Origin of the sequence: Stenotrophomonas sp. CCNWLW57, from assembly GCF_037203925.1 — a bacterium.
Lineage (GTDB): Bacteria > Pseudomonadota > Gammaproteobacteria > Xanthomonadales > Xanthomonadaceae > Stenotrophomonas > Stenotrophomonas rhizophila_A.
This window is the reverse complement of sequence record NZ_JBBCBJ010000004.1, coordinates 401,132-458,802: the sequence shown is the minus strand read 5'-3', so window position 1 is coordinate 458,802 and position 57,671 is coordinate 401,132. Positions and strand designations below refer to the sequence as shown.

Annotated in this window: 44 protein-coding genes (2 of these 44 running past the window's edge); 19 read left to right on the top strand and 25 right to left on the bottom strand. The window is 68.0% G+C overall.

Translation table 11 applies throughout. From position 1 onward, the window contains the following. Together smrA and V9K91_RS12490 are read right to left on the bottom strand one after the other, a co-directional pair. On the bottom strand, window positions 1-339 hold the beginning of the coding sequence (gene smrA, locus V9K91_RS12495) for a multidrug efflux ABC transporter SmrA (RefSeq protein ID WP_095363346.1). 1,497 nt of this gene lie to the left of the window's left edge; only the first 339 of its 1,836 coding nucleotides appear in the window; its start codon is at window positions 337-339; its stop codon lies beyond the left edge, outside the window. 58 nt (window positions 340-397) lie between these two features. Beyond that, window positions 398-1,954, bottom strand: a complete 1,557-nt coding sequence (locus V9K91_RS12490; RefSeq protein ID WP_068850409.1) for a serine hydrolase — start codon at window positions 1,952-1,954, stop codon at window positions 398-400. Between the two features lie 133 nt (window positions 1,955-2,087). On the opposite strand from V9K91_RS12490, the gene V9K91_RS12485 reads away from it, so the two are divergent. The 3 genes from V9K91_RS12485 to V9K91_RS12475 are packed head-to-tail and all read left to right on the top strand — an operon-like array spanning window position 2,088 to window position 4,352. Continuing rightward, complete coding sequence (locus V9K91_RS12485; RefSeq protein WP_306989308.1) at window positions 2,088-2,534, top strand: VOC family protein; 447 nt, start codon at window positions 2,088-2,090, stop codon at window positions 2,532-2,534. Beyond that, window positions 2,531-3,349 carry a DUF72 domain-containing protein gene (locus V9K91_RS12480; RefSeq protein ID WP_307107905.1) on the top strand — a complete coding sequence of 273 codons (819 nt, stop codon included), beginning with the start codon at window positions 2,531-2,533 and terminating at the stop codon, window positions 3,347-3,349. Before V9K91_RS12485 ends, V9K91_RS12480 begins: the two co-directional genes overlap by 4 nt. Before the next feature lie 55 nt (window positions 3,350-3,404). Continuing rightward, on the top strand, window positions 3,405-4,352 hold the full coding sequence (locus V9K91_RS12475) for a DMT family transporter (protein WP_306989311.1): 948 nt from the start codon (window positions 3,405-3,407) through the stop codon (window positions 4,350-4,352). Between the two features lie 135 nt (window positions 4,353-4,487). On the opposite strand, the gene V9K91_RS12470 is transcribed toward V9K91_RS12475, so the two are convergent. The 6 genes from V9K91_RS12470 to V9K91_RS12445 all read right to left on the bottom strand — a co-directional run bounded on the left by V9K91_RS12470 (window position 4,488) and on the right by V9K91_RS12445 (window position 14,138). Next, a complete protein-coding gene (locus tag V9K91_RS12470; protein WP_306989313.1) occupies window positions 4,488-5,651 on the bottom strand; it encodes an AAA family ATPase in 1,164 nt (387 codons plus the stop codon). 264 nt (window positions 5,652-5,915) lie between these two features. Next, window positions 5,916-6,986: a sensor domain-containing diguanylate cyclase gene (locus V9K91_RS12465; protein ID WP_093533150.1), complete on the bottom strand. Its 1,071-nt coding sequence runs from the start codon at window positions 6,984-6,986 to the stop codon at window positions 5,916-5,918. A 76-nt stretch (window positions 6,987-7,062) separates the two neighbouring features. Beyond that, a complete protein-coding gene (locus V9K91_RS12460) occupies window positions 7,063-7,785 on the bottom strand; it encodes a pseudouridine synthase (protein ID WP_093533149.1) in 723 nt (240 codons plus the stop codon). Between the two features lie 37 nt (window positions 7,786-7,822). Further along, window positions 7,823-9,475 (bottom strand): diguanylate cyclase, encoded by a 1,653-nt coding sequence (locus V9K91_RS12455; RefSeq protein WP_336442807.1) that lies wholly within the window; start codon window positions 9,473-9,475, stop codon window positions 7,823-7,825. 121 nt (window positions 9,476-9,596) lie between these two features. After that, window positions 9,597-12,014 (bottom strand): EAL domain-containing protein, encoded by a 2,418-nt coding sequence (locus V9K91_RS12450; protein ID WP_095363351.1) that lies wholly within the window; start codon window positions 12,012-12,014, stop codon window positions 9,597-9,599. A 168-nt stretch (window positions 12,015-12,182) separates the two neighbouring features. Further along, window positions 12,183-14,138: a DEAD/DEAH box helicase gene (locus V9K91_RS12445; protein WP_306989319.1), complete on the bottom strand. Its 1,956-nt coding sequence runs from the start codon at window positions 14,136-14,138 to the stop codon at window positions 12,183-12,185. Window positions 14,139-14,406: 268 nt separating this feature from the next. Here V9K91_RS12445 and V9K91_RS12440 point away from each other — a divergent pair, with 268 nt between their 5' ends. Next, a complete protein-coding gene (locus V9K91_RS12440; RefSeq protein ID WP_068850383.1) occupies window positions 14,407-14,637 on the top strand; it encodes an RNA-binding S4 domain-containing protein in 231 nt (76 codons plus the stop codon). 50 nt (window positions 14,638-14,687) lie between these two features. Here V9K91_RS12440 and ubiM read toward each other — a convergent pair whose 3' ends face one another. The 4 genes from ubiM to V9K91_RS12420 form a co-directional block, all read right to left on the bottom strand. Beyond that, entirely contained in the window at window positions 14,688-15,860 is a 1,173-nt protein-coding gene (ubiM, locus tag V9K91_RS12435; protein WP_336442937.1) for a 5-demethoxyubiquinol-8 5-hydroxylase UbiM, read from the bottom strand. A gap of 105 nt (window positions 15,861-15,965) precedes the next feature. Further along, window positions 15,966-16,367 carry an MAPEG family protein gene (locus tag V9K91_RS12430; protein WP_093533144.1) on the bottom strand — a complete coding sequence of 134 codons (402 nt, stop codon included), beginning with the start codon at window positions 16,365-16,367 and terminating at the stop codon, window positions 15,966-15,968. A 15-nt stretch (window positions 16,368-16,382) separates the two neighbouring features. After that, window positions 16,383-16,913, bottom strand: coding sequence for a DUF4019 domain-containing protein (locus V9K91_RS12425; protein ID WP_068850378.1), 531 nt, complete (start codon window positions 16,911-16,913; stop codon window positions 16,383-16,385). A gap of 61 nt (window positions 16,914-16,974) precedes the next feature. Continuing rightward, window positions 16,975-18,114, bottom strand: coding sequence for a hypothetical protein (locus V9K91_RS12420; RefSeq protein ID WP_255220478.1), 1,140 nt, complete (start codon window positions 18,112-18,114; stop codon window positions 16,975-16,977). Window positions 18,115-18,286: 172 nt separating this feature from the next. On the opposite strand from V9K91_RS12420, the gene V9K91_RS12415 reads away from it, so the two are divergent. Genes V9K91_RS12415 through V9K91_RS12405 form a run of 3 tightly spaced genes read left to right on the top strand, consistent with a single transcriptional unit; the run spans window position 18,287 to window position 21,558 of the window. After that, window positions 18,287-19,744 (top strand): AlkA N-terminal domain-containing protein, encoded by a 1,458-nt coding sequence (locus V9K91_RS12415; RefSeq protein WP_336442808.1) that lies wholly within the window; start codon window positions 18,287-18,289, stop codon window positions 19,742-19,744. 4 nt (window positions 19,745-19,748) lie between these two features. Continuing rightward, the gene (locus V9K91_RS12410) at window positions 19,749-20,240 is read left to right on the top strand and encodes a methylated-DNA--[protein]-cysteine S-methyltransferase (RefSeq protein WP_093533142.1); all 492 of its coding nucleotides are present in this window, start codon (window positions 19,749-19,751) and stop codon (window positions 20,238-20,240) included. Window positions 20,241-20,292: 52 nt separating this feature from the next. Further along, window positions 20,293-21,558 (top strand): ectonucleotide pyrophosphatase/phosphodiesterase, encoded by a 1,266-nt coding sequence (locus tag V9K91_RS12405; RefSeq protein ID WP_093533141.1) that lies wholly within the window; start codon window positions 20,293-20,295, stop codon window positions 21,556-21,558. Window positions 21,559-22,213: 655 nt separating this feature from the next. Here V9K91_RS12405 and V9K91_RS12400 read toward each other — a convergent pair. Together V9K91_RS12400 and V9K91_RS12395 are read right to left on the bottom strand one after the other, a co-directional pair. Further along, window positions 22,214-22,396: a 30S ribosomal protein THX gene (locus V9K91_RS12400; protein ID WP_145478188.1), complete on the bottom strand. Its 183-nt coding sequence runs from the start codon at window positions 22,394-22,396 to the stop codon at window positions 22,214-22,216. Window positions 22,397-22,504: 108 nt separating this feature from the next. Next, entirely contained in the window at window positions 22,505-22,918 is a 414-nt protein-coding gene (locus V9K91_RS12395) for a MerC domain-containing protein (RefSeq protein WP_093533140.1), read from the bottom strand. A 156-nt stretch (window positions 22,919-23,074) separates the two neighbouring features. Between V9K91_RS12395 and V9K91_RS12390 the strand changes: the two genes are divergently transcribed. From V9K91_RS12390 to V9K91_RS12375, 4 genes are all read left to right on the top strand, one after another. Next, window positions 23,075-25,267: a TonB-dependent receptor gene (locus tag V9K91_RS12390; protein ID WP_184125391.1), complete on the top strand. Its 2,193-nt coding sequence runs from the start codon at window positions 23,075-23,077 to the stop codon at window positions 25,265-25,267. 156 nt (window positions 25,268-25,423) lie between these two features. Then, complete coding sequence (locus V9K91_RS12385; RefSeq protein WP_068850351.1) at window positions 25,424-25,990, top strand: TetR/AcrR family transcriptional regulator; 567 nt, start codon at window positions 25,424-25,426, stop codon at window positions 25,988-25,990. Beyond that, window positions 25,987-27,642 carry an MFS transporter gene (locus V9K91_RS12380; RefSeq protein ID WP_306990496.1) on the top strand — a complete coding sequence of 552 codons (1,656 nt, stop codon included), beginning with the start codon at window positions 25,987-25,989 and terminating at the stop codon, window positions 27,640-27,642. Before V9K91_RS12385 ends, V9K91_RS12380 begins: the two co-directional genes overlap by 4 nt. A gap of 8 nt (window positions 27,643-27,650) precedes the next feature. Next, on the top strand, window positions 27,651-28,838 hold the full coding sequence (locus V9K91_RS12375; protein ID WP_306989330.1) for an HlyD family secretion protein: 1,188 nt from the start codon (window positions 27,651-27,653) through the stop codon (window positions 28,836-28,838). A 207-nt stretch (window positions 28,839-29,045) separates the two neighbouring features. Here V9K91_RS12375 and V9K91_RS12370 read toward each other — a convergent pair whose 3' ends face one another. The 6 genes from V9K91_RS12370 to creB all read right to left on the bottom strand — a co-directional run bounded on the left by V9K91_RS12370 (window position 29,046) and on the right by creB (window position 40,243). Continuing rightward, the gene (locus V9K91_RS12370; protein ID WP_068850345.1) at window positions 29,046-29,531 is read right to left on the bottom strand and encodes a Fur family transcriptional regulator; all 486 of its coding nucleotides are present in this window, start codon (window positions 29,529-29,531) and stop codon (window positions 29,046-29,048) included. A 14-nt stretch (window positions 29,532-29,545) separates the two neighbouring features. Next, entirely contained in the window at window positions 29,546-30,949 is a 1,404-nt protein-coding gene (gene gltX, locus V9K91_RS12365; RefSeq protein ID WP_093533136.1) for a glutamate--tRNA ligase, read from the bottom strand. A 68-nt stretch (window positions 30,950-31,017) separates the two neighbouring features. Next, a complete protein-coding gene (locus tag V9K91_RS12360; protein ID WP_337308191.1) occupies window positions 31,018-36,441 on the bottom strand; it encodes a DUF6543 domain-containing protein in 5,424 nt (1,807 codons plus the stop codon). A 287-nt stretch (window positions 36,442-36,728) separates the two neighbouring features. Beyond that, a complete protein-coding gene (gene creD / locus V9K91_RS12355) occupies window positions 36,729-38,048 on the bottom strand; it encodes a cell envelope integrity protein CreD (protein WP_093533134.1) in 1,320 nt (439 codons plus the stop codon). A 61-nt stretch (window positions 38,049-38,109) separates the two neighbouring features. Then, the gene (gene creC, locus V9K91_RS12350) at window positions 38,110-39,546 is read right to left on the bottom strand and encodes a two-component system sensor histidine kinase CreC (RefSeq protein ID WP_336442810.1); all 1,437 of its coding nucleotides are present in this window, start codon (window positions 39,544-39,546) and stop codon (window positions 38,110-38,112) included. Between the two features lies 1 nt (window position 39,547). Then, entirely contained in the window at window positions 39,548-40,243 is a 696-nt protein-coding gene (gene creB / locus V9K91_RS12345; protein ID WP_068850332.1) for a two-component system response regulator CreB, read from the bottom strand. Window positions 40,244-40,288: 45 nt separating this feature from the next. Here creB and rlmJ point away from each other — a divergent pair, with 45 nt between their 5' ends. From rlmJ to mfd, 3 genes are all read left to right on the top strand, one after another. Continuing rightward, window positions 40,289-41,146 (top strand): 23S rRNA (adenine(2030)-N(6))-methyltransferase RlmJ, encoded by an 858-nt coding sequence (gene rlmJ / locus V9K91_RS12340; RefSeq protein WP_210131498.1) that lies wholly within the window; start codon window positions 40,289-40,291, stop codon window positions 41,144-41,146. A 94-nt stretch (window positions 41,147-41,240) separates the two neighbouring features. Beyond that, window positions 41,241-41,792, top strand: coding sequence for a GNAT family N-acetyltransferase (locus V9K91_RS12335; RefSeq protein ID WP_217538780.1), 552 nt, complete (start codon window positions 41,241-41,243; stop codon window positions 41,790-41,792). Window positions 41,793-41,830: 38 nt separating this feature from the next. Further along, window positions 41,831-45,298: a transcription-repair coupling factor gene (gene mfd / locus V9K91_RS12330; RefSeq protein WP_306989339.1), complete on the top strand. Its 3,468-nt coding sequence runs from the start codon at window positions 41,831-41,833 to the stop codon at window positions 45,296-45,298. 254 nt (window positions 45,299-45,552) lie between these two features. Here the strand turns inward: mfd and V9K91_RS12325 are convergent, their stop codons facing one another. From V9K91_RS12325 to V9K91_RS12315, 3 genes are all read right to left on the bottom strand, one after another. Continuing rightward, on the bottom strand, window positions 45,553-47,649 hold the full coding sequence (locus tag V9K91_RS12325; RefSeq protein ID WP_336442811.1) for a M13 family metallopeptidase: 2,097 nt from the start codon (window positions 47,647-47,649) through the stop codon (window positions 45,553-45,555). Window positions 47,650-47,844: 195 nt separating this feature from the next. After that, on the bottom strand, window positions 47,845-48,594 hold the full coding sequence (gene gpmA / locus V9K91_RS12320) for a 2,3-diphosphoglycerate-dependent phosphoglycerate mutase (RefSeq protein ID WP_093533129.1): 750 nt from the start codon (window positions 48,592-48,594) through the stop codon (window positions 47,845-47,847). A 57-nt stretch (window positions 48,595-48,651) separates the two neighbouring features. Next, entirely contained in the window at window positions 48,652-49,671 is a 1,020-nt protein-coding gene (locus V9K91_RS12315) for a cation diffusion facilitator family transporter (RefSeq protein ID WP_210131500.1), read from the bottom strand. 221 nt (window positions 49,672-49,892) lie between these two features. Here V9K91_RS12315 and V9K91_RS12310 point away from each other — a divergent pair, with 221 nt between their 5' ends. The 5 genes from V9K91_RS12310 (at window position 49,893) to V9K91_RS12290 (ending at window position 55,645) form a co-directional block, all read left to right on the top strand. Continuing rightward, on the top strand, window positions 49,893-50,243 hold the full coding sequence (locus V9K91_RS12310) for a DUF3649 domain-containing protein (RefSeq protein ID WP_208856126.1): 351 nt from the start codon (window positions 49,893-49,895) through the stop codon (window positions 50,241-50,243). Beyond that, window positions 50,240-51,817 carry a PepSY-associated TM helix domain-containing protein gene (locus V9K91_RS12305; protein ID WP_336442812.1) on the top strand — a complete coding sequence of 526 codons (1,578 nt, stop codon included), beginning with the start codon at window positions 50,240-50,242 and terminating at the stop codon, window positions 51,815-51,817. The genes V9K91_RS12310 and V9K91_RS12305 overlap by 4 nt, the downstream gene beginning before the upstream one ends. Then, window positions 51,814-52,131: a DUF3325 domain-containing protein gene (locus V9K91_RS12300; RefSeq protein WP_336442813.1), complete on the top strand. Its 318-nt coding sequence runs from the start codon at window positions 51,814-51,816 to the stop codon at window positions 52,129-52,131. Before V9K91_RS12305 ends, V9K91_RS12300 begins: the two co-directional genes overlap by 4 nt. A 25-nt stretch (window positions 52,132-52,156) precedes the next feature. After that, window positions 52,157-54,394, top strand: coding sequence for a TonB-dependent siderophore receptor (locus V9K91_RS12295; RefSeq protein WP_336442814.1), 2,238 nt, complete (start codon window positions 52,157-52,159; stop codon window positions 54,392-54,394). Between the two features lie 123 nt (window positions 54,395-54,517). After that, window positions 54,518-55,645, top strand: coding sequence for a metallophosphoesterase (locus tag V9K91_RS12290; RefSeq protein ID WP_336442815.1), 1,128 nt, complete (start codon window positions 54,518-54,520; stop codon window positions 55,643-55,645). A 30-nt stretch (window positions 55,646-55,675) separates the two neighbouring features. Here V9K91_RS12290 and V9K91_RS12285 read toward each other — a convergent pair whose 3' ends face one another. Beyond that, complete coding sequence (locus V9K91_RS12285; RefSeq protein ID WP_336442816.1) at window positions 55,676-56,797, bottom strand: acyl-CoA desaturase; 1,122 nt, start codon at window positions 56,795-56,797, stop codon at window positions 55,676-55,678. A gap of 2 nt (window positions 56,798-56,799) precedes the next feature. Beyond that, window positions 56,800-57,671, bottom strand: the 3' portion of a protein-coding gene (locus V9K91_RS12280; protein ID WP_249833968.1) for a ferredoxin reductase. The gene runs 202 nt beyond the window's last position; 872 of the gene's 1,074 nt are visible here — the last part of the coding sequence; its start codon lies off the right edge, out of view; it ends in the stop codon at window positions 56,800-56,802.

Here is a 57,671-nt window from a genome sequence, read left to right as displayed (position 1 = left end):
CAGGCCCGGCACGATGGCCTGGTTGACCAGCAGGTTGTGCAGGCCCACCAGCACCGGCCGCGCCACCAGCGTGATCGCCGCCATCCACAGCAGCGTGTCGGCGTGCCGGGCGAAGAAGCCCGCATCCGGCTGCTCGCTGACCATGTCGACGATGCGGCCGAGGAAATCGAACATGGCCACTTCCACCAGCGCCAGCAGCAGCCCGGCGATCAACGTGGCCAGCAGCACCGGCCAGACCGGGCGCAGATAGTGGAGGTAGAACGGCAACACGCGGCGCGGCGGCATGCGCGCGTCGATCGGCGGAAAGACGGGAATCAGCGACTCGAACCAGCGGAACATTCCATTTCCTGGAAAACAGGTAGGCCGCGATTATCCCACCGCAGCCTGCCGTTTGTTTTCACGGGGTCAACACCAGGTCCTGGAAATCGAAACTGAAGTCGGTCAGCGACGAAACCGCCTGCATGCGCACCTCGCGCACCTTGCCGTCCGGATCCAGGCTGAAGTTCACGAACGCATCGGCGTTGAGCGAGCGGTCGTCCCAGCGCACGATGAACGTATCGTGCTGCCAGTGCTCCATCGTGCCCACCAGCTGCGCTGTCCTGCCGAAACGCAGGCGCAGCTTGCCGGCGCGCTGCTCGACGAACACCTCGCCATACCACGGGTCACGGTAGGTGCCGGCGTAGCGGGCCAGCGGCAGCGACGGCGTGGATTTCGGATCGCGTGCCGCCTGGTGCGCCGCCCAGCCCTCGTCGGCCTTGTCCTGCGCCTTGGCCACCGCCGCGGCATACGCCGCCACCCAGTCGGTGGCCGGCGCCTTGAGATAGGCGTCCAGCACGTCCATGGTGACCGCGTTGAAGGCCGCGCCGACTTCCTGGTTGGTCAGCACCACGATGCCCAGCTTCTGCTCCGGCACCAACGTCACCCGCGACACCATGCCCGGCCAACCGCCGGTGTGCCACACCAGCTTCTGCCCCCGGTAGTCGCTCAGGCTCCAGCCCTCGCCGTAGCCGGCGAAGTTCGGGCGCGCGGCAGCCAGGGCCGGCACGCTCGGTTCGGGCACGACCTGCGGGGTGATCATCTGCCACATCGCCTGCTGGCTCTTCGGGCTGAACAGCGCGGTGCCGTTTTCCAGCTTGCCCTGCGCCAGCTGCACGTTCATCCAGCGCGCCATGTCGTGCACGCTGGAATACACCCCGCCCGCACCGGCGTTGTTGGACCAGGTCAGCGGCGCCACCGTGCGCAGGTCGGTGAAGTCGAACTTGGCATGCCCGGTGGCGGCCTTGTCGCCCGGCTTCAGGTGATCGGCATTGAAGCGGGTGCCGGCCATGCCCACCGGGGTGAAGATGTGCTGCTGCAGGAAGTCCGCATACGACTGCCCGGAAACCTGTTCGATCACCTGCTGCGCCACCGCATACAGGATGTTGTCGTAGGCGTAGCGGTCACGGAAGCCGGCTTTCAGCGGCACCTTGCCCAGCCGCTGCACCACCTCGGCGTTGCTGTAGGTGGTGGTCGGCCAGAACAGCAGGTCGCCCGCGCCCAGGCTGAGCCCGCTGCGGTGCGACAGCAGGTCGCGGATGCGCATTTCGCCGGTCACGTACGGATCGGACATGCGGAACGACGGCAGGTGGTCGATCACCCGGTCGTCCATCTTCAGCTTGCCCTGCTCGGCCAGCAGGTTCAGCGAGGTGGCCGTGAACGCCTTGGTGTTGGAGGCGATGGCGAACAGGGTGTCGGCCTCGACCGGTGCCGGCTTGCCCAGCTCGCGCACGCCATAGCCGCGCTCGAAGACGACCTGACCGTCCTTGACCACCGCCACCGCGATGCCGGGAATGTCGAACTGGCTGCGCACGCGTTCCACCGTGGCATCCAGCCGTTGCAGTTCGGCCGGCACGGCTGCCGACGCCAGGGGTGCGCACGCCAGCAGCACAAGGCCTCCGATCCAGGATGTGTTCAATCAGTGTCTCCGGTTGCATGTTGCAGGGGCGTCGAGGCCACCGACGGGCCGGTTACGCCAGGTTTCGCGCGATGGTAACGCGGCCGGCCGCAGGCTCGCCTGTGCCAGAAGCCGCCCACCCCGGAGCACCCGCATGACCCTCCCCACCGACACCGACACCGACACCGGCTCCACCATCATTCCCTGCCTGCGTTACCGCGACGCGCGTGCGGCCATCGCCTGGCTGGAGCGTGCGTTCGGGTTCACCGCGCAGGCCGTGTACGCCGAAGGCGACATCGTGTACCACGCCCAACTGGTCTACGGCCGCGGCATGATCATGCTCGGCTCGGTCGACAACGGCGGCGACTGGGGCAAGCTCATCGTGCAACCCGATGAAGTCGAGGGCCGCGAAACCCAGAGTGCCTGCGTCATCGTGACCGATCCCGATGCCCACTACGAGCGTGCGGTCGCCGCCGGGGCCGAGCTGGCGATCGATATCGCCGACCAGGACTACGGCGGCCGCGGCTATGCCTGCCGCGACCTCGAGGGCCACCTGTGGTGGTTCGGCAGCTACGACCCCTGGAAGGAGAGCGACGCTTGAAGCACGCTGTTCCCGGACCGATTCATACCGGCATCGGCGGTTGGGTGTTCCCGGCCTGGCGCGGTGGCACGTTCTACCCCGCCGGCCTGCCGCAGCGCGAGGAGCTGGCGCATGCCAGCCGCCAGCTCGGCTGCATCGAAATCAACAGCACCTTCTACCGCGCGCAGAAGCCGGCGGTGTACGCGCAGTGGCGCGAGCAGACCCCGCCCGGCTTCAAATTCTCCGCCAAGGCGCCACGCACGATCACCCAGACCCACGACCTGGCGGCGGCCGGCGCACGCGCCGACAACTTCATCAACGGCATCACCGCGCTGGAGGATCGCCTCGGCCCGCTGGTGTGGCAGTTTGGCGATACCCATCCGGCGGGTGCACAGGAGTTCGATCGGTTCCTCGATGCCCTGCCCGGCAGGGCCAATGGACAAGTGCTCCGGCACGCACTGGAAGTGCGCAATCCCGCGGCGTGGACGCCGGAGCTGGTGGCCGTGGCGCGCGCGCACGGCGCGGCCCTGGTGTTCAGCGGCTCGGCCGATTATCCCAGCTTTGCCGACCCCACCGCGGATTTCATCTACGCCAGGCTGATGCAGTCGCGCGCCAACCTGCGTGCCGGCTACCCCGAGCGCACGCTGGAACAGTGGTGCCTGCGCGCGATGCGCTGGGCGCGTGGCGACGACAATCCCGACCTGCCGCACATCACGGCCGACGCCCCCGCCAGTGGGCCGCGCGAGGTGTTCATGCTGTTCATCGGCGCCGCCAAGCACCGCAACCCTGGCGCCGCGGTGGCGCTGCGGAAACAACTGCAGCAGGTCGGCGCATAGGGCCGGGCAAGGCCCCGCGCTATCGGGGCCTTGCCGATTGACGCACAATACGCGGATGCCGATGACCGACACCCGCAAAGCGCTGCTGCAAATCCACTTCTGCGTGCTGCTGTGGGGCATCACCGCCATCCTCGGCAAGCTCATCAGCCTGCCCGCGTTGCCGCTGGTGTGGTGGCGCATGCTGCTGGTGGTGGCCATGCTGGCCCTGCTGCCACGCGTCTGGCGCGGGTTGCGCCAGCTCTCCCCCGCCCTGTTCGCCGGCTACTGCGGCGTGGGCGCGCTGGTCGCCCTGCACTGGCTCACCTTCTACGGCGCGGTGAAGCTGGCCAATGCCTCGGTGGCGGCCACCTGCATCGCGCTGGCCCCGGTGTTCACCGCCGTCATCGAACCCTGGGTCGCCGAGCGCCCCTTCCAGCTGCGCGAACTGGCCTTCGGCATCGCCGTGCTGCCGGGCGTGGGCATGGTGGTTGGCGGCGTGCCTGACGGCATGCGCGTGGGTGTCCTAGTTGGTGCGATGTCCGCATTGCTGGTCGCCATCTTCGGCTCGCTCAACAAGCGCCTGGTCAGCCACGCCGACCCACTCACCGTCACTGCGGTGGAACTGGGCGCCGGCACCGTCACCCTGACCCTGCTCGCCCCGCTGCTGCCGTTCCTGCTGCCCGCACTGGCCAGCCCGCTGTGGGTGATACCCGACCTGCGCGACGGGATGTTGCTGCTGGCCCTGGCCGGCGTGTGCACCCTGCTGCCGTTCGCCCTGGCGCTGGTCGCGCTGCGCCACCTCAGCGCCTACACCGTGCAGCTGGTCACCAACCTGGAACCGGTCTACGCGATCCTGCTGGCCATGGTCCTGCTGAGTGAACAGCGTGAACTCACCCCGCTGTTCTATGCCGGCGTGGCGATCATCGTCGGCGCGGTCTTCCTGCACCCGCTGTTGAACCGGCGCAAGAAAGTGCAGCATCCCGAGATCCTGGGCACCGCCGAAGCGCGCAACATCGCCGAGTGAAGAACCGGAACCCGCGCGGCGGGTGGAGCCGACGGGTACCGATCCGTTTTCCCGATCCGTTTTCCCGATCCGTTCACCGATCCATTTCACCGATCCGTCAACCGATCCGTTTTTTACGGGCCAACGCTTCCGGCGTCAGCGTTCGGGCCAGTACCATGCCGGCGCGTCCAGCACCCCCTGGCCCACCAGCGTCGTACGGCTCATCTGCTTTTCCAGCGCGATCGACGTGCACGGCTCTGCCTCGCGCAGCGCCGCGATCAACCGGCTGGCATGCGACACCACCCACACCTGGCTGCGCGCCGCCGCCCCGATGATCAACCGCCCCAGCGCCGGCAGCAGGTCCGGATGCAGGCTGGTTTCCGGCTCGTTGAGCACCATCAACGGCGGCGGGCGCGGCGTATGCAGCGCCGCGATCAGCAACAGATAGCGCAACGTCCCGTCGGACAACTCCGCCGCGCCCAACGGCCGCAGCAGACCGGGCTGATGGAACTTCAGGCTCAGGTGATCCTCACTCGGCTCGATGTAGACCCGCGCCCCGGGGAACGCATCGTCCAGCGCCGCCGCCAGCGCATCGGAATCGCCGATCTCCACGATCGTCCGCCACGCCGCCGCCAGGTCATGCCCATCGTGGCTCAGCACCGGCGTACGCGTGGCCAGGCTCGCCTGTCGCGCCGGCGCGTCCCGGTCACTGCGGAAATGATCATAGAAGCGCCAGCTGCGCAGCGTCTCGCGCAGCCGCAGCACCTCCGGCATCCGCTGCGGATCGGCAACCTGCGTAAACAGGCTTTCGTGCACCGACAGGTTCGATTCCAGCAGCTCCCAGCTGCGCCCACTGCGCCGCCGCACCATCGCCCCGCGCCGCTCCACCAGCACATTGCTGCTGCGCAGGAACGGCCCGGCCCAGATGCTCTCGCACTTGATCTGTGGGTCCAGGTTGAACATCGAATGCGAATCGGCCACCGGGTAGCCCAGATCGATCGCATACCCGAAATCATCCGCCGCAAAACCCAGCCGCAGCGCCACCGATGCCTGCCGCGGCCCGCCCTGCACCGGCACCTCGCCCGCCAGCATCCGCCGGTCCAACCGCTCCGGACCGGCCCACAGCGCCGACTGGAACCCGCCCTCCCGCGCCAGCGACGGCGTCACTCCTCCCCGCGCCGTATCGGCCAGCAGCCGCAGCGCGCGGTACAGGCTGGACTTGCCACTGCCGTTGTCACCGGTGACCAGGTTCAATGCCCCCATCGGCACGACCAGGTCGTGCAGGGAACGGTAGTTGGAAATGGCGAGGGTCTGCAGCACGGACGGACTCCGCAGGGAAACGGGATTGCAGGATGGCAGCGCCAGGTCGCAGATATTGCGATTGATGGCGCGATTGACCCATTCAATCGTCATGCTTTTTGCCGGCACACCGGCCAAGCGTCAAAGGCTGGCGGGGGCGGGTTTGCGGGACTGTAGAAAACATGGATGTTTTCTACAAGCCTCCATGGAAGGATTCACGGCGTGTCCCGCAAACCCGCACCCGCCAGCCAAACCAGGCACGCCCGCAGACCAAGGCTCTAAAACTCAGGGCGCCAACTCAACCCGATTCCGCCCATTACCCTTCGCCCGGTACAAGGCCGCATCCGCCCGCTCCAGCGTCTGCTCCACCGTGTCACCTGAACGATGCGCCGCGACCCCGATACTGACCGTCACCGGAAACCCCAGCGGCAGGTCGGAAACCGCCATCCGCAGGAAATCGCACTGCAGCTCCGCCGTGCGCAGGTCCGTATCCGGCATCAGCACCACGAACTCTTCCCCGCCATAGCGCGCCGCCAGCCCGCGGCCGGAGAACTGCGCCCGCAGCAGCACCCCCAATTCCGCCAGCACCCGGTCGCCGGTCGCGTGCCCGTTGAAATCGTTGATCTGCTTGAAATGATCGATGTCCACCAGCGCCACCGCCGTCTGCCGTGGCTGCCCGTCCGCATCCAACACCGACGCATCCAGTGCCACCGCCATCGCCCGCCGGTTCGGCAGCCCGGTCAGCACATCCGTCCGGCTCTGCTCGGCCAGGTCCGCGTTCTGCGCCAGCAGCACATCGTGGTACTCGCCCAGCAACCGCTCGTAATCGTCGCGCTCCACCATGTGCGTCTGGATGTCCAGCGCAAACCGGCGCAGCTCCATCACCAGCATCACCTGCCGCGACAGCGCCGCCAGCGCCTCGGTCTGCTGCGCATCCAACCGTTGCGGTTGCGGATCGAACACGCACAGCGTGCCCAGCGGCAACCCCTCCGTACTCACCAGCGGCGCCCCCGCGTAGAAGCGCACCTTCGGGTCACCGGTCACGATGGGATTGTCATGGAAGCGCACATCGCGTTGCGCATCCTCGACCACCATCACCCGTTCCGGCTGCAGGATCGCATGGCCACACATCGACTCCGAGCGTGGCAGCTCCTGGGCCTCCGTCCCCTGGATGGATTTGAACCATTGGCGTTCGGCGTCGATCAGCGTGACCGCCGCCATGGAGGCGCCACACACCGCCTTGGCGATGGTCACCAGATCCTCGAAGGACTTTTCCTTCTCCGAATCCAGGATGCGATAGCGATAGAGTGCCGCCAGGCGAACCGCCTCGTTGACGGGCTTCTCGGGCTTGATCATGCAGCGGGTCGAATCCGGGAGCTGGCCACAGTCTAGCCCGATCACCCGAGGCAAAGGTTACCCGCCGGTGCAGGACCTACCAGTCCTGCTGCTGCGGCAGCAGCCCCTTCAATTCCGCATCGGTCAGGTTGCGCCACTGGCCCGGCTTGAGCGCCCCGATCTTGACGTTGTCGATGCGCACCCGGCGCAGCTGGGTCACCCGGTAATCGAACGCCGCCGCCATCAACCGGATCTGCCGGTTCAGGCCCTGCTGCAGCACGATCCGGAAGCCGAACTTGGCGATGCGCGAGGCCCGGCACGGCAGCGTCGTTTCATTGTGGATGCGCACCCCGCGCGCCATGCCGCGCAGGAACTCGTCGGTCACCGGCTTGTTCACCGCCACCAGGTATTCCTTCTGGTGGTTGTTCTCCGCGCGCAGGATCTGGTTGACGATGTTGCCGTTGCTGGTCATCAGGATCAGGCCTTCCGAATCCTTGTCCAGCCGGCCGACCGGGAAGATGCGCTGCTCATGGCCGACGAAATCGACGATGTTGCCCTTCACCGCACTTTCGGTGGTGCAGGTGATGCCCACCGGCTTGTTCAGCGCGATGTACACATGACGGCGGCCACCGGCCTTTTTTGCCTCGCGCGCGCGCAGCGGCTGGCCGTCGACCAGCACCACGTCGCCCTCGCCGACCACCGCACCGGTACCGGCCGGGTGGCCGTTCACGGTGACGCGGCGCTCGCCGATGATGCGGTCGGCTTCACGCCGGGAACAGAAGCCGGTTTCGGCAATGAACTTGTTGAGTCGGGTTGTCATCACGCCATTATCCGGCAAAACCCCGTCCGGCGCGGCATCAGGCGACCAGCGGATCATCCGCCGGCAGCGCCTGTTCACCGTCGCAGACCTGGTTGCGCCCCGCGCGCTTGGCCCGGTACATCGCATGGTCGGCGCGCCGCAGCAGCCCCGCCAGGTCATCACGGCCCGGGCGCAGCACCGCCAGCCCGATGCTCACCGTCACCGCCAGGCCGGAAATGCCCAGCGGCGCGGTCACCGTCGGAATCTGCCGGCGCACGCTTTCCAGCCGCGCCAGTGCCGCGCCGTGGCTGGCGCCCGGCAGCAGCACCAGGAATTCCTCGCCGCCCATGCGGATCACGTCGTCCTGCACCCGCACCGCCCCGCGCAGGCCGCGCGCCACGGCCACCAGCACCTGGTCGCCGACCTCGTGGCCGAAGCGGTCGTTGATGTCCTTGAACAGATCGATGTCCAGGAAGCCGATCGCCAGCGGCTGCTGCTCCGCGCCCGCCCGTTCCAGGTGGCGGGCCAGCAGGTGCAGGCCGTGGCGGCGGTTGGGCAGGCCGGTCAACGCATCGGTGTCGGCCAGCTGGCGCATCTCGTCGCGCTGCTGGCGCAGCCGGCCCAGGCGCAGGTTGAGCGCATAGGCGGCCATCATCAGGAACCAGGTCGCCGACAGCTGCAGCGCCTCGATCCGGTACGCGGTCAGCCAGTGTGCGTGCAGCGCGTCGGCGGTGATCAGGATCCACCACGGTGCCAGCGCGAACAGCCCCGCCGCCGCATAGCCATCGCGCTGCACCAGCGCCCACAGGCCCACCCCGAGGCAGACCACGCAGCCCAGCACGAACACTGCTTCCAGCGCAGCCGCCATCCAGGCCAGCCCGGCCGTGCCCATCCATGGCACGCACAACCCGGCCAGCACCAGCCCCCACAGCACTGCGCGCTGGCCGCTGCCTGAGCCCGGCCACAACCGGGCGCCGCCATTGAGCCGCCACAGGATCGGCAGCAGCAGCGCCAGCGCGAACGTGCTCAGCGCCACCAGCCACCACGACGCGCGGTCGTGCACCGGCAACCACGGCTCGGGGTACCCGCTGAGGCCACCCAGCACCGCCTGCCACAGCACGAACACCGCGCAGATCGCCACGTAGTAAAGGAAGGTGCGGTCGCGGGCGGTCACAAACCCCATCAGCGCCGACAGCGCCAAAGCGATTGCCACCGCGATGCAGGCCGCGCGCACCAGCAGGCGGGCGGTATCGTTCTGCTGCACCGGGCTGGGCGCCCCCAGCCGGACGGTGGGAATCCAGCGCGGCTTCAGCGGCGCGGCCCATGACACGATGATCGGCTCGCGCTCGCCGGCCTTGGGCACCACCACCATGCCGACCCCGGCGCGGAAGCGCGAATCCCGGGTGCGGGCGTCGTGCATGCTGCCGCAGATCTGGCGGTCGCCGTGACTGATCCGCACCTCCCCGGTCAGCACCCCGAATACATCCACCGCCTGTGGCGCACCGGACCAGCCGCCTGCAGGCGCCGGAATCGAAAGGATGTCCTGGTGATGGGCCAGCACCTCCGGTGAGCAGGGGCGCTGCGGGGCCTGCTGGTCGGTGGCGCCGCCCAGCAGCAGCACATCACGGCCGACCTGGGCCGTGCCGGCCAACGCCGTGGCCGACAGCAGCAGCCACACCAGGCCGGTCAGCCACCTGATGGCCCCGCTCATCCCCTGCATCCCGCCGTCGCTGCGCCTCACACCATCACCCTGTCGCCCTGCACCGCCATGCACACCGCATGGCGTCCCCGTGGCGATTATCGCAAGAAGGCGCGCCGGTGCACGTCACAGTTCAGGAAAGGCGGCTGGACGGCACCGGGGTTTCCCGCCACAGCGAGGGCTGGGTGAGCTTTTCCAGCGGCATCGGCCGTTCGATGGCATACCCCTGCAGCCCTTCCACCCCGAGCGCCCGCAGCTGCGCGGCGATCTCTTCGGACTCCACCCACTCGGCGGTCACGCTCATGTGCAGCTCGCGGCCGATTTCGGTGATGGCGCGCACCGTGGCACGGCTGACCGGATCGATATCCATGTCGCGCACGAACACCCCATCGATTTTGAGCATGTCCGCCGGCAGCTGGCGCAGGTAGCCGAACGAGGACAGCCCGGCACCGAAGTCGTCCAGTGCCACCCGGCAGCCCCGCGCCTTGACCCCTTCGACGAAGCTGCGCGCCTGGTCCAGGTTGCTGATCGCCGCGGTCTCGGTGATCTCGAAACACAGCTTGCGCGCCAGCCCGCGGTTGCGCTCGAGCAGGTCGCAGACGAAGGCCAGGAACGTCGGCTCGGCGATCGATTGGGCCGATACGTTCACGTTGCACAGGCCCAGCCGCTGCACATGCGCCGGGCACAGCTGCAGGTGGCGGAACAGCAGCCCCAGCACGTGCCGGTCCAGCGCCATGCCCATGCCATAGCGCTCCACCGCCGGCATGAAATCGCCCGGGCCCTGCAGCTGGCCGTCGGTACCGCGCATGCGCACCAGCACTTCGTAATGCAGGAAGCCCGGGTCGCCCACCTGCTCGATGCGCTGGGCGTACAGCAGCATGCGGTTTTCGGCGATCGCGCTGGACACATGCGCCAGCCGGTCTGCTTCCAGCAGCCGCTCTTCCAGCGCCATCCGGTTCTCGTTGAAACAATGCACGCGGTTGCGCCCGGCCTGCTTGGCCGCATAGCAGGCGCTGTCGGCCGCGCTCATCAGCCAGTTCACGTCCGCCACCTCCGCGGTGATTTCGACCACCCCGATGCTGCAGCTGACCCGCGGCAGCCCGTCGTCGCGCTGGAATCCGGCCTGGCCCAGGTTGCGTGCGATCCGCTGCAACACCTGCTTGGCTTCTTCCTGGCGGGCGTCGGCCAGGAACATCGCGAACTCGTCACCGCCCATGCGGCCCACCCAGTCCCCTTCGCGCACCGCACCTTCCAGGTAGTCGGCAAAGCCGCGCAGCAACTGGTCACCGGCCGCGTGGCCAAGGCCATCGTTGACCAGCTTGAAATAATCCAGGTCCAGGTAGCACAGGCTGTGGGTCCCGCCATGGCTGCGCACGTCCAGCAGCGCCAGTTCCAGCAGGCGTTCGATCTCGCGGCGGTTGACCAGCCCGGTCAGCGGATCGTGGCTGGCGTGGTGCTCGACCTCGCGGGCCAGCGCGTGGTTCTGCGAGACGTCTTCAATGATCGCAAACACCGAGACCTCACGGCCGGGGCTGCGCACCAGGGTGCCGCTCCAACGCCCCCACAGCAGGCCGCCGTCGGCATGCCGGAAGCGCAGTTCGCCCGGGCGCAGCTGGCGCGGCCAGTCGATGTCGCCGGCCTCGTCGAGCACCAGCTCGCCATCCACCAGCAGTTCCGGCAGCTCCATGCCCAGCAGCGCGTCGCGGCGATAGCCGAGGATATCGGCCATGGCCTGGTTGGCTTCGACAATGCCCCCGGCGTGGTCCAGCTTGAGCATGCCCACCGTGGCCTGGTAGAACGCGGCACGGAAGCGGCTTTCGGTGTCGATCAGGTCATGGCGCACGCGTCGTGACAGCAGTACGGCAACCAGGGTGATCAGCAGGACTGACAGGCCACCGACAGCCAGCGTGACCATGCGCACGATGGAAGCCGTATTGAGCAGCGCCAGCGAGAAGGCGCGGGCCTGCGCCTGCAGGCTGCGGTCCAGCGCCTGCAGCTGGACCAGCAATGCTTCGCGCATGGCGGGCTCCACGCGGCCGTCGGCATGCATCGCTTCGGCGCTGTCCATCATCGCCTGCAGCTGCGCCAGGCCATGGTCGGTCTGCTGCCACAGGTGCACCGCATCGCGGAAGTAACCGAGATGCCCCAGGTAGCGGAACGACAGGATCAGCCGGTTGATGTCGCCCGGCTGGTTGCCGCCCTGCAGGAAGCCGCGCCGCGCCCGCGCGATATCCACGTCGTCCTGTTCCAGCGCGCGGCGTGCGTCCAGGTCACCCAGCGGCACCTGCAGCGCCGCGCGCGCTTCGGCCAGTGCGGCCGGATTGCCCGAGGTGAGGTATCGCTCCAGCGCAAAGGAGGCATGCTGCTGGCTGCGCGACCAATGGCTCTGCCCCACGATCCAGGCGGTGGAGGCGCCCTGCAGTTCCTGGATCAGCGCCGACAACCCCACCAGCCCGACCGCCATGCCGGTAAGCAGCACGAACCGCAGGGTCAAACCCCGCGTTACATGCGGCACGGCGGTACTGCCCACATCCCTGCTGCCTCCCAGCATCGCAGATCCCTCCGGCGCCCATGGGTGCTTGGCATAGTCCCCTGTAATTGCAGGCTAGGTCCAGCCTTGTTGAAACGGCGCGAAGTTTCGCCGTCACATCGGTCAGGTAGCTGAAACGACAACGCCAGCCCGAAGGCTGGCGTTGTTGGCTGCGGCGATGTGGAGCGATCAGCCGTTGCGCGGACCGCGCGGCTTGAAACCGTCACGACGCGGCGGACGGTCGTTGCCGCCCGGACCACCCGGGCCACGGTGACCACCCGGACCGCCCGGCTTGCCGCCGCGGCCGAACTTCGGCTTGAACGGCGGGCGTGCCGAACCCGAGCCTGCGGTGTCTTCACCCGGCTCGACCTTGCGCATCTGGAGCTGCTGGCCCGACACCCATACCTTCTTCAGGTGGCTGAGCAGGTCGGCCGGCATTTCCGCCGGAAGATCCAGGATCGAGAAGTCGTCACGGATGTCGATGCGGCCGATGAAGCGGCTTTCCAGCCCGGCTTCATTGGCGATCGCGCCGACGATGTTGCCCGGCTTGACCCCGTGCACATGGCCCACTTCGATACGGAAGGTTTCCATGCCGGGTTCCGGCTCGCCACGCGGGGCGATTTCACGGCGAGGGGCACGCTCGAAGCCACCGTCGTTGCCGCCGAAATCGCCTTCCGGACGCGGCGGACGCGGGCCGCGGTCGTCTTCACGGCGCGGGCCACGCTCGAAGCGCGGTTCGAAACGCGCCGGGCGCTCGCCACGGTCGTTGCGGTCGGCACGCGGGTGCGGCGCACGCTCTTCACGGGCACCACGCACCGGCGGGGTCAGCAGGAACGGCGAATCGCCCTGCAGCAGTTTGGCCAGCGCGGCGGCGATCTCGATCGCCGGCACGTTCTTCTCGCCTTCCAGCTTCTGCAGCAGGTCGCGGTAGAACTCGGTGCCGCCGGCATCGAGCGCATCGCTGATGCGGCTCATGAACTTGTTGATGCGGGTGTCGTTGACCGCGTCCACGCTCGGCAGCTGCATCTCTTCGATCGGCTGGCGGGTGGCGCGCTCGATCGCACGCAGCATGCCCTTTTCGCGCGGGGTGGCGAACAGGATCGCATCGCCGGTGCGGCCGGCACGGCCGGTACGGCCGATGCGGTGCACGTAGCTTTCGGTGTCATACGGGATGTCGTAGTTCAGCACGTGGCTGATGCGCTCCACGTCCAGGCCGCGCGCGGCCACGTCGGTGGCCACCAGGATGTCCAGCTTGCCTTCTTTCAGCATGCCGATGGTGCGCTCACGCTGCGCCTGCTGCATGTCGCCGTTGATGGCGGCAGCGGCCAGGCCACGGGCCTGCAGCTTTTCCGCCAGTTCTTCGGTGGCCGCCTTGGTGCGCGAGAAGATGATCATCGCGTCGAACGGTTCCACTTCCAGGATGCGGGTCAGCGCGTCCAGCTTGTGCATGCCGCTCACCCACCAGTAACGCTGGCGGATGTTGGCCGACGTGGTGGTCTTGCTGACGATGGTGACTTCGGCCGGGTTCTTCAGGTAGGTCTGCGCGATGCGGCGGATCTGCGACGGCATGGTGGCCGAGAACAGCGCCACCTGGCGGGTTTCCGGCAGCTTCTTCAGCACGGCTTCGACGTCGTCAATGAAGCCCATGCGCAGCATTTCATCGGCTTCGTCCAGCACCAGGGTCTTCAGCTCGGACAGGTCCAGGGTGCCGCGATCGAGGTGATCGATCACGCGGCCCGGGGTGCCCACGATGACGTGCACGCCACGGCGCAGGGCCTGCAGCTGCTGGCCGTACGGCTGCCCGCCGTAAACCGGCAGCACGCGGAAACCGGGGATGCCCGAGGAGTAGGTCTGGAACGCCTCGGCGACCTGGATGGCCAGTTCGCGGGTGGGCGCCAGCACCAGCACCTGCGGCTTGGTCTGGTTGAAATCCAGGTTGGACAGGACCGGCAGCGCGAAGGCGGCGGTCTTGCCGGTACCGGTCTGGGCCTGGCCCAGCACGTCGCGGCCTTCCAGCATCGCCGGGATGGTGGCGGCCTGGATCGGCGACGGGGTTTCATAGCCGACGGCGGCAACGGCCTTCATCACAGCGTCGGACAGGCCGAGGTCTGCGAACAGCAGCGGCGTGGGGGATTCTTGGGACATGGGGAACTCCGAAGCCACTACCGTTTTACGTGGCAGTGGCATAAAAAAGGGGATGGTCCGCGCTTTGGGCGCCCTTTCTTATCGCGTGCCCTGGCGCTGCTCGGTCGGAGGAGAATTCACTCGCTCAGGGCGCGATGATACCGCATGAATCCTGAACCACGCGTACAGATTTCAGCACGGAAGCGGTAAACGCCGCGTGCTGGCGCACAATATGCGCCCGATTTCGGCGCGGCCCCGCTCCGCGCCCCTTCACAGGATACCCCGCTCCATGCAGACCCTCGAATTTGAACTGGACAGCGAGTACGTGGAACTGAAGCAGCTGCTCAAGCTGGCCGACCTGGTGACCAGCGGCGGCGAAGCCAAGACCGTGATCGGCGACGGCCAGGTGCTCGTTGACGGCGAAGTGGAGCTGCGCAAGGCCTGCAAGATCCGCGGCGGCCAGCAGGTCCAGTTCGGCGACACCGTGATCAACGTCATCGCCGACAGCGACGCCCCCTGATCCCGTGTGACGACCCGCGGTCGTCACCTACCGGTGTGGACCAACGGTGGTCACCTGCCGGTGAGGTGCGCGGCAATCAGCTGCCGGAACGGCGCCACCCCGTGGGCCAGCCGCAGCCCCGCCCGACGCAGCACCCGCGCCGGCAGGCGGTCATCGGTATACAGCGTGGCGATCGCATTGGTCGCCTCGTACAGCGGCCGTGAGGCCAGCCGGTGCCCCCGCTCGTAGGCGGCCAGACCGGCCGGAGCGGCGATGTCGGTACCCCGCCCGGCCGCCCGGCGCAGGATCGCGGCCAACCGGTCCTGGCTCTGCAGGCCCAGGTTGAAACCGTGCGCCGTGACCGGGTGCATGCCCACCGCGGCATCGCCGATCAGCGCGCAGCGCGCGCCCACGAACGCAGTGGCGTAGACCCCCACCAGCGGGTATGCATGGGGCCGCGCCACCGGCGTCATCGCGCCCAGGCGGTGTTCGAAACACGCACTGATGCTGCGTCCGAAGGTCGCCGCCTCCTGCGCCAGCAGCCGTTCGATTTCACGCGGTGGCAGGGTGATCACCGCCGAGGCCTGGTCGCCGTTGAGCGGCAGCAGCGCCATGGTGCGGCCATAGCCGAACCACTCCCACGCAGTGTGCTGGTGCGGCACCTCGACCTGCATCCGGCAGACCAGCATCGATCTGCCGAAATCGCGCATGCGCGCGCCGATGCCCAGCATGCGCCGGGTGGACGAGAACCGGCTGTCGGCCGCCACCACCAGCCGCGCCTGCAGCCGGCGCCCATCGGCAAGGGTCACCTCGCTGTGGCGCGCACCGGGCACGATGCCGCGCACGCTGCACTGGTCGAGGATCTCCAGGTCGGCTTGGCCCTGCAAGCTGTCCCATGCCGCGCGGCGGATCAGGTGATTGGGCACCAGCCAGCCCAGGTCGCTGCCGTGCGCGTCGCGCGCGGCGAAGGTCAACGCGAACGGTGAACCCCCATCCATGACCTTGGCGTCGCGCAACGGCGAAATTTCAGCGGGATCCAGTCGCTGCCACAGGCCCAGCTGCTCCAGGATGTGCCGCGAGGCATGGGTGAGCGCGATCTCGCGCCCGTCGAAGGCGGCCTCGGCCAGCGCCGCGCGCGGCTGCTGCTCCGCCACCGCCACCCGCAGGCCGCTGCCGGCCAGCGCGCGGGCGAAACACAGCCCCGCTGGCCCAGCGCCCACCACCAGCACATCCACTGCCTGCACTCCGCGATCGTCCTGCATGATCCGTTTCCGTTGCGTGTCCACGACCGAGCTTACCGCTCGTGGGCAGGCACGCTCTTGATCTGGATCAGCCGCGTCGGCGCCGGTTCACGCCAGCCCGTGCAGCAGGCGCCACAGCAACAGCACGATGCCCAGCATCGAGACCACCCAGACCAGGCTGCGCACGTAGGGAATGCCGGCGGCATACAGCGGCACGTAGACCAGCCGCGCCCAGAAATACAGCTGCACCGCCAGCGCGGTGGTGCTGTCCTGGCGCTGGGTGAGCACTACCGCCAGCACGGCGGCGGCGAAGAACGGGAAGGTTTCCAGGAAGTTGGCCTGCGCCCGCTGCAGGCGTGCAGCCAGCGGTCCCGGTGGCGGCGCGACGCCATCGCGGGCCGAGGCATTCCAGGCCAAGCCGCGTTCGCGGGTGACCGCGCCTGCGGCGATCATCACCTGCACCAGGCCCAGCACGATGGCCCAACCCAGCATCTGGATCTCGATACCCATGCATTTCTCCTGCGGTCAGGGCGCGGCAGCGCGGACGCTGTAGCCGGCCAGGCGCCAGACCTTGTCTTCATCGAAACGGAACGACACCAGCTCGCGGACCGGCTGGGCGTTGTTGGCGAACTTCGTGGGGAAACTGACGTTGATATAGAGGCCCTCGGGCACGGTCGCGCCGGCCTTGTACTTGACCCGGGTCACCACGGGCTGCCCGCGCGAGAGCAGTGCGCCGAGGCGCTTGCGGTCGCCGTCGAGCTGGGCCACGAAGGCCTGTTCGGTGACGGACTTGCGGGCCACCTCGGAAGCACCCTTCCAGGCCTCGGCAGCGCGACCGGTGTCGACCAGGGTCGCCACCTTCAGGCCGGCCGCGGCCATTTCCTGGTCCTGCTTCTGCACCTGCGCCTGCTGCTGCGGGGTCAAGGCCGGGCGTGCCGGTGCGGCCGGGGCGACAGGTGCGGGGCGCGCGGGCGCCGGGGCCGGGGTGGCCGGCGGCGGGGTCTGGGCCAAGGCAACGGCGGGAAGCAGGAGCGACAGCAGCAGCGGAACGCGCATCGGGACACCGTAGGCAGCAGTGGACTGCATTGCAGTCTACGGGAATGCCGTGAGCAGGCCGTCAGTTGCGTTCGGCCGCCTCGGCGGGGGGCTGGTCGGCGTCGCTGGCGGTGCGTTCGGCCACCGCATCACGCGGCTTCCCGCCGGTGGGCAACAGCGTGGACACATCGATTTCCGACAACGGGCTCTCGTCCGGGCAGGTCACATCCGGGAAGCCGAAGCGCTGCTTGAGCGTCTGCCCGCAGCGGGTAATCACGTCCAGCTCGCTGCCTTCGCGCTTGCACTCCTGGTCGAAGGCGACCAGGAAGGCGTCCTTGCGGCGCACGAAATCGTCGCCGCACTTGCGCATCTGCTTGATCCGCTCCAGATCGTCCTGCACCGCATTGGTGCCGTCCAGGCCGAACTGGCGCAGCTCCTCGCTGCTGAGCAGGCGCAGGCTGCGGTTGGGCACGGTCATCATCAGGTCGGCCACGCCGACGGCCACGCCGTTGCGCTGCAGGTAATCCTTGACGTTGTCGTAGACCTCGTGGAGTTCCAGGTTGAGCTCGGCACGCGAGGTCGCCTTGGAACTGATCCGCATCATGCGGTGGATGCCGACCTTGCCCGACACCAGCCGGTTGTCGCCGGCCGCCAGCACGAACACGCAGGCGCTGTGGCAGACCGAGCCTTCGCGCACCCAGATGGTCCAGTTGGATTCGCCGATGCGGTCACCGGCCACGATCGCCGCTTCAACCTGGCCACCGCTGGAATCCAGGTCCAGGATGCGCCGCGAGACGCGCTGGGCGTCGGCCACCAGCGCGATCCGCGCCACCAGTTCGGCAAACCCGGGATTGATCTTGCCCGCGTAGCGCACGCGCAGCAGGCCACGTTCCACGCACGGGGCGATGGCCGCTTCCAGGCTGGCCCGGTCCAGCGCCTCCAACGCGGCGCCGTCGCCGCCGTCGTTGGCGTACTCGGTGTCGCAGCTGAGCCAGGCCTTGCCGTTGTCCAGCGCTACCGTCGGCCAGCCCTGCTCGCCCTTGCGGGGCGGCGGCGGTGGCGCGGGCGGTGCATCGGCGGCATTGAACGACACCATGTGGTCGCCGTCGGCGGTCTGCGCCCGCACTGCCTTGTCGGCGGCGGTGACGTTGCCGGGGTTCTCCAGCTGGCTGCAGGCGGCCAGCCCTAGGCACAACAGCAACAACCCGCACGACTTGAGCAGCATGGACACCCGGCTTCCAGACAAAGGGCGTGCCGAAAACGGCACATGAAGGCACAGTCTAGTGCGCCCGGCCGGCATCGCGGGAACCTGCCCTGAACCGCACCGGGCGTACCCGGCATAGCTGTCCGAAAACGGCGAGCCGGTCCCCGGCCAGGCGCATAGACTGAGCTCCATGGACACCGCCCTGCCCCTGGACTACGCCGCCTGCGAAAGCGCCCGCCTGGCCCGCGATGCGCGCTTCGACGGCGTGTTCTTCACTGCCGTGCGCAGCACCGGCATCTACTGCCGTCCGGTCTGCCCGGCGCCGCCACCCAAACCGGTCAACGTAGACTACTACCCCACCGCCGCCGCTGCCGCCGCGGCCGGTTTCCGCCCCTGCCTGCGCTGCCGGCCGGAACTGGCCCCGGAGGCGCAGGACGCACTCAGCAACGAAACCCTGCAGCGCGCTCTGGCGCTGATCCACGATGGCTTCCTGCAGGATGCGGCGGTGGGCGACCTGGCCGCCCGGCTCGGCCTGAGCGCGCGCCAGCTGCAGCGGCTGTTCGTGGCGCGGCTGGGCGCGGCCCCGGCGCAGATCCACGCTACCCGACGGCTGCTGCTGGCCAAGCAGCTGCTGACCGAAACCGCGTTGCCGGTCACCGACGTGGCCATGGCCGCCGGCTACAACAGCCTGCGCCGATTCAACGCCGCGTTCGTGGAAGGCTGCGGCATGCCGCCCACCGCGATCCGGCGCCAGCGCGGCGTGCTGGCCGACGGCGCGCTGACCCTGCGCCTGGGCTACCGGCCGCCGCTCGATTTTGCCGCGATGCTCGGCTTCCTGCGCCGCCGCTGCATTCCCGGCATCGAGCAGATCGACGACAACAGCTACCAGCGCGTGATTGGCCCGGCCGAACGCCCCTCGGTGATCCGGGTCACCGCCGACCCGCGCCGGCCCGAGCTGCTGCTGCAGCTGGGCCAGGTCGATCCGCGCGCGATCCCCGGCATCGTGCGCCGGGTGCGGCGCATCTTCGACCTGGACGCGGACCTGCGCATCGTGCATGCCACGCTCGGCCAGGATCCGCTGCTTGCGCGCGGTATCGCCGCACGTCCCGGGCTGCGCGTACCCGGCGGTTGGGATGGCTTCGAAGTGGCGGTGCGCGCCGTGCTGGGCCAGCAGGTCAGCGTGGCGGCGGCCATTACCCTGGCGCGGCGCGTGGTAGACCGCTTCGGCACCGCGCTGGACGGCATGCCCGAGGGCCTGGATCGCCAGTTCCCCACGCCGCAGCAGCTGGCCGACGCGCCGCTGGAAGGCATCGGCCTGCCGCGTACCCGAGCCGCCACCGTGCGCGCGATGGCCGCCGCCGTCGCCGACGGCAGGCTGGATTTCCATGCCGGCCAGCGCCTGGACACCTTCATCGAACGCTGCGTGGCGCTGCCCGGGATCGGGCCGTGGACCGCGCACTACATCGCGCTGCGCGCCTTGGCGCTGCCCGATGCCTTCCCCGCCGGCGACCTGGTGCTGCAGCAGGTGCTGGGCGGCGATACCCGCCTGACCGAGCGTGCCACCGAGACCCGTTCGCAGGCCTGGCGGCCCTGGCGTGCGTACGCCGTGCTGCACCTGTGGCACCTGGCCACGTCCGCTTCGGAGTAACCGCATGAACCTGCTCTACGACACCTTCGACAGCCCCATCGGCGCACTGACCGTCGCCGGCGACAGCCAGGGCATCCACCACATCCTGTTCGAAAACAACCGCTACGACGCCAAGGGCCGCGCACAGTGGCAGCGCGATGCGCATGCGCTGCGCGAAGCGCGCACCCAGCTGCTGCAGTATCTGCGCGGCGAACGCAGCGGCTTCGAACTGCCCCTGGCCCCGCATGGCACCGGGTTCCAGCTGCGCGTGTGGAAGGCGCTGGCCGACATTCCGTTCGGCGAAACCTGGAGCTACGTGCAGTTGGCACGCCACATCGGCCAGCCCACGGCCAGCCGCGCGGTGGGCGCAGCCAACGGACGCAACCCACTGCCCATCGTGCTGCCCTGCCACCGCGTGATCGGCAGCAGCGGCGCACTTACCGGGTTCGGTGGCGGCCTGGAAACCAAGGCCGCATTGCTCGAACTCGAATCGCGCACGCAGCCGCTGTTCGCCTGACCGTGCCATCGGTTGTCTTCGCCGCGTCACTGCGGCGAACTATCATGGGCGGATGATTTCCGTCCGCCTTTCGCTGGCGCTTGCCGCCGCCCTCGCGCTGACCAGCTGTACCAGCGCCCCGCCCACGCCCACGCCGCCAACAGCGGCTGTCGCCGGCGCCGCCGCGCTGGCGGCCACTACGCCGAAACTGCTGCTGGTCTCGATCGACGGCCTGCGTGCGGACATGCTCGACCGTGGCATCACGCCGAACCTGTCGCGCATCGCGCACGACGGCGTACGCGCCCGCTGGATGACGCCGTCGTACCCGTCGCTCACCTTCCCCAACCATTACACGCTGGTCACCGGGCTGCGCCCGAACCACCACGGCATCATCCACAACAGCATGCAGGAAGAGGCGCTGGGTCGGTTCCAGGTCAACCTGCCGGAGGCGGTGACCGATTCGCGCTGGTGGGGTGGCGAGCCGATCTGGGTCGGCGCGGAGAAGGCTGGCCTGCGCAGCGCCACCTGGTCGTGGCCAGGCAGCGAGGCGGCCATCCAGGGCGTGCGGCCGAGCCAGTGGCGGGTCTACAGCCCCGATGTGCCCCTCGCCGACCGCGTCGATGACGTATTGCGATGGGTCGGCGATGACGGCCCGGATGCGCCGCGGCTGGTCACCCTGTACATGGAGCAGGTCGACAAGGCCGGCCACCATTACGGTCCGGATTCCCCCGAGTACGCCGCCGCCATCGTCCAGGTGGACACGGCCATCGGTCGCCTGCTCGACGGCCTTGCGGCACGCGGCCTGGATGGCAGCACCAACCTGATCGTGGTCTCGGACCACGGCATGGCGCAGGTACCCGATGGCCAGACCATCGCGGTGGAAGACATGGTCGACCCCACCATCGCCAGCAACGTGTCGACGGGCCAGTCGATCGGCTTCGCCCCGCTGCCTGGAAAACAACCGGCGGCCGAGGCGATCCTGCTGGGCGCGCACGCGAACTACGACTGCTGGACGCGGCAGACGCTGCCGGCGCGCTGGGAGTACGGCTCCAATCCGCGCATCCCGCCGATCATCTGCCAGATGCACGAAGGCTGGAACGCCCTGACCCGTGAGCGCCTGGCCGAGCGCAAACCCGGCGACCGCGGCTCGCACGGCTACGACAACGCCCTGCCCTCGATGCGCGCGATCTTCATCGCCCGCGGTCCGTCGTTCAAACAGGGCGCAACCCTGCCCGGCTTCGACAACGTAGACCTCTATCCGTTGATGACGCGTCTGCTGGGCATTCCGGCCGCCCCGAACGATGGCAATCCCGAGACGCTCGTTCCTGCGTTGAAGTGATTTTGATTGCTGATGGGTTGGCGCGAATCGCAGCGTTTCAGTTTTTCCGTGCTGGGGAGGCCGACGGGCAGCCCCTTACGGGACACGCCGTAAACCCATCCTTGGGGGCTTGGCAAAAACATCCATGTTTTTGACAGTCCCTACAGGAGCTGCCCGCCGGCCTCCCCGACAGATGGTCGCGTGCGGATACGAAAATCAGACACGCATGGCGTGTCCCTACGCAGCGGGTACGCCGAATGAACGTGGAGCCGGGTACCCGGCTGGGTACGCTGAATCAACCTCGTCCGGTAGCGTCGGTTCCCGAACGACGGCATGCAGCGCCACCGCGGCCGGTAACGCATGAAGATGATCGACACCGCCGTTGATCTTCCGTGGCCACCAACACACCGTCGAGGGTCGGCGGGGGCGGGTTTGCGGGACTGTCAAAAACATGGATGTTTTTGCCAAGCCCCCATGGATGGGTTTACGGCGTGTCCCGCAAACCCGCACCCGCCGGCCCAGCTCAGGCCACGCAAGGCCCACCGGCTGTTCGCCAAAATGCATGAAGCTGCCGGGCAGGGCCCGGCACTATCGGGTTGTCCGCAATCACATTGCTCGAAACCAAAAAAAAACGCGGCGCAAGCGCCGCGTTTTTTCGTCGGACCTGGCTGAGCGATCAGCTGGCCTTGGCAACAGCTTTCTTGGCCACTGCCTTCTTTGCCGGGGCCTTGGCCACGGTCTTCTTGGCGACCGGCGCAGCTGCGCCCACGGCCACCTTGCTCACCGCGTGCGAACGCGAATTGCCGTAGCTGGCGTTGTAGCGCTTGCCCTTGGCGGTCTTGCGGTCACCCTTACCCATGTCGTCAACTCCTTAGTCTGAAATCTGATTACCCCGTGCTGACACGGGTTCGGCGGGCCCGTCCTTGCAGACGCCCCCGCGCACGATCGGAAAGCCTACCACAGCACCTCAGTGCGCACAGCTCGCATCATGGACGTGCCCGTGGTTCAGGCGCAGGTTGACCAGGTGGGCAACACCCACCAGCACCCCGCCCAGCGTCATCACCACCGCATGCGGCACCGCCGAATGGTGCAGCGGCCCGTACAGCAACCCTGCCCACAGCGCGGTCAGGCCCGGCACCAGGAACCCCAGCGCGCGCAGCGCCCCGTGGCGGCGATAGCCCCACACCAGGCTGAACAGCCCCAGCAGGGTCACGAAGCTGACCAACGCCAGTTCCACTCCGTCGCCCAGCCACACCGACAACCCCAATGACGGCGCCGCCGCCAGCAGAACAGGCAGCACGGCGCAGTGCACCGCACACAGCAGCGAGCCGGTGGCACCAAAGCGATCCAACAGATGACGGAGGCGGGGGAACAGGGGCATGACTTCCAGCAGGGTCGGCGAAGCGTTATGGAATAATATAACATCAATCCCGACGCGCACTCCCTCCCCCTGCCTTACCCGGTTCCACCCTCCCGATTTGACGGGATTGGCGCGCCCCACCATTGATACATTGTAACAATTCGACCGACGGACCCCTTGCCCATGCGCTCTTCCCGCTCCCTCACGCCGCACGCCCTGTCCCTGGCGCTTGCCGCTGCGCTGCTCCCCACCCTGGCCCTCGCCGCCGACGATACCGCCGAGCGTGACCACCACCTGACCGAACTGTCCGCAGTGAAGGTCACCGCCAGCCCGCTGCAGGGCGATGCCGAATCGCTGGCGCGCCCGGTGGACGTACTCGCCGGCGAGCGCCTGGACGAACAGAAGGCCGGCACCCTCGGCGACACCGTGGCCAAGCTGCCCGGCGTGCAGAGCACCTTCTTCGGCCCTGGCGTCGGCCGCCCGATCATCCGTGGCCAGGAAGGCCCGCGCGTGGCCGTGCTCTCCAACGGCATGGGCAACATGGATGCCTCCACCGTCAGCGCCGACCACGCCACCAGCATCGAGCCATTCCTGGCCGACCAGATCGAAGTGCTCAAGGGCCCGGCCACCCTGCTGTTCGGCAGTGGCGCCATTGGCGGCGCAGTCAACGTGGTGGATGGCCGCATCGCCCGCGACCTGCCTGACCGCCCGCTCAGCGGCCGCGCCGAACTGCGCGGCAACTCGGTCAACGACGAACGCAGCGGCATGTTCCGGCTCGATGGCGTGAACGGCAACTGGGTGCTGCATGTCGATGGCCTGGTCCGCAACGGCGATGACTACCGCATTCCCGGCTACGCGGTAATCGACGGCCTGGAAGACCACAGCGGCCACGACCACGAAGAGGGCGACACCGACGAACCTCGCCGCGGCACCCTGGACAACAGCTCCATCCGCACCCGCGCCGGCGGCGTCGGCGCCACCTGGCTGGGCGAAGGCGGCTACTTCGGCGCCTCGGCCAGCACCTACCGCACCAACTACGGCATTCCCAACGGCGCCCACGTGCATGCCGACGACGACCATGATCATGACCACGACCATGGCGACGAGGAAGAAGAAGGCGACGAGCACGACGTGCGCATCGACATGGTGCAGAACCGCTTCGAAGCCAAGGGCGGCATCTACAACCCCGTGTCGTTCCTGAAGAACATCAACCTGCGCACCGCCTACACCGACTACGAACACGTCGAGCTGGAAGCTGGCACGCCGTCCACCCGCTTCACCAACCGCGGCGTCGAAGCCCGCCTGGAAGCCGTGCAGCAGCAGATCGGCGGCTGGGACGGCGCGTTCGGGCTGCAGTTCGGCAACAGCGATTTCGGCGCCAAGGGCGAAGAAGCCTTCGTGCCCGATACCGGCACCCGCAACGTGGGTCTGTTCGTGCTGCAGGAAAAGCAGTTCGGCCCGTTCAAGCTGGAACTGGGTGGCCGCCACGACCAGGTCAAGCTGGACCCGACCGGCGACTACCGCGCGCGCACCTTCGATGCCACCAACCTCTCGGCGGCCGGCATCTGGAAGCTCAACGACGCCGTCGACCTGCGCTTTGGCGTGGACGGATCCGAGCGCGCGCCGACCAATGAAGAGCTGTACGCCGCCGGCGCGCACATCGCCACCCGTTCGCTGGAAATCGGCGATGCCAACCTGAAGACCGAACGCGGCCAGCGCGTGGAGCTCGGCATCCACACCCACAGCGACCGCCTCGATTTCTCCGCGTCGATCTACCAGACGAAGTTCAAGGACTTCATCTACCTGGCCGACACCGGCGTGGTCGAAAGCCTGCCGGTGCGCCTGTGGACCCAGCAGGACGCCACCTTCAAGGGCGCCGAGGCCGAAGCCCTGGTGCACCTGTTCGAAGGCAACAGCGGCGACTGGGACCTGCGCGTGTTCGGTGACTACGTCAAGGCCGAACTGGATGGCAGCGGCAGCCGCAGTGTCGACATCGCCGTGCCGCACGGTGACCACGATCACAACTACACCGTGGACCTGGCCAACAGCGGCTACCTGCCGCGCATCTCCCCGGCACGGGTCGGCGCCGACCTGCGCTGGTCGCGTGATGGCTGGCGCGCCTCGGTAGGTGCGGTGCGTTACAGCAGCCAGAAGGACACCGCGCAGAACGAAGCCGAGAGCGCGGGCTACACCCTGGTGGACGCGCACTTCGCCTACCGCTGGGACCGCTCGGACAGCAACAGCTACGAGGTGTTCCTGGACGGCAACAACCTGACCAACCGCGAGGCGCGTGCGCACACCTCGCTGCTGCGCGATTACTCGCCGCTGCCCGGCCGTGGCGTGGCGTTCGGCATCCGCGCGTACTTCTGATCCCCGCTGGGGTCACTGTTTGACTTTCGGGGGCCTCTGGGCCCCCGTTTTTTTGGCGGCGCGCTGACTTCACGCCTCGTTGACCAAGCAGAGCGGCCTCATACCGCTATCGCCTGCCCGGCTTCCATTGCGGACATTCCTGTCCGAAAATAGCCCATGCAAAGTCAACGTGCCGATGCGGCTGCCCGCCGCGCCCTGATCCTCGATGCCGCCGACAGCGTGTTCGGACAGCATGGCGTGACCGCACCGCTGGACCTGGTGGTCGAAAAGGCCCAGGTCGGCCGCGCCACCCTGTACCGCAACTTCCCTGACCGCACCGCCTTGATCGAAGCGCTGCTGGACCGCACCGTGGCCCGCATCGCGCGCCAGGTGGAAACCCTGGGCGATCGCGACGATGCCTTGTTCGAGGTGCTGCAGGGCATGGCCTCGCGCATCGTGCAGTCGCCCGCGCTGGCCGACTACTGGCGCGCGGTGGACCCGGACGAACCCACGATCAAGGCGGCGCGGCAGACCGTGCACGCCCTGCTCAAGGCGCCCATCCAGCGCGCGATCGATGCCGGCTTGTGCCGCCCGGACCTGCAGGCGGCAGATATTTCGCTGATTTCCAGCATGTTGGGCGCCGCACTGCGCGGCAAGACCCGCGAGGAGCGCGCGCGGCTGGCCGGGCGCGCACTGCAACTGCTGCGCGGAGGGCTGGGCGGACAGGTCGATGGGAGTCGCTGATGCCCGAGTACCTCAAGCCCATTCCCGATTGGGAGGAACACGAAAAGCCGACCCTGCCCGGCTCGGCATCGATGCCGTGGCATCCGCCGCACCGCCGTGTCGCCTATGCGCTGGTCGCGCTGCTGGTGGGCATCACCGGCGGGCTGGGTAACGCGCTGGTCACCGCCAACCTGCCGTTCCTGCAGGGCCAGCTCGGGCTGACCCCGACCCAGGGAAGCTGGCTGGTGGCCGCCTATGCGATGGTCAACGTCACTGCCAACCTGCTGGCCTTCAAGTTCCGCCAGCAGTACGGCATCCGCCTGTTCGCCGAGATCGGCCTGGGGCTGTATGCCGCGCTGGCAGTGCTGCACCTGTTCGTGGGCAGTTTTGAAACCACCCTGATGATGCGTGCGGCCAGCGGTTTTGCCGGCGCGGCGTGCAGCACGCTGGGCACGCTGTACATGCTGCAGTCGCTGCCGCGACGCTATACCGGCAACCTGCTGGTGATCGGCGTGGGCATTTCGCAGATGGCGTTGCCGATCGCCTGGCTGGTGTCGCCGGGCCTGGTGGATACCGGCCAGTGGCACAACCTGTACCTGTTCGAAGCCGGCCTGGCGCTGTGCGCCTTCGCCGCGGTGGTGATGCTGAAGCTGCCGCCCGGTGCGCAGATCAAGGTGTTCGAGCCGATGGATTTCCTCAGCTTCGCGCTGTTCGCACCGGCGGTGGCGCTGCTGGTCGTGGTGCTGGCCCAAGGCTACCTGCGCTGGTGGTTCGACACGCCGTGGCTGGGCTTGGCACTGGTCGCCTCAGTCGCGCTAGGCACCACCGGCGTGGTGGTGGAACACTACCGGCGCAACCCGCTGCTGCAGACCCGCTGGCTGGCCAGCCCGGCAACCCTGCACTTCATCTTCGGCGCGTTCCTGATCCGCTTCCTCACCACCGAGCAGTCCTATGGGGTGATCGGCCTGATGCGCCAGCTGGGCATGGGCCCGGACCAGATGCGGCCACTGTTCGCGGTGATCCTGGCCGGGGTGATTACCGGCATTGCCACCAGCTCGCTGACCTTCGGGCCCAAACGCATCGTCGCGCAGCTGCTGATGGCGATCCTGCTGCTGGGCACCGCCGCGCTGCTGGACCAGAGCCGCACCAGCCAGGACCGCCCGCACGATTTCTTCCTCAGCCAGTTCCTGGCCTCGATGGGCGCGGGCATGTTCATGGGCCCCTTGATCATGATGGGCATCACCCAGGCACTGAAACAGGGCACCGACCACATGATCACGTTCCTGGTCACGCTGTCGATCACCCAGACCCTGGGCGGGCTGGCCGGCTCGGCGGTGCTGGGCACGTTCCAGCTGCATCGCGAGCAGGTCTATTCCACCGCCTTTGTCAGCCAGCTCGACCCCAGCGATGGCGTGGTCGCCCAGCGCCTGAAACTGCAGCAGCAGATCTATGCGCCGCTGCTCACCGATCCGGTGCAGCGCAGTGCCCAAGGCACCGCGCAGCTGGCACAGATCACCCGGCGTGAGGCCAACGTCCGCGGCTTCAATGACGTGTTCTCGTTGAGCGGCCGGGTTGCCTTGATCTTCCTGGGCTGGCTGCTGTTGTTGTCGTTGCGCACTGCCGTGCTCAAGCAGTGGCGCAAACGCCATCCCCACCCCGTTTCCCTGCAATAGGTCCTTCCATGTCCACGACGCCTCCGCGCGATGACAATCCTGATGAGGTCAACCCGCCGGTGCCCACCGATGCCGCACCGGTAACCGCACCGGCTGCGCCGGCCGCCGCCGCAGCGCCAAGCAGTGCACCGAAGTACCTCAAGCCCAGCCGGGGCAGCGTCGCGGTGATGATCGTGGTGGCGTTGATCGGCATCGCGCTGATCCTGCGCGCATGGTCATTGTGGCCGTTCAACAGCAGCTGGGTGAGCACCGACAACGCCTATGTGCGCGGCCAGATCACCGTGCTGGCGCCGCAGGTCAACGGCTATGTCACCGACGTGCTGGTGAAGGACTTCCAGCACGTCAGGCAGGGTGAACCGCTGCTGCGCATCGACGACCGCATCTACAAGGAAAAGGTGGCGCAGGCGCAGGCCAACCTGGACAGCGCGGTGGCCGCCTTGGCCAACTCCGACCAGGCGCAGGCACAGAACCGCGCGCAGATCGGCGCGGCCCAGGCGGCACTGTCGGCCGGCCAATCGGAACTGGCCCGCTCGCGCACTGAACTCAAGCGCTATGAGGAACTGGCCGACCAGCAGCTGGTGGCCCTCAACGACCGCGACAAGTTCCGCACCAGCGCGCAGGCCGCGCAATCCTCGGTGCAACAGTCGCAGGCGCAGATCCGCATTGCCGAGGAGACCCTGACCTCCACCCAGGTAGCGCGCAAAGGCCTGGAAGCCGGCGTCGAAACCGCCAAGGCGCAGCTGGAACTGGCACGCATCGACCTGGCCAATACGGTCATCCACGCCCCGCGCGACGGACAGGTCAGTGAAGCGTCGGTGCGCCTGGGCCAGTACGTCACCGCCGGCTCGCAGCTGTTGTTCCTGGTGCCGGACACGCTGTGGGTCGTGGCCAATTTCAAGGAAGGCCAGACCTGGAAGATGCGCATCGGCCAGCCGGCCACCTTCGCGGTGGATGCCTTCGACGGTGAGCGCCTGAGTGGTCATATCGAGCAGATCGCGCCGGCCACGGGTTCGGAATTCAGCGTGTTGCGCCCGGACAACGCCAGCGGCAATTTCACCAAGGTGGTGCAGCGGTTGCCGGTGCGGATCGCGATCGATCCGGATCAGGCGCTTGCCCCACGCCTGCGTCCAGGCATGTCGGTGGTAGTGCGGGTCGATACTGCCGCGACCCCGAGGCAACAGCAGCAGGACCGGTAGGGTCGGTTCCCGAACGACCGCTGATAAAGGTGCAAGATCCGGTAACGCATGACCTGCAACGAAGGCGCAGCTTCGGCCCGGGTCATGCGTCCAAGTGCCTATAAACCGGATCGGCGGTCGTTTGGGAACCGACCCTACCGTCAGTCCAGCGCTTGTTTCACTTTCAGGGCGACCGCGCCGTATTGTCGATCAACCCCGTCGGGTGCGTCATCCCGCGCAGCGGGCGCACAGGCCGTGCACTTCCAGGGTCTGCGCCTGCGGCTGGAAGCCCAGCTCCTTGGCGCGCTTTTCCAGCTGGCTGACGATGTCGCGGTCTTCCAGCTCCACCGCGCTGTGGCAGCTGTTGCAGATGAGGAACGGCACCGAGTGCTGCGCGCTGCTGGGGTGGTGGCAGGCCACGAAGGCATTCACCGATTCCAGCTTGTGCACGAAACCATTCGCCATCAGGAAATCGAGTGCGCGGTACACGGTGGGCGGGGCATCGGCGCCCACGCCCTTGCCGCTGCGCACCCACTCCAGCAGCTCATACGCCTTGACCGGCTTGCCGGCTTCGGCGATCAGGCGCAGCACGTTGGCGCGGATCGGCGTCAGCCGCAGTCCGCGCTCCGTGCACACGCGCTCCACCACCTTCACGAAGTCCGAAGCGTCGTGAACGTGATGGTGTGGGGCGGTACAAGCGGTCTTGGCGGACATGCGGTCTCCTGTGGTCAGGCCGTCGGTACTTTAGTGAGTGCGACGTCGATGCGTTTCAAGGCCTCTTCACGCCCGGCCAGGAACACGGTCTGGGAAATGTCCGGGCTGACCTGGGTGCCGGTGATGGCCACGCGCAGCGGCTGGGCGACCTTGCCCATGCCGATCTCCAGCGCAGCGGCAACGTCGTGCAGGGCGACCGACACGCTTTCTGCGGTCCACTCACCAGCCGCGGCCAGCAGCTCGCGGGCCTTGCCCAGCGCCAGTTCCGCGCCCGGCTTGAAGTGCTTGGCCACCGCCGCCTCGTCGTATTCGACCAGCGGCTGGTACCAGACCACGGCCTTCTCGGCCATTTCCTTCAGGGTCTGTACGCGGTCGCGCAGCGCCACCACCACGTCGGCCGGGGCCGGGCCGGCGCCCAGATCCAGGCCCAGCTTGTTCAGCTGGTAGACCAGGTGCGGGGCGATGTCGGCCGGGTTTTCGGTCTTCAGGAAGTGCTGGTTCACCCAGCCCAGCTTGGCCATGTCCAGGCGCGATGCCTTGGAATTGCAGTTGGTCACGTCGAACAGGTCGATCAGCTCCTGGCGGCTGAACAGCTCCTGGTCGCCATGCGACCAGCCCAGCCGGGCCAGGTAGCTCAGCAGCGCGTCGGGCAGGTAGCCGGCGTCCTTGTACTGCATCACGTCGGCCGCGCCGGTGCGCTTGGACAGCTTGGCGCCCTGCTCGTCCAGGATCATCGGCATGTGGCCGAACTTCGGCACCGGCGCGCCGATGCCTTCGTACAGGTTGATCTGGCGCGGGGTGTTGTTGATGTGGTCGTCGCCGCGGATGACCTCGGAGATCCGCATGTCCCAGTCGTCCACCACCACCGCGAAGTTGTAGGTGGGGAAGCCGTCCGGACGGAAGATCACCATGTCATCCAGCTCGCTGTTGGCGATCTCGATGCGACCCTTGATCAGGTCATCAAACACCACCGTGCCTTCCAGCGGGTTCTTGAAGCGGATCACCCGGTTCGGATCGTCGCGGTACGGCAGGTTCAGCTCGCGCGCGGCGCCGTTGTAGCGGGGCTTTTCCTGCTTGGCCATGGCCGCCTCACGCATCGCATCGAGCTCCTCGCGGGTCTCGTAGGCGTAATAGGCCTTGCCGTCGGCGATCAGCTGCTCGGCCACTTCCTTGTAGCGGGCCACGCGCTGGGTCTGGTAGATCGGGCCTTCGTCGTAGTTCAGGCCCAGCCACTCCATCGCCTCCAGGATCGCGTCGATGGCGCCCTGGGTGCTGCGTTCGCGGTCGGTATCCTCGATGCGCAGCACGAATTCCCCGCCACGGTGGCGCGCCTCCAGCCAGCAGTACAGCGCCGTGCGGGCGCCGCCGATGTGCAGGTAGCCGGTGGGACTGGGGGCGAAACGGGTGCGGCAGGTCATGGGGGGCTCGGGAGAACGGGAATCGCGACGATTTTACCTGCCCCGGCCGGCATTGGGGGCCGGGGCGTTCACGTTCCCCCACCCGCCGGCCCGACGTGCTCGTAAAGCGCGGTCCAGCCGCGCGCGGACGCCTGTTCCTGCATCCGTTCCGGGTGGATCTGGCGCAGGTGGAACTGCATCCGCTGGCTGCCCGGGGTCGGGATCGCCCCGTACATTTCAGCCAGCGTCTCGGCGCTGGCGTCGCCCAGGGTCCGCGACGACAGCCGGCTGAAATAGCGCGACCCGAACAGATTGTTCACCCACTGGTTGAAGCGCGAGAGTTTCTTGAACACCATCAGCCCGAAGTTGGGATCGTAGAGCAGGTATTCGCGCCGCCCGTTGTCCAGCACGTTCACGCCGCAGGCCATGCTGTGCTGCGTGCCGCTGAAGACGAAATGGCTGCTGCGCGCGGTGTTGGCAAGGAAATTCGCCAGTGCATCGACGTGAATCAACGATGCCGCCGACATCGAACCGGGCTGCAGGGCCGCGCCCTGCGCGTCGCGGATCAGCGCCCGCAGCGCGACCGCATGCCGGCTTTCGGGCTCGCGGATCGCCTGGCGCAGGTGCTCCAGCACATGGATTTCTTCGCCCTGCCCCATCGCCGTGGCCATGATCCGCGACAGCCCGGTGCACATGCCCGCCGCGGATAATCCGGTGCCTTCGCCGAGCAGGCCCTGGGAGGCCTGGATGAACTGGCCGCCGGCGATGTAGACCGAGTCGTGCACCACCTCGTTGACCACGGTGTAGCGCTCGGCACGCAGCGTATTGTCCAGCCGCTCGATGATCACCGACAGTGCGCCCTGCTGCACCGGGTCGAGATGGCCCGACACGAACAGCTCCTTCATCTGCTCCAGCGAGGCGCTGTCGCGCGCCTGTTCCGGCGTCATCACCCGCTCCCAGTGATTCACGCCCCACTGGAAATCCTGCGAGCTGCTGTCCACCGAATGGGAGTGGGTGCGTTCGACCAGGGAATTCAGGGAACCGCGATAGCTGCGTTCCACCGACTGCCTGCGCTTGCTGGATCGGCTGATCGGTGCGCCGCCGCGCAGGCCGACGTCGCTGTGGGGTTCCCACGCCCCGTCGGCATTCAGCCGTACCGGCTGGTGGTAGAAGCTGCCCGGCTGCGGATTCTGCAGCCGCCAGGTGCCATGGGCACGGTCGAAGGCCACCTCGTATGCGTGCCCGCCCTGGCTGATGTATCGCCGGCCAAGGTAATCGTGGACGCCATTGTCGGCGGCGCGCGATCCGGACAGCGCCACGGGGCGGGCGTAACGCTCGGCCAGCTGCGCCAGTGGATCATCCACCTGCTCCCACGCCGGCGTCTGTATCGCCGGTTGCAGTCGTGAACCATCGCGCGCGGCCACCGCCGCCAGCCGCGCCGTGCCCAGCGGCGCCGACAACGCCAGCCCAAAGGCACCGCCTGCTGCCGTGCCAAGGCCAGCACGGCGTTGGCCGGGCGTATCGCCGTCGATCGCCTGCTCCACGCCCACCCCCAGCTGCAGCGCCGACAGCACCGCCACCACGGGCAGCGTTTCCGGCAGCACCAACGCGACCAGCCCCATTGCCTGCTCACAGCGCTCCAGCCGCGGCATCCAGCGGCGCCGGAACGCTTCCCACTCCGAGGTCATAAGCGTCTGCGCATCGCGGCGCGCGCGTTGCCGCAGCCGCGCGAGCAGTGCCTGCGACACCTCGCCGCTGATCGGCACCACCGCGCCCCCGTGTCCGAAGATCGCCTGGGTGCCGGCACCGAGCGCGGTATGCACGCCGTTGGACACCCAGCCGTCCTGCAGGTCGGCCAGGTCGAATGCGGTCTCCAGCCATTGCCGTCCGGTGTCGGTGGCTGCGGCGCGCTCGATCCAGCCCATCATGTCGGCCTCGCTGGCGAATTCGTGGAAGCGGTTGCGGTCGTTGGGGAAGTACAGCAGTACCTCCGGCCCCGCCTCGTCGCCAACGTGCAGCACGGTCGAGGCGATGCCATGGACCTGGAGCCAGCCGGTGCGCACCCCGGCACGCGCAACCGGCCGATAGGCGGGATTCTGCGACTCGGCCGCGGTCATCGTGCCGAACACACCGATGGCCAGCTGCATGCCGCGGGCGGACAACGATCCGTCGGCATGCTGTTGCGCGCAGCCGTACAGGTACCCGCCGCGCAGCGTGGTCAACACGGCCGGCGCGTGCGCCTGCCAGAACTCGTCCAGCGCGCGCAGGTAGTCGCCCTGCACATCCAGCTCGCGCGCCATCGAGAGCAGCTGCGATGCGTCCAGTCCCACTACCTCGCTGTTCTCGTCGAACACCGCGCTGTCGCTGCTGGTGTACAGGCCCAGCAGGCGCGCGGGCGTATCCTCGAAACCGGCCGCGCGGGTCATGGCACAGTCGGCGAAGCTGGCCGCCGCCTGCTTCTGCGCCCGGTTGTGGACCCACCCGCTGCGCGTCTGGTCGCTTGGATACCCGTCCTTGAAGGACACGATGTAACAACAGCTGCTGTCGAACGCGGTGCGGTAACGGCGCATGATTTCATCATCCAGGCGCTGTTGCACGAACGGTACCAGCAGGGGATAGGCGTGCTCGACCAGGCTGCGGCCGGCACTCAGCGCGTGCAGCCAGCGCGCGCCGTCCATGCCGGCGTTGCGCAGCGCACCCGGTGTGCCGGCCGGAAAGCGCGCCGTCCAGTGCGCCGCGCTGCGCGCGTTCAGACCGTCCATGTCCAGCGCGGCCAGCTCGCCTGCCGCGGCCAGCACCGGCACGGGAACCGGCAGGTACGGCAGGGCCAGCGCCGAATCGAGCGCATTGAAGGCCTCGCGGATGCGCGAAGGCGATGACAGGCCGGCGGCGCGCAGCTGCGCATGCCGCAGCTCCAGCGCCTGCATGAACAAGGCCCAGCGGAAGTCGCCGTCGATCCCGTAGGCCTTCACCACCGGCAGCGCGCCCTGCTGCCAGCGCGCGTGCTCGTTGACGGCCACGCGCACCGGCAACTGGTGGCGCACCTCGTCGGCAAGCTGCTGCAGCGCGGCGTCACTGCAGTTGAATGCCTCGATCAACGGAATCCGGGTGGTGCTGATCACCAGCGTGATCGGCGCCTGTGGCGAGGCCGCGGCTTGCGCGGTGACCAGCAGCACGCCGTGCAGCGGTACCGCATGGCCACGGTCGTTGGCCGCCAGCGCATGCACGTCGATCTGCCAGCCCGGCAGGGCCAGCGCGCGGCCGTTGGCGGCTTCGGCAAGATCGAAACGCGTCGGGAAGTCGGTCAATACCTTGACCGCTGCGGCCGCGTCGTCGCCGAGCTGGCCCGCTGCATTCAACAGCACCGCCGTGCCGGCGAGACGCCGTCCGATGCCCGAGACGAATCCTTCCGAACCCGGCGTCGGGCGGGCATGCCAGGCCTGTTCCAGGCACGCGTCATACCGGCGGCGGAAGGCGCCCAGGTAATCGCGCCCCTGCACCCTTTTGAACTCCTCCAGCGTCAGCTCGCGGCACTCCTGCACCGGGAAGTAGGTTCCCGGTACGCAGCGGTAGTAGAGCCCTGCATGACCCGTGTCGGCGTCGACCGGCAGCAGTGCCGCCCCCACCAGGGTGTGGGTGCTGACCAGTCCGCTGCGTACCCGCCGGTCGGGCGGGAGCAGCCGATGCTGGTTGCGGAACAGCGCGCCGGGCGGGCGCAGCTGGTCGGCTTCCCAGGCGCGCCATTGCTGGCTGTCCTGGAAGGTGTTGAGGTAGATCGTGGTGGGATCGATCCGCTGGCCGGTCACGTTGAGCAGGTCGGCGGCGACCTGGCGCGCGAGATCGGCGTCGAGGTTCGGCAGCGCGGCGGCGGACAGGGTCAGCGCCCGCTCGGAGGCCACCACGTGGCGCCACGCTGCGGTCAGGCGCTGGTGCTGCTCGCTGGCGTTGCGCCCCATCGACTGCACCCAGGTCAGCATCCGCGAGCGCGTCACCGCCAGGTCCACCCCGGCCGGTGGCGCGAGCGCGGCGGCGCCCGGCGGCGGCGCCTGCTGCGCCACATCGACCAGCAGGCGGGTGGCCGCGTCGAGCCGGGTGCGCTCGGTGGCATCCAGCCCTTCACCGCCGTTGCGTGGCACGGGGAGGGGGCGAAGCGCACGGCGCACCCGTGCCCTGCCCTCTGCGGGCGGAGGTCCGCCCAACGCATCGATGACCTCGCGTGCGATCCCGTTGGACGCCAGCAGGGTGGCCACGGTGGCGCGCAGCGACGTCGCATCGCCTCCTGCGCTCTGGTGCACGCGTTGCCACAGCACGTCCCAGATCGATCCGTCGCCGTCGCGGTCGATCACAGTGTCCAGAAGCCGCACTACGTGCTGCGTCCGCTCGTCCACCCGCGCCGCGTCCAATTCCGGACCAGGCTGCCGTTCCGGTTGCACTTCCGCCGTGGGCGCAGTGGCCTGCGTGTCGGCGGATGCCCAGCGCCAGCCCAGCGTCGCCACGCCCAGCCCGCCGCCGACCAGGCTTGCGGCCAGCGCCAGCATGCTGCGGCCGCCCTGCCGCGCTGCGCCCGACGCCACCGCGGGCGGCGCGCTGGCAATGGCTGGGATGGGCGCAGCGCTCCCTGTTGGCAACGCAGCGTCCGCCGTACCCCAACGCAGCGCCTTGATCCCGGGCGCGAGACCGGCAACGAACAGCACCGCATCGCCCAGTGCGCTTCGCAGGCTGTGGCGCGTCGTGGCGGCCAGGGCTGCACGCTCGGCGACCGACAACAGCCACTGGCCCAGCCGGTCCCCACGGCCGCCCTGGGTGGCCAGCAAGGGGTCTGGCGCGCCACCGGCCAGCTGGTCCAGCGTCGCCAGTATCCGGGCGCGCTGGGCATCGCCGATCAACGGCACGCCCGCGTCATCGACACGGTCGAACAGCGCCGGCAGCGCGCTGCGTGCATCGATGCAGGCGCCATTGAGCGCGGCGGCCGCAGCGGCCTGTGCCACCGCACGGTCGACCTGCGCCGGGGTCAGTGTCGGCATCCAGTCGCACAGCTGCTGGCGCACCGCGTCACGCTGACGGGATGGCGACATGCTGCACAAATGCTGCGCAACCTCGCGGGCGTCTGCCATGCCGAGGGTGCGCTCGGCATCAAGTGCTGCGTTCCAGTCGCGTCGGGGCTGGTCCAGCGGGCGGTACAGGGCATCGCGCATCGCCTGCAGCAGCGTATTGCGGCGAGCAACCGCGTCGGTAAGCAGTGCCCGCAACGGTGCGCACTGCACTTCCCAGTCCACCCGTGGCAGGGTCAGCAATGCCATCAGGCTGCTGCGCCAGGCGGCCCGCTGCGCGGGCGTAAGCGCCACGGGCAACAGCCGGTCCAGCGCATCGTCCACCAGCCCCTGCGCCATCGGCGCGGCCAGCGCCGTGCGGTGGAAGTGGGGCTGCAGGGTCAGGAAAAAATGGGCATCCAGCGGCCCCTGTCGCAAGGCAGCGGCGAGCGCGTCCAGCTCGCCGCGCGGTATGCCTTCCAACCACAGCCTGCGCGTCGGTGCGCACGCCGGTGTGTTGCGGATCGACACCGGTGCGACAGCAGGCCGGTGGCGCGACGATGGCGGGGACGACGGACTGGCCGGTGCGCCGCCAGCACGGCCCACCGGGGACAACGTAAGGTTCGCCATGGACGTGTGGTGAGGTGACGAGGGGCTGGAACCTAGCGCGATCCACTGCGGTTACCAGCCTGCCCTTGTCCCAGCAGCGTCCGGTGGTCCCACACGAAGCCGGAAGCGTCGTGTGGGATGGCGAATAACGTCAGCGCCGCCTACTTGAGGCCCGCGCCCAGTTCGTACCAGTCGATCCGGCGGGTGATCCACATCGCCGTGGCGAGCACCGCGAACAGCAGCAGCGAGCCCATCAGCAACGCATTGTTCTCCGACACCAGCAACCCGTACAGCGCGCCGTACAGCACCGTGAGCATCCCGGCAAAGCCCATGCCCCGCACCCAGCTGCGCAGCACGCCCGACAGGTACACCGCCTGCAATCCAATGCACGCCACTGCAGACACCACATACGCCACCCAGAACGGAATGTGCTCGGACAGGCTCAGCAGCAGCAGGAAGAAAATCGCCAGCGCCAGGCCCACCATCAGGTATTGCAGCGGGTGGATGCGCAGGCGCTTGATCAGCTCGAACAGGATGAAGCCCACGAACGTCAGCACGATGAAGAGGATGCCGTACTTGCTGGCGCGGTCGGCCTGGGTGTAGATGTCGACCGGGTTGACCAGCTCCACGCTTACCGTTTCCGGTTCCACATCGCGGTTGTCGCGCAGCTGGCGCTGGGCCTCCGATGCCAGCGAGGATACCGCCCACTCGGCGTCGAAGCCCTTCTCGCCCACCTTGCGCTCATTGGGCAGGAAGCTGCCACCGAACAGCGGGTGCGGCCACGGCGAGCGGATCGCGATGCGGCTGTCATCCCCGACCGGCACCACCGCCAGCGAACGGGTGCCATCGAGCACCAGCGACAGGTCCACCCTGCTGGATTTGAGCATGCCGCCGGTGTTGTCGGCGAAGCCCTGCAGCGGTACGTGCAGGCCCTTGCCGATGCCGGTGACATCACCGATGCCCGGCTGCAGCGTGAGCGCTTCGCCATCCACCTTCAGATCGGGCGAGCCGACCAGGCCGCGCACGTCGGCAATGCCCACCGCCAGGTACGGCGTGCCGTACACGCGCCCCGCCTTCACCGGGTAGTCGTCATCACTGAACTCGGCGCTGACCTTGGCTTTCCAGGTGTAGACCGGCACGCGGAACAGGCCAACCCGGCGTTCGTCGGGCAGCATGCCGCCATCGACGACCAGCTTGGACGGCATCTGCAGCCAGTAGCTCTGCTCCACCTGGGTTTCGATCTTCTTGGTACCGGCAGCGTCGACCACTTCGACCTGGCGGGTATCGGTCCACGGCACCACCCGGATCGGCCCGGTCAGGGTCTGCGCGCCGGCCCGGCTCTGCGCCACGCGCAGGTAGGCCTGGTCGCGGTACGCCTCGCGTTCGCTGATCACGCCTTTGATCATCATCAGCGGGATCAGCAGCAACAGGATCAGCCCGCCCACGATGGCGAACCGCAACAACATCTTCAGGGATTTCATCACCCGTCCTCGGTTGGGAAGGGTGCCAGCTTCAGCGCTGCCGGTGTGCGGGGTTTGTGGTCTATTTGAAGCGAATGTGAAGTGACGCGATGGCGCCGCCGCCGTCGCGGTTGCGCAGGCTCGCGCGGCCGCCGTGAAGGCGCGCCACTTCCTGTACGAACGACAGGCCCAAGCCGGAACTGCGCTGGCCGGTGGCCGGCCGCGCCAGCGAGTAGAAACGCTCGAACACCCGTTCCAGCGCGTATTCTGGTACCCCGCTGCCACGGTCGGCCACCCGCAGCACCACGCCATCGCCTTCGCGCGAGGCGTCCAGCTGGATCCGGCTGCCCGGGCTGGAAAACGCCAGGGCGTTCTCCAGCAGGTTGTTCAGGGCCTGCCGCAGCAGGTACGCATCGCCCTGGATCTCGAGATCGTCGGCCATCTCGATGTCCACCGCGACGTCGGCCGCCTGCGCCCGCATCGCCACGGCATCGGCGGCGGCCTGCAACAGCGGCGCCAGCGCGATGCGTTCGCGCTTCTGCAGCCAGCCGTGCTGTTCCACTTCGGCCAGCGCCAGCAGCTTGTCGATGGTTTCGGTCAAGCGCTGTTCCTGGCCCTGGATGCTGCGTGCGAAATGCACCCGGTCAGCATCGGGCAGCGGCTCCTGCAGCAGTTCGGCCGCGCCGCGGATCGCCGCCAGCGGGCTCTTCATCTCATGGGTCAGCGACTGCACGTACTGCTCCACGTACGCCTTGCCTTCCAGCTTGCGGCGCATGGTTTCCAGCGCCTGGCCCAGATCACCGATCTCGTCGCGGCGCGGCCTGGGCGGCGGCACCGGTTCGCCGGCGCTGACCGCCTTGGCATAGCGGTTGAGACGGTTCACGCCGTGCATCAGCCAGGCCGTCATCAACAGACCGATCAGTGCCGACAGTCCGATCAGCCACGCGCCGCGCTGCAGAATGGCGCGCTGGCTGGCGGCGATGAACGGGTCGATGCTGCGGTTGGGCTGGGCCAGGCTGAGCACGCCGATCAGCTTGCCCGGGTCGGCCGGATCATGGATCGGCGCGGCCACGTGCATTACCGAATGGACTTCATCACCGGGCGTTTCCGGGCTGGAGCGCGCGCCGTATTCGCCGCGCAGGGTGCGGTAGACATCGTTCCAGCGCGAATTGTCGCGGCCGATGTCCTGCCCGGTGGAGTCATACACCACGATGCCGCGTGCATCGGTGATGGTCACGCGGTAATCGAGGCTGCGCTTGGGAAAGCGCCACACCATCGCCTTGGGATCGCGGCGCTGTGCGCGTGCCAGGTTGGCCACGAAAGGGCCGTTGCGGATATGCCCGGCCTTGAGGTCGGCCGCGGCCATTTCCGCCAGCACGTTGGCCGCATCCACCAGGGTCGACTCCATCGCCTGGCGCACCCCGGGCTTCACTTCATTGACGAACACGCGCATCACGAAGAATGCGGCGATGCCCACGATCAGGAAGAAGCCCAGGAACAGTTTCAGCCCCAGCCGCACGCTACACCTCCAGCGCGTAACCCACGCCGCGATGGGTGCGGATCGGGTCGGGCTCGGCCCCGGCTGTGCGCAGCTTGGCGCGCAGGGTCTTTACGTGGGTGTCCACGGTGCGGTCGGCGCTGTCGGCATCGGTATCCCAGCCGCGGTCCATCAGCTGGGCGCGGCTGAGGATCGCGCCGGGGCGCTGCAGCAGTGCGGCCATCAGCGCGTATTCGTAGCGGGTCAGGTCCAGCAGCTGCTCGCCGAAGCGGATGCGGCGGCCTTCGCGGTCGATCGCGAAGCGGCCATGCTGCTGCCAGCCGGCCGCCTCCGCAGGGGCCGGTGCCACCGCGCGGCGCAACCGCGCCCGCACCCGCGCCACCAGCTCGCGCGGCGAGAACGGCTTGGCCACGTAGTCGTCCGCGCCCAGCTCCAGACCCAGCACCCGGTCGAATTCGTCATTGCGGGCGGTCAGGAAGATCACCGGCACGTCGCTGAAGGTGCGCAGCGTGCGGCACACCTCGAAGCCGCTCATGTCCGGCAGGCCCACGTCCAGCACCACCACGTCCACCGGCTCCTGGCGCAGCAGCTGCAGCGCCTGCCCGCCCAGCAGGCAGTGCCGGGCCCCGTAGCCCTCGCTGCGCAGCGCGTAGAGCACGGTATCGGCGATGGCGGCTTCGTCTTCGACGACCAGGACGTTGTGCAGGGGGCGGTTCATGCGCGCAGCATAGCCGCTGGGGCCGCCGCCCCGTACACTGCGCCGATGAATTACCGCCACGCCTTCCATGCCGGCAACCACGCCGATGTGCTCAAGCACATCGTCCAGCTTGCCCTGCTCGACACCTTCAAGCGCAAGGACAGCCCGTTCTTCGTGCTGGACACCCACGGCGGCGCGGGCCGCTACCTGCTGGCCAGCGAGGAAAGCCGCAAGACCCTGGAGGCCGAGGACGGGGTGATGCGGCTGATGGCCCAGCCCAAGCTGCCGGCCGTGGTCGAGCGTTACCTCAAGGCGGTGCAGGCCGACAACCCGGTCGGGGCGATGATCAGCTACCCCGGCTCGCCCCTGCTGAGCGCGCAGACCCTGCGCGAGCAGGACCGCATGGCCGTGTGCGAGCTGCAGGATGCCGAAGCGGCCTCGCTCAAGGCGCTGTTCGCGCATGACAGCCGGGTGGCGGTGCTGCACGCCGACGGCTACGCACAGAACAAGGCGCTGCTGCCGCCCAAGGCCAACGGCGTGAAGATCGGCCGTGGCCTGGTCCTGATCGACCCGCCCTACGAGGGCCAGGATGCCGAGTACCAACGCATCCTTGCCTCGGTGAGCGAGATCCTGGCGCGGTGGCCGCAGGCCAGCTTCGCCATCTGGTTCCCGATCAAGCAGCGCCGCACCATCCTGCACTTCCTGCGCAAGGCCTGCGCCCTGCCGGTGAAGTCGGTGCTTACAGTAGAACTACTGGTTCGGCCCGATGACTCTCCCCTTCGGCTCAACGGCAGTGGCATGCTGTTGCTCAACCCGCCCTGGCAGTTCGACCAGGTGCTGGCCCCGGCCATGCCTGCGCTGAAGCAGTATCTGGGCGAAGCCGGCGCCAGTACCCGCCTGCAGTGGCTCAAGCAGGCCGAGTAACGCCACGACCGCCCGCTGAACGGCGTGAGTGTTTCGTTCACGGAACGCGCCCCCGGGGATGCGAGAATCCGAAGACCACCAAGGAATCACCGGTATGGCTACCCGTAACCGCATGCCGCCCTGGCACGAAGTTTTCAAAGCGCCCAGCGGCCATGAGCTGCTGATCCGCCCGATTCGTCCCGAAGACGACGAACCCCTGAAGGGAGCGTTCAGTCTGTTCGGGCCCGCAGAAGTCCGCGATCGGCTGACGCAGTCGGTCGATGAGCTTTCTGCGGAGGCGGCGTATCGACTCACCCATCCCAACGTCAAGAACGAGATCGTTCTGGTCGCCGCCGAAAACGAGCAGGCAGGCGTTGCGGTGGTCGGTGCGCTGGCACGCGCGTCGATCATCCCGGGCACGAAGGATGCCGAATACTCGATCCTCATCAGCCGGTTCCTCATCGGCCAGGGCCTCGGCCGGCAGTTGATGCGCAAGCTGGTCAAGTGGGGCAAGGGCAAATACCTGGATCACCTGTACGGCGACGTGCTGGAAGCAAACGAGCCGATGAAGCAGCTGGCCGCCTCGCTGGGCTTCAAGGCCGTGCCGCATCCGCAGGGCACGCCCGGCCTGGTGCGCATGGTGCTGGACCTCGATCCGGGCCAGTAAGAGGTCATCACGTGGCGGTCTGCTAAAATCGACCGCTCATGTCACGCACCTCAACTCCTACACCGCCGCTGCCCCGTTCCGGGCAGCTCCGCGCCTGGTGGCGCGCTCCCGCCTCGCCCACGGCGCTGGCGTGGTACATCGCACGCGCTGCGGAAACGCACGACGGGCCGTTGCTGGTCATCGCGCGCGACAATCACGGCGCCAACCAGATCGAGTCCGACCTGCGCACCCTGCTGGGCGCCGCGTCGGACCTGCCGGTGGTGGCCTTCCCGGATTGGGAAACGCTGCCCTACGATGCCTTCAGCCCCCATCCGGACATCATTTCGCAGCGCCTGGCCGCACTGCACCAGTTGCCGACGCTGCGCCGTGGGATCGTGGTGGTGCCGGTGCAGACCCTGCTGCAGCAGCTGGCCCCGCTCAAGTACATCATCGGCGGCAGCTTCGACCTGAAGGTCGGCCAGCGCCTGGATCTGGATGCGGAAAAGCGCCGGCTGGAAGCGGCCGCCTACCGCAACGTGCCGCAGGTGATGGACCCGGGCGATTTCGCCGTGCGCGGTGGCCTGCTCGACGTGTTCCCGATGGGCGCGGAAGCGCCGTTGCGGATCGAGCTGTTGGATGAGGACATCGATTCGATCCGCGCCTTCGACCCGGAAAGCCAGCGATCGCTGGACAAGGTCGACGCGGTGCGCATGCTGCCCGGCCGCGAAGTGCCGTTGGACGAACTGAGCGTGTCGCGGGTGCTGGCCACCCTGCGCGAGCGGTTCGACGTGGATACCCGGCGCAGTGCGCTGTACCAGGATCTCAAGTCCGGGCTGGCACCGGCTGGCGTTGAGTACTACCTGCCGCTGTTCTTCGACGCGACCGCCACGCTGTTCGATTACCTGCAGGCGAACGCGCTGCCGGTGATCGCGCCGGGCGTGGGCGAGGCGGCGGCTTCGTTCTGGGCGCAGACCCAGAACCGCTATGAGCAGCGCCGGCACGATGTGGAGCGCCCGTTGCTGGCGCCCACCGAGCTGTACCTCAGCCCGGAGGGTCTGAGTGCACGTTTGAACACCCTGCCGCGCATCGAGGTCTGGAGCGCCGACCACCCGCGCATCGACGAAGCCACGCCGCTGGGCGACCAGCCGCTGCCGCCGCTGCCCGTGGCCGCGCGCGATGCGCCGGCCGGTGAGGCGCTGAAGTCGTTCCTGGGCCACTACCCGGGTCGGGTGCTGATCGCCGCCGATTCGCCGGGCCGCCGCGAAGCGTTGCTGGAAGTGCTGCTGTCGGCCGAACTGAAGCCGCCGGTGGTGGCCGACCTGCCGACCTTCCTGGCCGATCCTGGCCAGCGCTTCGCCATCACGGTGGCGCCGCTGGAAGACGGCTTCGCGCTCGATGCACCGCCGCTGGCGGTATTGACCGAGCGCCAGCTGTTTCCCGAGCGCGCCGGCACCACCCGGCGCAGCCGACGGGTCGGGCGCGAGCCGGAAGCGATCATCCGCGACCTGGGCGAGCTCACCGAAGGCGCGCCGATCGTCCATGAAGACCACGGCGTCGGCCGCTACCGCGGGCTGATCGTGCTCGACGCCGGCGGCATGCCGGGCGAGTTCCTGGAGATCGAATACGCCAAGGGCGACCGGCTGTATGTGCCGGTGGCCCAGCTGCACCTGATCAGCCGCTACTCCGGTGCCTCGCCGGAGACCGCGCCGCTGCACTCGCTCGGTGGCGAACAGTGGAGCAAGGCCAAGCGCCGCGCGGCCGAGAAGGTCCGTGACGTGGCCGCCGAACTGCTGGAGATCCAGGCCCGCCGCCGCGCGCGCGCCGGCCTGGCGCTGCACGTGGACCGCGCGATGTACGAGCCGTTCGCGGCCGGCTTCCCGTTCGAGGAAACCGCCGACCAGCTCGCCGCGATCGACGCCACCCTGCGCGACCTCGCCAGCAGCCAGCCGATGGACCGCGTGGTCTGCGGCGACGTCGGCTTTGGCAAGACCGAAGTGGCCGTGCGCGCCGCGTTCGCCGCCGCCAGCGCCGGCAAGCAGGTCGCCGTGCTGGTGCCGACCACGCTGCTGGCCGAACAGCACTACCGCAACTTCCGCGACCGCTTCGCCGATTGGCCGCTCCGGGTGGAAGTGCTGTCGCGCTTCAAGAGCACCAAGGAGATCAAGGCCGAGCTGGAAAAGGTGGCGGCCGGCACCATCGACGTCATCATCGGCACCCACCGCCTGCTGCAGCCGGACGTGAAGTTCAAGGACCTGGGCCTGGTGGTGGTGGACGAAGAACAGCGCTTCGGCGTGCGCCAGAAGGAAGCGTTGAAGGCGATGCGGGCCAATGTTCACCTGCTGACCCTGACCGCCACGCCGATTCCGCGCACGCTCAACATGGCCATGGCCGGCCTGCGCGACCTGTCGATCATCGCCACCCCGCCGCCGAACCGGCTGGCGGTGCAGACCTTCATCACCGCCTGGGACAACGCGCTGCTGCGCGAAGCGTTCCAGCGCGAACTGGCCCGTGGCGGCCAGCTGTATTTCCTGCACAACGACGTGGAAAGCATCGGCCGCATGCAGCGCGACCTGGCCGAGCTGGTGCCCGAGGCACGCATCGGCATCGCCCACGGGCAGATGCCCGAACGCGAGCTGGAGCGGGTGATGCTGGACTTCCAGAAGCAGCGCTACAACGTGCTGCTGTCGACCACGATCATCGAATCGGGCATCGACATCCCCAACGCCAACACCATCATCATCAACCGCGCCGACCGGTTCGGCCTGGCCCAGCTGCACCAGCTGCGTGGCCGCGTCGGCCGTTCGCACCACCGCGCCTACGCCTATCTGGTGGTGCCGGACAAACGCTCGATGACGCCCGATGCCGAAAAGCGCCTGGAAGCCATCGCCTCCATGGACGAACTTGGCGCCGGCTTCACCCTGGCCACGCACGATCTTGAGATCCGCGGCGCCGGCGAACTGCTGGGCGAAGACCAGAGCGGGCAGATGGCCGAAGTGGGCTTCAGCCTGTACACCGAACTGCTTGAGCGCGCGGTGCGCAGCATCCGGCTGGGCAAATTGCCCGACCTGGATTCGGGCGAGGAAGTGCGCGGTGCCGAGGTTGAGCTGCACGTGCCGGCGCTGATCCCGGACGACTACCTGCCCGACGTGCACACCCGCCTGACCCTGTACAAGCGCATCAGCAGCGCGCGTGACAGTGGCGAGCTGCGCGAACTGCAGGTGGAGATGATCGACCGCTTCGGGCTGCTGCCGGACGCGGCCAAGCACCTGTTCGCGGTGGCCGAGCTGAAGCTGCAGTGCAACGCACTGGGCATCCGCAAGCTGGAACTGGGCGAGAACGGCGGCCGTATCGTGTTCGAGGCCAAGCCGTCCATCGACCCGATGGCGGTCATCCAGATGATCCAGAAGCAGCCCAAGCTGTACACCATGGATGGCCCGGACAAGCTGCGCATCAAGGTGCCGCTGCCGTTGCCCGAAGACCGCTTCAACGCGGCCAAGGCGTTGTTGACCACGCTGACGCCGGGCTGACCGCCGCGCTGACCACGCTGACGCCGGGCTGACCTCCCCCGCGAAGGTAGAGCCGACTGTTAGTCGGCTACGCGGACCGGACCGCCCCGCGACGGTAGAGCCGACTGTTAGTCGGCTACGCGGACCGGACCCGAGCGCGGACAGCAGCGGACTAACAGTCCGCTCTACCGTCCGCTCTACCGTCCGCTCTACCGTCCGCTCTACCTTGGACGTCGCTTGTACAAAAAGGGACCGGCATTGCCGGGCCCCCTCGATTACCAGATCACCACGCGCTTGTCGTCGGCACGCACCATCGCATCGCCCGGCTTGCACTCGAACGCCTGCGCGAACGCCGGCATGTTCGACGGCGCGCCATTGGCACGGAAGTTCGCCGGCGCATGCGGGTCGGTGTTCAGGCGCACGCGCAGTTCGCCGTCGGTGAAGTTGCGGCGCCACACGGTGGCCCAGTTCATGAAGAAGCGCTGGTCCTGGCTGTGGCCATCCACGGCGACGTTGGCCTTGGGGTTCTCCTTCAGCGCCATCTGCAGCGCGTCGTAGGCCACGGTCAGGCCGCCCAGGTCGCCGATGTTCTCGCCCAGGGTCAGCTTGCCCTTTACGTTCACGCCCGGCAGCGATTCATAGCCATCGAACTGCGCCACCAGCTGGTCGGTGCGACCCGTGAAGGCCTTGCGGTCGCTGTCGGTCCACCAGTTGTCGAAGTTGCCGTTGGCGGCGAACTGGCTGCCCGAATCATCGTAGCCGTGCATCATTTCGTGGCCGATCACCGCACCGATGCCGCCGTAGTTCAGCGCCGGGTCGGCCTTGGCGTCGAAGAACGGCGCCTGCAAGATCGCGGCCGGGAACACGATCTCGTTCTTGGTCGCGTTGTAATAGGCATTGACGGTCTGCGGGGTCATGCCCCACTCGGTCTTGTCGACCGGCTTGCCGATCTTGTTGAGCATGTAGCGGTAGTTGAACGCGCGCGCGGCCTGCATGTTGCCCAGGTAGCTGTCGGCGTTGGTCTCAAAGCCCGACCAGTCGCGCCACTTGTCCGGGTACCCGATCTTCGGGGTAAAGCTGGCCCACTTCTCCAGCGCCTTCTTGCGGGTGTCTTCGCCCATCCACTCCAGCTTCTCCAGGCGCGCCTTCAGTGCCACCGAGAGGTTTTCCACCAGGTGCTGCATCTGTTCCTTGGACTCGGCCGGGAACACCGCGTCCACGTACAGCTGGCCAAGGCCTTCGCCGATGGAGGTGTTGACCGACTCCAGCACGCGCTTCCAGCGCGGCTGCATTTCCTTCTGGCCGCGCAGGGTGGTGCCGTAGAAATCGAAGTTGGCCTTTTCGAACGCGCTGCTCAGGTAAGGCGCGGCGTCATCGACGGTGTGAAAGCGCAGATAGGCCTGCCAGGTCGAGACCGGCACTTCGGTGAGCATCTTGTCCACTTCGCCGAAGAAGCCCGGCTGGGCCAGCGAAAACTTCTGTGCGGCCGGCACCTTCAGGGTGTCGAACAACGCGGTCCAGCTGAAGTTCGGGGTCAGCTTGTCCGCTTCAGCGGCGCTGACCGGGTTGTAGCGCTTGGCCGGGTCACGCAGTTCGATGCGCGACAGCGAGGCCTTGGCCAGGCGGGTTTCGAACTCCATCACCGCCTGCGCCTGGGTCTTGGCCTGCGCGGCGTCCACCCCGGACAGGGTCAGTGCCTGCGCGATGTAGGCCACATAGGCCTCGCGGATTTTGGCCTGCGATTCGTCGAAGTAATAGCCCTTTTCCGGCAGGCCCAGGCCGCCCTGGCCGACATAGGCGATGACGTTGGCCGAGTCCTTGTAGTCGGCGTTGGCCGACAGCGAGAACAGCACGCCCTGGCCCTGTGCCTGGCTGTCGCGCAGGTACTGGGTGATGGCGGCGGTGTCGTTCAGCGCGGCGATCTTGTCCAGCTGCGGCTGCAGCGGGGCGATGCCGGCCGCTTCGATCTTTGCTTCATCCGAGCCGGTCTTCCAGATATCACCGATCTTGGCTTCCACCGAGCCGGCCTTGGCCTGGCTGGCGGCCGCCTGCTGCACAAGCGCGTGCTGCACTTCCAGCGAGCGCTCGCGCAGGATCTCGAAGCTGCCCCAGGTGGTCTGGTCGTTCGGCACCGGGTTGGCCTTGAGCCAGCTGCTGTTGACGAACCCATTGAGGTCGGTACACGCGGCGATGGCCGGATCCAGGTCAGCGCTGTTGAGCGAGATCAGCGGCGTCTTGATCTGCGACAGATCGAACGCCGGCTTGGCATCGGCCACGTCGGCAGCCGGCGCGGTATCGGTCTTGCCACAGGCCGCCAGCGACGCGGCGATGGCAACGGTCAGGCCCAGCGGGACCAGCTTGGAAAACTTCATTCGACTCTCCGGCTACAGGGAAGCATCACCCGCAATGCGGGCAATCAGGCAGCGTAGCGCGGGTGAGCGGGTTCGGGACCGGCCAAAGGTCACAGGCTGTATCGACCAACGGTCGATACCTGCCTGCCCCACCGGTAGGTGCGGACCGTTGGTCCGCACGCACGGAGCACATGGCAATCCACCAACGGTGGATATTTACCGTGCTTTGCCTTGGTTCGCCACGGCCTCAGCGGCCTTGCGCGCTGCTTCCGGGTCGCCCAGGTAACGGAACGACTGCACGGTCAGGTCTTCGTTGAGTTCGAACAGCAACGGAATGCCGGTCGGGATGTTGAGCTCCAGAATGGCTTCCTGCGAGACGTTGTTGAGGTACTTGTACAGCGCGCGCAGCGAATTGCCGTGCGCGGTGACCAGCACCGTCTTGCCGTCCTTCAGCTGCGGCGCGATCGCGTCGAACCAGTACGGCAGCACGCGGTCCAGCGTGGTCGCCAGCGACTCCGTGCCCGGCAGCGCATTGCGGTCCAGCGTCGAATAGCGACGGTCGTGGATCGGGTGGCCCGGATCCTCGCGGTCCATCGCCGGCGGCGGGATGTCGTACGAACGGCGCCAGATCTTCACCTGGTCCTCGCCGTGCTTGGCCGCCGTCTCGGCCTTGTCCAGGCCCTGCAGCCCACCGTAATGACGCTCGTTGAGGCGCCAGCTCTTGCTCACCGGCAGCCAGTCCTGGTCCAGCTCGGCCAGTGCGCCCTGCAGCGTGTGGATCGCGCGCTTCAGCACCGACGTGTGCGCCACATCGAACTGCAGCCCCTCTTCGCGCATCAGGCGGCCGGCGGCGGCGGCCTCGCGGCGGCCCTGCTCGGTCAGTTCCACGTCCACCCAACCGGTGAAGCGGTTGTCCAGGTTCCACTGGCTCTGGCCGTGGCGCAACAGTACGAGTTTCCGGGTCACTGCGGTTTCTCCGAGGGGATGGCGAGGCAGACCCCCATTGTAGCGGCAGCCGCCGGTTCAGGGATGTGGATGGCCGTGATGGCCCTGCGCGTCCGGGCCGCTGCGGCGTGGCTCATGCGTCCGCCCATGCGCGTGCCCCGCATGGTCATGGTCATGATCGCCGTGCCCCGCCTTCCCCGCCGGCGTGCCATCACCGCAATCATCCCCGCAATGGTCCGCCTCGATCTGCAGCGTCACATGATCGATGCCGAACTCCTCGTGGAGCGCCGTGCCCAGCCGGCGGCGCAGTCCGTCCGCATTCACCCCTTCGGCGACCACCACATGCGCGGTCAGCGCCGGCGTGCTCGAGGCCAGCGCCCACACATGCAGATCGTGCACATCCTGCACGCCCGCGTGCGCGCACAACCGCGCGCGCACCGCCTCCACCTGGATGCCCTTGGGCACGCCTTCCAACAACACGTTGATCGCCTCGCGCATCAGCACCCACGTGCGCGGCAGCACCCACAGCCCGATCAGCACCGCCAGGATCGGATCGATCGGCTTCCACCCGGTCCAGCGGATCAGCAGCGCGCCGATGATCACCGCCACCGAACCCAGCATGTCCGCCCACACTTCCAGGTAGGCGCCCTTCACGTTGAGGCTCTCGCCGCTCCCCGCGCGCAGCAGACGCATCGAGATCAGATTGATCACCAGCCCGAAGGCCGCGATCACCAGCATGCCGGTCGACGCGATTTCCTGCGGCTGGCGGAACCGCGCCACCGCCTCCCACAGGATGTAGGCGGCCACCACGAACAGCATGCCGCCGTTGATCATCGCGCCCAGCGCTTCCAGCCGTGCATACCCGTAGGTGCGCCGCGCATCCGGTGGGCGCCGGCTCAGCCGCACCGCCACCAGCGCGATCATCAGTGCCAGCGTGTCGGTGGCCATGTGCGCCGCATCGGACAACAGCGCCAGGCTGTTGGTCCAGAACGCGCCCACCACCTCGACGATGAGGAAGGTGGTGGTCAGCCCCAGCGCCCACCACAACGGCTTCTCGTGGCGGATCTCGCTCGGCAGGTGATCGTGGTCGTGACCCATGGCAACAGCTCCTGTGCAATGGGCAAAGCCTACTGCGGCAGCCGCCGGGGAGACTATTACGGTGTTTATAACATTGCAGGACGCGCCGCCTGGGCATGGGGTGTGCCCGGAAACCGCTGCAGCACAAGGCCCGGCACGGCGCATCCCTCGATCGAGGGATTCGACAGGGTCGCCGACGTCAAATACTATTGATTCTCAATTGCTTTGCAGCCCCCGCCGCCGTGTCCCGTTCGCTACCGCCTTCCCCCTCCCCGACCGTACCGGCCGGTGCCACCCCGCGCCGCGCATCGCCGCGCAAGGCGGGCAACGGCGTGCTCTGGGCGCGCGGCGGGCTGGCCCTGCTCGGCGGCTACGCGGTTGCGGCCACCTGGGCTGCCGCGCTGGCGCGCCTGCTGCCCGGCAGCCTGGCGGATGCCGCACTGGCCGCGACCATGGCCTCGTTCGTGATCTACACCCTCGCCGCGATCTGGGCCTATGCGGCGCGCAGCGTCGCACGTGCGGCGGTGGGGCTGGCACTGGCAGCCGCCGTCGGCGCGGCACTGTCCACCCTGCTGGCCGGGAGCGCGGCATGAGCCAGGGCTTCCGCCAGTCGCAGGCAGTGCTGCACACCTGGTCCGGCCTGGTGGTCGGCTGGGTGCTGTACCTGATCTTCATCGCCGGCACCGCCAGCTACTGGCGGGTGGAACTGACCCGCTGGATGCAGCCGGAACTGACCCTGCCGGCCACTACCGGGATCGCGCTGGAACAGGCGCAGGCCTTCCTGGCGCGCACCGCGCCGGACGCCACGCGCTGGTCCATCGAACTGCCCGGAAGCCGCAGCAACGCCACCGCGGTGCGCTGGCAGCCCAAGGATGCACCGGAACCCAAACGCGGCCAGCCCAACCCGTGGCAGGCCACGCTGGATGCCAACGGCACCCCGGTGCAGGCGCGCGAAACGCGCGGCGGCGATTTCTTCTACCGCCTGCACTTCGACCTGCACTACGTGCCGGTGATATGGGCGCGCTGGTTCGTCTGCTTCTGCACCATGTTCATGCTGGTGGCCATCGTCAGCGGCGTGATCACCCACAAGAAGATCTTCGCCGACTTCTTCACCCTGCGCCGCGGCAAGGGCCAGCGCAGCTGGCTGGACGGGCACAACGCACTGGCGGTGCTGTCGCTGCCGTTCCACCTGATGATCACCTACACCGGGTTGATCACGCTGATGACCGTGTACATGCCGTGGGCGGTGGATGCCAACTTCGGCGGGCGCGATGCGTTCTTCGCCGAGCTGTTCCCGCGCGAGGCCAAGGTCGAGCCGCTGGGCCAGGCCGCCACGCCACCGGCGCTGGCGGCCCTCTTGCCGGTGGCCGCGCGGCAGTGGGGCGAAGGCCATGCCGCCTCCGTGGTGGTCGACCAGCCCGGCGATGCGGCGATGCGCATCACCCTGCGCCGCGACAGTGGCGACCGCATTGCCGACAGCGGCGAACCGCTGCGCTTCGATGCCCGCGGCACGCTGCTGGGTGAGGCCCCGCGACGCTCGGCCACCGTGTACACCCGCGACGGCATGATCGGCATGCACGCCGGCCGTTTCGCCCCCACCGCGATGCGCTGGCTGTTCTTCCTGTCCGGCGTGGCCGGCACGCTGATGGTGGCCACCGGGCTGGTGCTGTGGACGGTGAAGCGGCGCGAACAGCTGCCCGATCCCGCCCGCCCGCACCTGGGTTTCCGCATCGTGGAACGCCTGAACATCGGCTTCGTGGCCGGCCTGCCGGTGGCGATGCTCGCGTTCCTGTGGGGCAACCGGCTGCTGCCGGCCGCACTGGAGCAACGCTCCAAGGCTGAAATCAGCGTGTTCTTCGCCGCGTGGGCGGTGTGCCTGGTGCATGCCACGCTGCGCCTGCCGCGCCGCGCGTGGGTGGAACAGCTCGCCTGTGCAGGCGTGCTCGCCGTGCTGCTGCCGGTGTTCAACGTGGCGGCCTGGCACGGCGGCATGTTCACGGCCTTTGCCACAGGCGACCTGGCCAAGGGCGGCATCGATGTCGGCCTGCTGCTGATCGGTGCAGGCCTGTTGTGGGCCGCGCGCAGGGTAAACCGGCATGTGCCGGCGCAGCGCCGTGTGCGTGCGCCACGCGCCAGCGCGGCCACCGCGACCGGGCCCAGCGCATGACCGTGCTTGCCCTGCTGCTGTCGCTGTTCGGCTTTGCGTGCCTGTCGCTGGCCATGGAACGCCACCACCGGGATGTCTTCGGTACCGCCCCTGCGCCGGCGCGCCGCCGCCGGCTGCGGCTGCTCGGCTGGGTCGCGCTGGGCGCCGCCGTGGCCTGCAGCATCAGCGCCTGGGGCATCGCCTACGGCGTCATCGCCGGTTGCGGCATCCTCGCCGCCGGTGCTGCCCTGCCCCTGCTCTGGCTCAGCTACCGGACCGCGCCCACGGCGCGACCCTCGCCACGCCCCGCCGCATCGCGCGCGCCCGATTCCTGATCTTCGCTGCTACCGAGGTTTTCCCATGTCCCGCTTCCGCACCGCTGGCGCCCCGCGCCGGAACACCCTTGCCCTGTGCCTGGCGCTGGCCGCCACGGCGCCCTCTCTGGCGCTGGCCCAATCCGTCGCCACGCCGGACGGGGACACCCCAAAGACCACCGAGCTGGACAAGGTGATGGTCACCCAGCGCACCGAGGGCTACCAGGTGTACGGCACCAACACCGCCACCAAGCTGCCGTTGACCCTGCGCGAAACCCCGCAGTCGCTCACGGTGTTCACCCGCCAGCGCATCGAGGATTTCAACCTCATCACCATCGCCGAAGTACTGCAGCAGACCCCGGGCGTGACCGTGCAGTCGTATGACAGCAACCGCACCCTGTTCAATGCGCGTGGCTTCGCGATCAACAACTTCATGTTCGATGGCGTGCCGACCAACTACACCACCGGTGCCGGCGGCAACTCGATCCTCAGCGACACCTCGATCTACGAGCGCATTGAAATCGTGCGCGGCGCCAGCGGCCTGGTGACCGGCTCGGGCAATCCCTCGGCCACGGTCAACATGGTGCGCAAGCGCCCGACCGACACCTTCCAGGCCAGTACCAGCCTCAGCGCCGGCTCGTGGGACTACAAGCGCGGTGAAGTGGATGTCTCCGGCCCGCTCACCGACAACGGCCGTGTGCGCGGCCGCTTCGTCGGCGCCTACACCGACAAGGAAAGCTGGGTGCGTTTCCAGCATGACAAATCGCCCAGCCTGTACGGCGTGATCGAAGCCGACCTCACCGACAGCACCCGCCTGCGCGCCGGCATCGATTATCTCAAGACCGAATCCGACGGCGGCGCCTGGAGCGCCTCGCCGCTGTTCTTCCGCGATGGCAGCACCGCGAAGATGCCGCGCTCCTACAGCGCCGCAGCACGCTGGAACGAATGGAACCGCGAAAGCACCAACTATTTCCTCACCCTCGAGCAGCAGTTCGGGGCCGGCTGGAGCGGTCGCCTGGCCTACAACCGCCGCAACACCGACACCGACAGCCTGCTGCTGGCCGGCTCCAATACCGGCAACTGGGCCGACCCGGTCACCGGCCTGGGCCTGCGCATCGCCGATACCTATTCGGTGTCCGAAACCCGCGAAGATGCCTTCGACCTGTATGCATCGGGTCCGTTCCAGCTGTTCGGGCGCCAGCACGAACTGGTGGTGGGCGTGAACCACTACGACCGCGACCTGGACACGATCCGCGCCGGCATCAGCTCGCGCTCGTACAACGTGGCCGCCTTCCCCAGCATCTACAGCTGGGACGGCAACATCGGCAAGCCAACCACGTTCAACTACGGCATTCCCTCCAATACGACTACCACCACTGAAACCGGCTACTACGCCGCGGTGCGCCTGAACCCGATCGACCCGCTCAAGGTCATCGCCGGTGTGCGCTACTCGGACTACAAGAGCAGCACCGACAATTTCGACGTCAACGGTGTGTTCACCGGGCGCAGCGCGCGCACCACCGCGCATGAGCCGACCCCGTACCTGGGTGCCATCTACGATCTCAGCGCGAACATCTCCGCGTTCGCCAGCTATTCCGATGTGTTCCAGGCCACCGCGCTGCGCGACATCAACAATCAGCTGCTGGATCCGGTGACCGGCAGCAACTACGAATATGGCTTCAAGGGCGAGTTCTTCGGCGGTCGCCTGTACGGCTCGCTCAATGGCTTCTACATGAAGCAGGACAACGTGGCCACGCGCGACCCGGCCGGCGCCGACATCGTGCTGCCCGACGGCAGCGTGCCCTACATCGCAAGCAAGGGCATTGAAACCAACGGCGCCGAATTCGAACTGTCGGGTTCGATCACCGACACCTGGAGCATGACCGGCGGCTACACCTACGCCTACAGCACCAACCCGGACGGCAGCCGCTTCGCCAGCACCAGCCCCATGCAGCTGGCACGCTTCAACACGACCTGGCGCCACGGCAGGTGGATGGTCGGCGGTGGGTTCAGCGTGCAGAGCGAGATCTACCAGATGCAGCCGATCCCGACCGGGCGCTACACCGCGGCCGGGGCCCCGATCACCGCCACCGGAAAGATGCGCCAGGGCGGGTATGTGCTGTTCGACCTGATGGGGCGGTACCGGATCACCGACAACGTGAGCGTGGGGGTGACCGTGACCAACCTGTTCGACAAGGTGTACTACCGCAATGTCGGGTTCTTCAATTCGGGCTACTGGGGCGAGCCGCGCCGGGTGTTGTTCAATCTGCGGGCCAGTTTCTGAGGGGCCGCGCGGCCACATTGCGCATGGTGGGCTGACCAATGGGGCATACCTGAGGGGTGTGGCGCCGGTTAGGATCGGGTGGGCGGCGTATCGCCGCCTGCCCCGTTCCGCTGGAAGTTTCCGATGCCGCTTCGTGCCCGTTCTGCCGCCGCCCGCCTGATCCTGGCCGGGCTTGTCCTGGTTCCCCTGCTTGCCGCCGCCCGCGAGATTCCCGCGCCGGCCGAACATGTGGATGCCGACGGCCCCTACGTGTTCATGACCAGCAAGGGCCACCAGGCACAGTGGGTGTGCAATGACCACGTGGTCGAGCGTGACCTGCCGGCGCGCGGTGCCGGCACCGTGGTGCTGCCCGAATGCGGCTACCCGTATCCGTTGACGGTGGCTGCGCCTCAGCTGGCCAGCACCGCGCAGTACCCGGCCACGCCGCGCATCGTGGCGGTGTCGGACATCCACGGTCAGTACGGCCTGCTGGTAAAGCTGCTGCGCGCCCATCATGTCATCGACAACGACGACCACTGGTCCCTGGGCAGCGCCACGCTGGTGGTGGCCGGCGATGTATTCGACCGTGGCCCGCAGGTAACCGAAGCCTTCTGGCTGCTGTACAGCCTGCAGCAGCAGGCCGCCGCGGCTGGTGGCGCGGTGCACTTCGTGCTGGGCAACCATGAAACCATGGTGTTGTACGACGACCTGCGCTACGTGAACCCGAAGTACCTCAAGAGCGCCCAGCTGCTGGGCCGCAGCTACCCGGCGCTGTACGGCGCCGACTCGGTGATCGGCCAGTGGCTGCGGACCCGCCCGGTGATGCTGCAGATCGGCGATACGCTGTTTCTGCATGGTGGCATCGCGCCGCAGAACCTGGACCTGGTACGCGGGCTGGACGCCACCAATACCCTGTACCAGGCCTCGGTCGGCCTGCCCAAAGACCAGGTCAAGGCCGCACCGGACACGGCACGCCTGTTCGACGGCAAGACCAGTCCGATCTGGTTCCGTGGCTACTTTGACGGGCAGATGGCTACCGACCAGGTCGATGCCCTGCTCAAGGACCTCGAGCTCAAGCGCATCGTGGTCGGGCATACCTCGATGCCGCACGTGAGCAGCTTCCACGGTGGGCGCATCATTGCCATCGACAGCAGCATCAAGAACGGCGAGAACGGCGAACTGCTGTTCATCGAAGACGGTGCAGTCAGCCGTGGCCTGCTGGATGGCTCACGGGTTCCGCTGGCCGAAGGAAAGATGGGCCTGGAGGACTGACCGGCGATTCGTCTTCCAGCACGTGTGCGGTCATGCGCCCTGTTCCGCGGTAACCAGCGGCTTCACCCGCGCCGGGCGGCTGGGGAAGGCGTGGCGCAGGATCCGCCACATCACCTGGCCGAACTGCTTCGGCAGCGAACCATTGTTGTAGTGCTGGCCGTAGCGCGCGCAGATGTCCTTGACGTCCACGGCAATCGCTGCGTAACGGTTGGCCGGCACATCGGGGAAGAAATGATGCTCGATCTGGTGGCTCAGGTTGCCGGTCATCAGGTTCATGACCTTGCCGCCGGCAATGTTCGACGAACCGCGAAGCTGGCGCAGGTACCAATGGCCACGGCTTTCATCGCGCACGCATTCCTTCGGGAAGGTTTCCGCATCGGCAGTGAAATGGCCGCAGAAGATCACCACGTAGGTCCACACGTTGCGGATGACATTGGCCACCACGTTGCCCAGCAGCACCGGCAGGAAGAACGGGCCGGCCAGCGCCGGGAACAGCAGGTAGTCCTTGAACATCTGCCTGCCCATCTTGCGCCCCACCGGGCGCGCCTGGGCCAGCAGCTGGCGGAAGGTGATCTTGCCGGCAAACCAACGGCCCAGGCGCAGGTCCTGGATGGCGATGCCCCATTCGAACAGCAGCGCAAACACCACCGCCACCACCGGCTGGGTCAGGTAGAACGGGCGCCAGCGCTGTTCGGGGAAGATCCGCAGCAGGCCGTAGCCGATGTCATCGTCCAGCCCGCGTACGTTGGTGTAGGTGTGGTGGCGGAAGTTGTGGGTCTTGCGCCAGTTATCGGCGGTGCCGACGATGTCCCACTCGTAGGTGCTGCCCTGCAGCTGCGGGTCGCCCATCCAGTCGTACTGGCCGTGGATGACGTTGTGCGCCAGCTCCATGTTCTCCAGGATCTTGGACAGCGCCAGCAGCACCACGCCGGCAATCCAGGCCGGAATCAGCACGCTGTGCACGAATGCGCCCAGGAACAACAGCGCGCGGCCGGCCACGCCGGTCCAGCGCACGCCCGCGACCACGCGGCGGATGTAGCGCGCATCGGCGTCACCCAGCGTCGCCAGGTGGCGGGCACGCAGGGCGTCCAGTTCGTTGCCGAACGCGTCGAGTTCGGCGGCGGACAACACACGGTTATGCACGGCAGGCATGCTCAAAGCTCCAGGATCAGGTCGGTGCTGGCGCTGTTAACGCACAGCTTCACTTGCGTGGCCGGTTCGGCCGCGTACTCGCCGGTCAGGGTATGGCGGGTCACGCCACTGGCCTTGCCGCACACACAGGTATTGCAGATGCCCATGCGGCAGCCACTGGCCGGGCGCAGCCCTTCGGCTTCCAGTGCCTGCAGCAGCGACGTACCGCGCGGCAGTTCCAGGGTGCGGCCACTGCGGCGCAGCTCGACCCGCACCGTGCCGGTTTCTGCATCGGTCAGCACCGGCGGGGTGAAGGCTTCGGACTGAAGCGTGGCCACCCGTCCCTGCAGGCGCGTGTTTGCGGCCTCGACGAAACCGCCCGGTCCACACGCCATCACCTGCGCGCTGGAAATATCGCCCAGCGCGCTGAAATCGTAGTCGCCCACGCGCGCGGCCGGCGCGGTCGGATCGCGGGTCAGCGCAAGGTGCACGCGGAAACCGGGGTGGCGGGCGGCGATATCGGCCAGCTCGTCGGCAAAGCACACGGCCTCGCGCTGCTGCGCCCAGTACACCAGGTCCACCTGCACCGGCATGCCGGCGGTCTCCATCTGGCGTACCAGCGCGCGCATCGGGGTGATGCCGCTGCCCGCAGCTAGCAGCAGCACCCGCGCCGCAGGCGCCGCCGCCAGGGTCATCTCACCGAAGGCCTGGCCCAGCTCGAACACCTCGCCCACCTGCGCATGCTGCGCCAGGTGCTGGCTGACCTTGCCGCCCGCGACCTTTTTCACGGTGATCGCCAGGCAGCCGTCATCCAGCAGGGTCGGGCTGTAGCTGCGCGACAGCCGGCGGCCGTCAACTTCCACGCCCAGGTTCACGTGCTGGCCCGGGGCCACCC

Excerpts from the sequence above, each read along its gene's own strand:
- V9K91_RS12485 (WP_306989308.1), top strand. The coding sequence starts at position 2,088 with ATGACCCTCCCCACCGACACCGACACCGACACCGGCTCCACCATCATT.
- V9K91_RS12475 (WP_306989311.1), top strand. The coding sequence starts at position 3,405 with ATGCCGATGACCGACACCCGCAAAGCGCTGCTGCAAATCCACTTCTGC.
- V9K91_RS12465 (WP_093533150.1), bottom strand. The coding sequence starts at position 6,986 with ATGATCAAGCCCGAGAAGCCCGTCAACGAGGCGGTTCGCCTGGCGGCA.
- V9K91_RS12460 (WP_093533149.1), bottom strand. The coding sequence starts at position 7,785 with ATGACAACCCGACTCAACAAGTTCATTGCCGAAACCGGCTTCTGTTCC.
- V9K91_RS12455 (WP_336442807.1), bottom strand. The coding sequence starts at position 9,475 with ATGAGCGGGGCCATCAGGTGGCTGACCGGCCTGGTGTGGCTGCTGCTG.
- V9K91_RS12450 (WP_095363351.1), bottom strand. The coding sequence starts at position 12,014 with ATGCTGGGAGGCAGCAGGGATGTGGGCAGTACCGCCGTGCCGCATGTA.
- V9K91_RS12445 (WP_306989319.1), bottom strand. The coding sequence starts at position 14,138 with ATGTCCCAAGAATCCCCCACGCCGCTGCTGTTCGCAGACCTCGGCCTG.
- V9K91_RS12440 (WP_068850383.1), top strand. The coding sequence starts at position 14,407 with ATGCAGACCCTCGAATTTGAACTGGACAGCGAGTACGTGGAACTGAAG.
- V9K91_RS12430 (WP_093533144.1), bottom strand. The coding sequence starts at position 16,367 with ATGGGTATCGAGATCCAGATGCTGGGTTGGGCCATCGTGCTGGGCCTG.
- V9K91_RS12425 (WP_068850378.1), bottom strand. The coding sequence starts at position 16,913 with ATGCGCGTTCCGCTGCTGCTGTCGCTCCTGCTTCCCGCCGTTGCCTTG.
- V9K91_RS12415 (WP_336442808.1), top strand. The coding sequence starts at position 18,287 with ATGGACACCGCCCTGCCCCTGGACTACGCCGCCTGCGAAAGCGCCCGC.
- V9K91_RS12410 (WP_093533142.1), top strand. The coding sequence starts at position 19,749 with ATGAACCTGCTCTACGACACCTTCGACAGCCCCATCGGCGCACTGACC.
- V9K91_RS12405 (WP_093533141.1), top strand. The coding sequence starts at position 20,293 with ATGATTTCCGTCCGCCTTTCGCTGGCGCTTGCCGCCGCCCTCGCGCTG.
- V9K91_RS12400 (WP_145478188.1), bottom strand. The coding sequence starts at position 22,396 with ATGGGTAAGGGTGACCGCAAGACCGCCAAGGGCAAGCGCTACAACGCC.
- V9K91_RS12395 (WP_093533140.1), bottom strand. The coding sequence starts at position 22,918 with ATGCCCCTGTTCCCCCGCCTCCGTCATCTGTTGGATCGCTTTGGTGCC.
- V9K91_RS12385 (WP_068850351.1), top strand. The coding sequence starts at position 25,424 with ATGCAAAGTCAACGTGCCGATGCGGCTGCCCGCCGCGCCCTGATCCTC.
- V9K91_RS12375 (WP_306989330.1), top strand. The coding sequence starts at position 27,651 with ATGTCCACGACGCCTCCGCGCGATGACAATCCTGATGAGGTCAACCCG.
- V9K91_RS12370 (WP_068850345.1), bottom strand. The coding sequence starts at position 29,531 with ATGTCCGCCAAGACCGCTTGTACCGCCCCACACCATCACGTTCACGAC.
- gltX (WP_093533136.1), bottom strand. The coding sequence starts at position 30,949 with ATGACCTGCCGCACCCGTTTCGCCCCCAGTCCCACCGGCTACCTGCAC.
- creD (WP_093533134.1), bottom strand. The coding sequence starts at position 38,048 with ATGAAATCCCTGAAGATGTTGTTGCGGTTCGCCATCGTGGGCGGGCTG.
- creB (WP_068850332.1), bottom strand. The coding sequence starts at position 40,243 with ATGAACCGCCCCCTGCACAACGTCCTGGTCGTCGAAGACGAAGCCGCC.
- rlmJ (WP_210131498.1), top strand. The coding sequence starts at position 40,289 with ATGAATTACCGCCACGCCTTCCATGCCGGCAACCACGCCGATGTGCTC.
- V9K91_RS12335 (WP_217538780.1), top strand. The coding sequence starts at position 41,241 with ATGGCTACCCGTAACCGCATGCCGCCCTGGCACGAAGTTTTCAAAGCG.
- mfd (WP_306989339.1), top strand. The coding sequence starts at position 41,831 with ATGTCACGCACCTCAACTCCTACACCGCCGCTGCCCCGTTCCGGGCAG.
- V9K91_RS12325 (WP_336442811.1), bottom strand. The coding sequence starts at position 47,649 with ATGAAGTTTTCCAAGCTGGTCCCGCTGGGCCTGACCGTTGCCATCGCC.
- V9K91_RS12315 (WP_210131500.1), bottom strand. The coding sequence starts at position 49,671 with ATGGGTCACGACCACGATCACCTGCCGAGCGAGATCCGCCACGAGAAG.
- V9K91_RS12305 (WP_336442812.1), top strand. The coding sequence starts at position 50,240 with ATGAGCCAGGGCTTCCGCCAGTCGCAGGCAGTGCTGCACACCTGGTCC.
- V9K91_RS12300 (WP_336442813.1), top strand. The coding sequence starts at position 51,814 with ATGACCGTGCTTGCCCTGCTGCTGTCGCTGTTCGGCTTTGCGTGCCTG.
- V9K91_RS12295 (WP_336442814.1), top strand. The coding sequence starts at position 52,157 with ATGTCCCGCTTCCGCACCGCTGGCGCCCCGCGCCGGAACACCCTTGCC.
- V9K91_RS12290 (WP_336442815.1), top strand. The coding sequence starts at position 54,518 with ATGCCGCTTCGTGCCCGTTCTGCCGCCGCCCGCCTGATCCTGGCCGGG.
- V9K91_RS12285 (WP_336442816.1), bottom strand. The coding sequence starts at position 56,797 with ATGCCTGCCGTGCATAACCGTGTGTTGTCCGCCGCCGAACTCGACGCG.